This window comes from Streptomyces sp. NRRL F-2580 (assembly GCF_000720115.1).
In the GTDB taxonomy this organism is placed as follows: domain Bacteria; phylum Actinomycetota; class Actinomycetes; order Streptomycetales; family Streptomycetaceae; genus Streptomyces.
The window spans coordinates 343,921-401,591 of sequence record NZ_JOIR01000005.1; the positions used below are offsets into that span (position 1 = coordinate 343,921).

General features: G+C 71.8%; 41 protein-coding genes and 2 pseudogenes (1 of these 43 running past the window's edge). 18 read left to right on the forward strand and 25 right to left on the reverse strand.

What is annotated here, in order from left to right; translation table 11 throughout:
* Positions 1 to 785: the end of an ABC transporter permease gene (locus tag IF88_RS0107655; RefSeq protein ID WP_030708576.1), read on the forward strand. 832 nt of this gene lie to the left of the window's left edge; the window shows 785 of its 1,617 coding nt (coding positions 833-1,617); the start codon falls outside the window, past its left edge; its stop codon occupies positions 783 to 785.
* A complete protein-coding gene (locus tag IF88_RS0107660) occupies positions 785 to 1,810 on the forward strand; it encodes an ABC transporter ATP-binding protein (RefSeq protein WP_030708577.1) in 1,026 nt (341 codons plus the stop codon). The genes IF88_RS0107655 and IF88_RS0107660 overlap by 1 nt, the downstream gene beginning before the upstream one ends.
* Here IF88_RS0107660 and IF88_RS0107665 read toward each other — a convergent pair.
* From IF88_RS0107665 to IF88_RS0107710, 10 genes and pseudogenes are all read right to left on the reverse strand, one after another.
* The gene (locus tag IF88_RS0107665; protein ID WP_030708581.1) at positions 1,807 to 3,057 is read right to left on the reverse strand and encodes a cytochrome P450; all 1,251 of its coding nucleotides are present in this window, start codon (positions 3,055 to 3,057) and stop codon (positions 1,807 to 1,809) included. The two genes, IF88_RS0107660 and IF88_RS0107665, sit on opposite strands and share 4 nt — an antisense overlap.
* 51 nt (positions 3,058 to 3,108) lie before the next feature.
* A complete protein-coding gene (locus tag IF88_RS0107670; RefSeq protein ID WP_030708583.1) occupies positions 3,109 to 4,515 on the reverse strand; it encodes an NAD(P)/FAD-dependent oxidoreductase in 1,407 nt (468 codons plus the stop codon).
* On the reverse strand, positions 4,512 to 4,775 hold the full coding sequence (locus tag IF88_RS0107675; protein ID WP_030708585.1) for a ferredoxin: 264 nt from the start codon (positions 4,773 to 4,775) through the stop codon (positions 4,512 to 4,514). Before IF88_RS0107675 ends, IF88_RS0107670 begins: the two co-directional genes overlap by 4 nt.
* A 130-nt stretch (positions 4,776 to 4,905) precedes the next feature.
* A complete protein-coding gene (locus tag IF88_RS0107680) occupies positions 4,906 to 5,538 on the reverse strand; it encodes a hypothetical protein (protein WP_030708587.1) in 633 nt (210 codons plus the stop codon).
* A gap of 97 nt (positions 5,539 to 5,635) precedes the next feature.
* Positions 5,636 to 6,541 carry a hypothetical protein gene (locus IF88_RS0107685; RefSeq protein ID WP_030708589.1) on the reverse strand — a complete coding sequence of 302 codons (906 nt, stop codon included), beginning with the start codon at positions 6,539 to 6,541 and terminating at the stop codon, positions 5,636 to 5,638.
* 80 nt (positions 6,542 to 6,621) lie between these two features.
* A complete protein-coding gene (locus IF88_RS0107690) occupies positions 6,622 to 7,713 on the reverse strand; it encodes an LOG family protein (protein ID WP_030708591.1) in 1,092 nt (363 codons plus the stop codon).
* Between the two features lie 26 nt (positions 7,714 to 7,739).
* A complete protein-coding gene (locus IF88_RS0107695) occupies positions 7,740 to 8,813 on the reverse strand; it encodes a hypothetical protein (RefSeq protein WP_030708593.1) in 1,074 nt (357 codons plus the stop codon).
* Positions 8,795 to 9,451: pseudogene (locus tag IF88_RS0107700) on the reverse strand (ABC transporter ATP-binding protein); the annotation flags it as partial. The pseudogene IF88_RS0107700 and the gene IF88_RS0107695, both read right to left, overlap by 19 nt.
* 302 nt (positions 9,452 to 9,753) lie before the next feature.
* Positions 9,754 to 11,133 (reverse strand): aspartate aminotransferase family protein, encoded by a 1,380-nt coding sequence (locus IF88_RS0107705; protein WP_030708597.1) that lies wholly within the window; start codon positions 11,131 to 11,133, stop codon positions 9,754 to 9,756.
* Positions 11,118 to 11,621 carry an Lrp/AsnC family transcriptional regulator gene (locus tag IF88_RS0107710; RefSeq protein ID WP_007266859.1) on the reverse strand — a complete coding sequence of 168 codons (504 nt, stop codon included), beginning with the start codon at positions 11,619 to 11,621 and terminating at the stop codon, positions 11,118 to 11,120. Before IF88_RS0107710 ends, IF88_RS0107705 begins: the two co-directional genes overlap by 16 nt.
* A gap of 168 nt (positions 11,622 to 11,789) precedes the next feature.
* On the opposite strand from IF88_RS0107710, the gene IF88_RS0107715 reads away from it, so the two are divergent.
* The 3 genes from IF88_RS0107715 to IF88_RS0107725 all read left to right on the forward strand — a co-directional run bounded on the left by IF88_RS0107715 (position 11,790) and on the right by IF88_RS0107725 (position 15,042).
* On the forward strand, positions 11,790 to 13,229 hold the full coding sequence (locus IF88_RS0107715) for a gamma-aminobutyraldehyde dehydrogenase (RefSeq protein WP_030708600.1): 1,440 nt from the start codon (positions 11,790 to 11,792) through the stop codon (positions 13,227 to 13,229).
* Positions 13,230 to 13,321: 92 nt separating this feature from the next.
* On the forward strand, positions 13,322 to 14,500 hold the full coding sequence (locus IF88_RS0107720; protein WP_030708602.1) for an ABC transporter substrate-binding protein: 1,179 nt from the start codon (positions 13,322 to 13,324) through the stop codon (positions 14,498 to 14,500).
* A 77-nt stretch (positions 14,501 to 14,577) separates the two neighbouring features.
* A complete protein-coding gene (locus tag IF88_RS0107725; RefSeq protein WP_030708604.1) occupies positions 14,578 to 15,042 on the forward strand; it encodes a hypothetical protein in 465 nt (154 codons plus the stop codon).
* Between the two features lie 8 nt (positions 15,043 to 15,050).
* Here IF88_RS0107725 and IF88_RS0107730 read toward each other — a convergent pair whose 3' ends face one another.
* The 5 genes from IF88_RS0107730 to IF88_RS0107750 form a co-directional block, all read right to left on the reverse strand.
* Positions 15,051 to 16,256, reverse strand: a complete 1,206-nt coding sequence (locus IF88_RS0107730; protein ID WP_030708606.1) for a serine hydrolase domain-containing protein — start codon at positions 16,254 to 16,256, stop codon at positions 15,051 to 15,053.
* A 151-nt stretch (positions 16,257 to 16,407) separates the two neighbouring features.
* Positions 16,408 to 17,088 (reverse strand): response regulator, encoded by a 681-nt coding sequence (locus tag IF88_RS0107735; protein WP_030708608.1) that lies wholly within the window; start codon positions 17,086 to 17,088, stop codon positions 16,408 to 16,410.
* Positions 17,085 to 18,251, reverse strand: coding sequence for a histidine kinase (locus tag IF88_RS0107740; RefSeq protein ID WP_030708610.1), 1,167 nt, complete (start codon positions 18,249 to 18,251; stop codon positions 17,085 to 17,087). The genes IF88_RS0107735 and IF88_RS0107740 overlap by 4 nt, the downstream gene beginning before the upstream one ends.
* Positions 18,248 to 18,937 carry a glycerophosphodiester phosphodiesterase gene (locus IF88_RS0107745; RefSeq protein ID WP_030708612.1) on the reverse strand — a complete coding sequence of 230 codons (690 nt, stop codon included), beginning with the start codon at positions 18,935 to 18,937 and terminating at the stop codon, positions 18,248 to 18,250. The genes IF88_RS0107740 and IF88_RS0107745 overlap by 4 nt, the downstream gene beginning before the upstream one ends.
* Positions 18,938 to 18,973: 36 nt before the next feature.
* Positions 18,974 to 19,999, reverse strand: coding sequence for an adenosine deaminase (locus IF88_RS0107750; protein WP_030708613.1), 1,026 nt, complete (start codon positions 19,997 to 19,999; stop codon positions 18,974 to 18,976).
* A gap of 110 nt (positions 20,000 to 20,109) precedes the next feature.
* Here IF88_RS0107750 and IF88_RS0107755 point away from each other — a divergent pair, with 110 nt between their 5' ends.
* Positions 20,110 to 20,799, forward strand: a complete 690-nt coding sequence (locus tag IF88_RS0107755) for a DUF4190 domain-containing protein (RefSeq protein WP_030708614.1) — start codon at positions 20,110 to 20,112, stop codon at positions 20,797 to 20,799.
* A 27-nt stretch (positions 20,800 to 20,826) separates the two neighbouring features.
* Here the strand turns inward: IF88_RS0107755 and IF88_RS0107760 are convergent, their stop codons facing one another.
* The 3 genes from IF88_RS0107760 to IF88_RS0107770 form a co-directional block, all read right to left on the reverse strand.
* A complete protein-coding gene (locus tag IF88_RS0107760; protein WP_030708615.1) occupies positions 20,827 to 22,434 on the reverse strand; it encodes a TROVE domain-containing protein in 1,608 nt (535 codons plus the stop codon).
* Between the two features lie 423 nt (positions 22,435 to 22,857).
* The gene (locus IF88_RS0107765; RefSeq protein ID WP_037805548.1) at positions 22,858 to 23,289 is read right to left on the reverse strand and encodes an NUDIX hydrolase; all 432 of its coding nucleotides are present in this window, start codon (positions 23,287 to 23,289) and stop codon (positions 22,858 to 22,860) included.
* A complete protein-coding gene (locus tag IF88_RS0107770; protein ID WP_030708618.1) occupies positions 23,286 to 23,840 on the reverse strand; it encodes an NADAR family protein in 555 nt (184 codons plus the stop codon). The genes IF88_RS0107765 and IF88_RS0107770 overlap by 4 nt, the downstream gene beginning before the upstream one ends.
* A 194-nt stretch (positions 23,841 to 24,034) precedes the next feature.
* Between IF88_RS0107770 and IF88_RS0107775 the strand changes: the two genes are divergently transcribed.
* From IF88_RS0107775 to IF88_RS0107810, 8 genes and pseudogenes are all read left to right on the forward strand, one after another.
* Complete coding sequence (locus IF88_RS0107775; RefSeq protein ID WP_030708620.1) at positions 24,035 to 25,549, forward strand: gamma-aminobutyraldehyde dehydrogenase; 1,515 nt, start codon at positions 24,035 to 24,037, stop codon at positions 25,547 to 25,549.
* 47 nt (positions 25,550 to 25,596) lie between these two features.
* The gene (locus IF88_RS0107780) at positions 25,597 to 26,847 is read left to right on the forward strand and encodes a polyamine ABC transporter substrate-binding protein (protein WP_030708622.1); all 1,251 of its coding nucleotides are present in this window, start codon (positions 25,597 to 25,599) and stop codon (positions 26,845 to 26,847) included.
* Positions 26,848 to 26,911: 64 nt separating this feature from the next.
* The gene (locus IF88_RS0107785; protein ID WP_030708624.1) at positions 26,912 to 28,060 is read left to right on the forward strand and encodes an ABC transporter ATP-binding protein; all 1,149 of its coding nucleotides are present in this window, start codon (positions 26,912 to 26,914) and stop codon (positions 28,058 to 28,060) included.
* Entirely contained in the window at positions 28,057 to 28,986 is a 930-nt protein-coding gene (locus tag IF88_RS0107790) for an ABC transporter permease (RefSeq protein WP_030708626.1), read from the forward strand. Before IF88_RS0107785 ends, IF88_RS0107790 begins: the two co-directional genes overlap by 4 nt.
* A complete protein-coding gene (locus tag IF88_RS0107795) occupies positions 28,986 to 29,792 on the forward strand; it encodes an ABC transporter permease (RefSeq protein ID WP_030708628.1) in 807 nt (268 codons plus the stop codon). Before IF88_RS0107790 ends, IF88_RS0107795 begins: the two co-directional genes overlap by 1 nt.
* 23 nt (positions 29,793 to 29,815) lie before the next feature.
* Positions 29,816 to 31,234 (forward strand): NAD(P)/FAD-dependent oxidoreductase, encoded by a 1,419-nt coding sequence (locus IF88_RS0107800; RefSeq protein WP_030708629.1) that lies wholly within the window; start codon positions 29,816 to 29,818, stop codon positions 31,232 to 31,234.
* Positions 31,235 to 31,345: 111 nt separating this feature from the next.
* Positions 31,346 to 31,526: pseudogene (locus IF88_RS40115) on the forward strand (hypothetical protein); the annotation flags it as partial.
* Positions 31,527 to 31,668: 142 nt separating this feature from the next.
* Positions 31,669 to 33,456, forward strand: coding sequence for a chitinase (locus IF88_RS0107810; protein ID WP_420710920.1), 1,788 nt, complete (start codon positions 31,669 to 31,671; stop codon positions 33,454 to 33,456).
* Here IF88_RS0107810 and IF88_RS0107815 read toward each other — a convergent pair.
* From IF88_RS0107815 to gabT, 4 genes are all read right to left on the reverse strand, one after another.
* Positions 33,441 to 34,721: an McrC family protein gene (locus tag IF88_RS0107815; protein ID WP_030708631.1), complete on the reverse strand. Its 1,281-nt coding sequence runs from the start codon at positions 34,719 to 34,721 to the stop codon at positions 33,441 to 33,443. The genes IF88_RS0107810 and IF88_RS0107815 overlap by 16 nt on opposite strands.
* Positions 34,702 to 37,128 carry an AAA family ATPase gene (locus IF88_RS0107820; RefSeq protein WP_030708633.1) on the reverse strand — a complete coding sequence of 809 codons (2,427 nt, stop codon included), beginning with the start codon at positions 37,126 to 37,128 and terminating at the stop codon, positions 34,702 to 34,704. The genes IF88_RS0107815 and IF88_RS0107820 overlap by 20 nt, the downstream gene beginning before the upstream one ends.
* Positions 37,062 to 37,916: a phosphatase PAP2 family protein gene (locus IF88_RS40120; protein ID WP_078892756.1), complete on the reverse strand. Its 855-nt coding sequence runs from the start codon at positions 37,914 to 37,916 to the stop codon at positions 37,062 to 37,064. Before IF88_RS40120 ends, IF88_RS0107820 begins: the two co-directional genes overlap by 67 nt.
* Before the next feature lie 142 nt (positions 37,917 to 38,058).
* The gene (gene gabT, locus IF88_RS0107830) at positions 38,059 to 39,405 is read right to left on the reverse strand and encodes a 4-aminobutyrate--2-oxoglutarate transaminase (RefSeq protein ID WP_030708637.1); all 1,347 of its coding nucleotides are present in this window, start codon (positions 39,403 to 39,405) and stop codon (positions 38,059 to 38,061) included.
* A gap of 236 nt (positions 39,406 to 39,641) precedes the next feature.
* Between gabT and IF88_RS0107835 the strand changes: the two genes are divergently transcribed.
* The 3 genes from IF88_RS0107835 to IF88_RS0107845 all read left to right on the forward strand — a co-directional run bounded on the left by IF88_RS0107835 (position 39,642) and on the right by IF88_RS0107845 (position 45,465).
* On the forward strand, positions 39,642 to 42,008 hold the full coding sequence (locus tag IF88_RS0107835; protein ID WP_030708639.1) for a hypothetical protein: 2,367 nt from the start codon (positions 39,642 to 39,644) through the stop codon (positions 42,006 to 42,008).
* Between the two features lie 185 nt (positions 42,009 to 42,193).
* Positions 42,194 to 43,774 carry a PucR family transcriptional regulator gene (locus IF88_RS0107840; protein ID WP_030708641.1) on the forward strand — a complete coding sequence of 527 codons (1,581 nt, stop codon included), beginning with the start codon at positions 42,194 to 42,196 and terminating at the stop codon, positions 43,772 to 43,774.
* Positions 43,775 to 44,019: 245 nt separating this feature from the next.
* Positions 44,020 to 45,465 (forward strand): aldehyde dehydrogenase family protein, encoded by a 1,446-nt coding sequence (locus IF88_RS0107845; RefSeq protein ID WP_030708643.1) that lies wholly within the window; start codon positions 44,020 to 44,022, stop codon positions 45,463 to 45,465.
* A 66-nt stretch (positions 45,466 to 45,531) separates the two neighbouring features.
* Here IF88_RS0107845 and IF88_RS0107850 read toward each other — a convergent pair whose 3' ends face one another.
* From IF88_RS0107850 to IF88_RS0107860, 3 genes are all read right to left on the reverse strand, one after another.
* Entirely contained in the window at positions 45,532 to 48,942 is a 3,411-nt protein-coding gene (locus IF88_RS0107850; RefSeq protein WP_030708645.1) for a Swt1 family HEPN domain-containing protein, read from the reverse strand.
* On the reverse strand, positions 48,942 to 51,803 hold the full coding sequence (locus tag IF88_RS0107855) for a DUF1156 domain-containing protein (RefSeq protein WP_234323456.1): 2,862 nt from the start codon (positions 51,801 to 51,803) through the stop codon (positions 48,942 to 48,944). Before IF88_RS0107855 ends, IF88_RS0107850 begins: the two co-directional genes overlap by 1 nt.
* Positions 51,804 to 51,883: 80 nt before the next feature.
* Positions 51,884 to 55,267: a helicase-related protein gene (locus tag IF88_RS0107860; RefSeq protein WP_037805549.1), complete on the reverse strand. Its 3,384-nt coding sequence runs from the start codon at positions 55,265 to 55,267 to the stop codon at positions 51,884 to 51,886.
* Positions 55,268 to 55,604: 337 nt separating this feature from the next.
* On the opposite strand from IF88_RS0107860, the gene IF88_RS0107865 reads away from it, so the two are divergent.
* The gene (locus IF88_RS0107865) at positions 55,605 to 57,581 is read left to right on the forward strand and encodes an acyl-CoA dehydrogenase family protein (protein ID WP_030708651.1); all 1,977 of its coding nucleotides are present in this window, start codon (positions 55,605 to 55,607) and stop codon (positions 57,579 to 57,581) included.
* Positions 57,582 to 57,671 lie beyond the last annotated feature (90 nt).

A 57,671-nucleotide genomic window follows, 5' to 3' on the forward strand; every position in this document is an offset into this window, starting at 1 on the left:
TGGGCGCGGTGCTGCTGACCGTGGCGCTGCTGATCGTGCTCCCGCTGGGCGTGCTGGTCGAGCGGTCCTTCGACACCCCCGGCGGATACGGCCTCGGCTTCTACCGCGCGCTCCAGGACGCGGGCGCCGGCGGCGGGACCTTCCTGGTGCCGCCGCTGGAGGCGATCTGGAACTCCCTGCGGTACGCGCTCGCCGCCACCGCGATCGCCCTGTTCATCGGGGGACTCGCGGCCGCCGCGCTGACCCGGCGCGCGGGCCGCTTCGTACGCGGCTTCGACGCGCTGCTGATGCTGCCCCTCGGGGTGTCCGCCGTGACGGTGGGCTTCGGATTCCTGATCACCCTGGACGAGCCGCCGCTGGACCTGCGGACCTCGTGGATCCTGGTGCCGCTGGCACAGGCGCTGGTGGGCGTGCCCTTCGTCGTACGGACCATGCTGCCGGTGCTGCGCGCGGTCGACGGGCGGCTGCGGGAGGCGGCCGCCGTGCTCGGCGCGTCGCCGCTGCGGGCCTGGCGGGAGGTGGACCTGCCGCTGGTGCGGCGGGCGCTGCTGATCGCGGCCGGCTTCGCCTTCGCCGTCTCGCTGGGCGAGTTCGGCGCGACCGTGTTCATCGCGCGGGCGGACCGGCCGACGCTGCCGGTGGCCGTGGCGCGGCTGCTGGGGCGGGCCGGCGAGATGAACTACGGGCAGGCGATGGCCCTGAGCACGATCCTGATGCTGGTGTGCGCGGTGTCCCTGCTGGTGCTGGAGCGACTGCGACCCGACAAGACCTCCGGGGAGTTCTGATGACACTGCTTCAGCTGGAAGGGGTGTCGGTCCGCTTCGGTGAGCGCGCGGTCGTCGACTCCGTGGACCTGGAGGTCGCCGAACACGAGATCGTGTGCGTGCTGGGGCCGAGCGGAAGCGGCAAGTCCACGCTGCTGCGGGTCGTCGCCGGGCTCCAGCAGGTGTCCGAGGGCCGGGTGCTGCTGGGCGGGGACGACCAGTCCGGCGTGCCCGCGCACCGGCGGGGCGTGGGCCTGATGTTCCAGGACCACCAGCTCTTCCCGCACCGCGACGTCGGCGCGAACGTCTCCTTCGGCCTGCGGATGCGCGGTGGTGCACGCGCCTCGTACGCGTCCCAGGTCGCGGAGCTGCTGGAACTGGTCGGGCTCCCCGGGGCCCAGGGCCGGGCGGTGGCCTCCCTGTCGGGCGGCGAGCAGCAGCGGGTGGCGCTGGCCCGGGCGCTGGCGCCGTCGCCGCGGCTGCTGATGCTCGACGAACCGCTGGGACAGCTGGACCGGGGGCTGCGGGAGCGGCTCGTGGTGGAACTCCAGGAGCTGTTCTCCCGGCTGGGCACCACGGTGCTCGCCGTCACCCACGACCAGGGGGAGGCCTTCGCGCTGGCCGACCGGGTCGTCGTGATGAGGGACGGCCGGATCGCGCAGGCCGGGACCCCGCTGGAGGTGTGGCAGCGGCCCGCGTCGGAGTTCGTGGCGCGGTTCCTCGGCTTCGAGAACGTCGTCCCGGCCGTGGTCTCGGGCGATGCGGCCGGGACCCCGTGGGGCAAGGTCCCGGTCCCGGAGGGATCCCCCGAGGGGGAGCAGCGGCTGCTGATCCGCCCGGCGGGGGTGGCGCTCTGCGCGGCCGGCCTGCGGTGCGAGGTGGTGTCCCGTACCTTCCGCGGCACGCACGTCGCGCTGCGGCTGCGGCCAGGGGCCGGGCCGGAGCTGGAGGCGGAGTGCGGACTGGACGGGGCGCCGGCCGTGGGGGACCGGGTCGCGGTGACCTTCACCCCGGCCGAGGTCGTCGTACTGCCGCCGGAGCTTTAGGGACGGATGCCGTCGCAGGCGATCGGCAGGTGGCGCGGGCCGCGCAGGACCGCGTTCTGACGGTAGGGCGGCGGGTCCTCCAGCAGTCGCGGGTTCTCCAGCCGGCGGGCCAGTTCGCTCAGCGCCAGCTGCGCCTCCTGCCGGGCCAGCGGCGCCCCGAAGCAGCTGTGGATGCCGCTGCCGAGGCCGAGGTGCTGGATGTCCTTGCGGTCGGGGTCGAAGCGGTCCGGGTTCTCGAACCGCTTCGGGTCACGGTTCCCGGCGGCCAGGATCAGCCACAGGGAGGCGCCCTTGGGGATCGTGACGCCAGCGACCTCGATGTCGGAGAGGGTGGTGCGCTGGGGGAGCAGCTGCACGGGCGGCTCGTACCGCAGCAGCTCCTCGACGATGGGGACGGACAGACCGGGGTCCTCGCGGAGCCTCTTGAGGACGTCCGGGTGGCGCAGCAGGGTCAGCATCCCGTTGGTGATCAGGTTGACCGTGGTCTCGTGGCCCGCGATCAGCAGCAACGCGGAGGTGCTGAGCGCCTCCATGGTGGTCATCGACCCGTCCGGGCCGTCGTCGGTCGCCAGCTGGGACAGCATGTCGGTGCCCGGGTTCTTGCGGCGTTCCTCGATCAACCCGGCCAGGTACATGCCCAGTTCCATGCGGGCGTCCATGGCACCCTTGCCGTGCTGGGTGGGGTCGGCGTCAGGGTCGGGGTCCAGGCTCGCGGCGAGGGTCTCCGCCCAGACGTGGAACTTCGGCTCGTCCTCGCGGGGCACGCCGAGCAGCCGGCAGATGACCGTGACCGGGAAGGGGTACGCGAACTGGTCCACCAGGTCGACCCGGTCCAGGTTGCCCGTCTCGGAGATCGAGTCGATGAGCCCGGTGACGAGGCCGCCGAGTTCGTCGCGCATGTCGTGCACCCGGCGGGGGGTGTGGGGCGGCCCGAACGGCCGGTTCGTCATCCGCCGCAGGCGGTCGTGGTCCGGCGGGTCGAGCTTGAGGAAGGACGGCGGCAGGGCCGTCCCGGTCCCTTCGTCCTCGGCCTGGCCCAGCGGGTCGTCCCCGGTGGACTTCAGGTTCCTGGCGTCGGAGCTGATCCGCGGGTCGTGCAGGAGGCTCTGGATCTCGTAGTACGTGCTGACCACGTACGGGCCGTCCCCGTCGTGGGACACCGGGGTCCTGCGGAGCTCCTCGTACAGCGGATACGGATTCGCGCGGTTCGCGTAGTCGATGATCTCCCGCAGGAGGGCTTGTGTCATGACGGGTCCTCGTGATCCTCGGGGGAGGGCGCGATGCGGTCTCGGACGCGGTCAGGGGCGCCCGGGGACGAAGGTCATCTTCCGGTCGGCCGGCGAGTAGCCGCTGAGGGTGATGGTCGGCCCGTGCGTCGGCACCGAGGGGTCCGGGAAGTCCGCCGGTACCGGCTTGTGCCCCTCAGGCCTGCGGTCCACCGTGGAGAACTCCGGGGGGAACGGGGCGTTGGTCTCGATCTGGTGCTCGTAGAAGGGGAGCCACCGGCAGTTGTCGAAGGTCACGGCGGCGATCACGCGCCCCTGGTACCCGTACACGGCCGCGAACCGGCGCTCCGCGAGCGAGCCCTGCGTGACGAGGAGCTCGGTCCCCATCGGCGGTACCCCGACCGACTTGATGTTCACCCCGAACTGCGAGGACCAGAACGCCGGGACCCACAGGTGGGGGCGGCGGTCCGCGCTCTCGCTGAGCATGTTGTGCGCGGCGGTGTCGGCCTGCGCGACGGCATTGCCCCAGTGCTCCAGGGAGAGGAACTGGTAACCGAACAGGGCGTGCGGGGACCGCGCCACGTCACCGGCCACGTAGATGTCATCGGTCACTATGCCGCGGATGTCGAAGGCCCGGCAGCCCGCGTCACAGGCGATGCCGCGGGGGCCGGCGCCCAGCCCGGACCCGGCGAGCCACTCGGTGTTGCGCTGCGCGCCGAGCCCGACGACCACCACGTCGGCCTCGACGGTGGACCCGTCGGAGAAGTGGGCGGCGCGGACCCGTCCGGAGGGGTCGCCCTCCAGCCCGGTCACCATGACCCCGGTGCGCAGGTCCACCCCGTTCTCGCGGTGCATCTCGGCCGCGATCTCGCCGATCACCCCGCCGAGCGCGCCGACCAGCGGCGCCGCGCCCCGCTCGGCGACGGTGACGTCCAGGCCGCGTTCCCGGCAGGCGGAGGCGATTTCGGACCCGGTGAACCCGGCTCCGATGACGAGCACCCGGCGGGGGCCGGCGGCGAGGGCCTGTTGCAGTGCTTCGCCGTCGTCGCGGGTGCGCAGGACGAAGACTCCCTTGAGGGCGCCCTCCTCCGGATTGGGCCAGGGCCGCGCCCGGACTCCGGTGGCGATCAGCAGCCGGTCGTACTCGACCTGGTCGCCGTTGCCGAGCCGGACCCGGCGGGCGGCCATGTCCAGTCCCGTGGCGGGGACCCCGAGGCGCCAATCGGCGTCGATTGCACGGCGGCGGGGGAGCGCCGTGTGGTCGGCCACCGCGTTGCCCAGCAGGACCTGCTTGGACAGCGGGGGCCTGTCGTAGGGCTCGTACGGTTCGTCGCCGATCATCGTGAGCGAGCCGGCGAAGCCCTTCTCGCGCATGGTCTCGGCGGCCCGCAGGCCGGCCAGCGAAGCGCCGACGACGACGATGCGGCCCTCGCGCTTGAGCCGCTCCAGGGCTCCGTCGCGTGTTCCTTCACCGGTCACCGCGCGCCTCCGGAACGAGAGCCGGCTCCGGCCACGGCATCGGGGGCCGGCACGTTCGCCATGTCCTCGTCGGTCAGTTCCAGGAGGATCGCACCGACCGGACAGGCGGCCACGGCGCGTTCGATGTTCTCGCGCTGCTCGGCGGCCGCCTCCGGGTTGTAGAGCAGCGACTCGTCGCCGTGCATGGCGAACACGTCGGGAGCGAGGAACGCGCACTGGGCGTATCCCTGGCATCGGTTGAGGTCGACGACAAGCCTCATGACGGTTCTGCCTTTCCCTCGGCTGGGTACCCCGTCACCCCCGAAATCCCCGGATCCGCCCTTTCACCCCAGCATGCACGGGGGACCCGCAGGCCGCCTGCCGGAGTACACATCCCCAGGTCAGCGGGTGTCATCCCGGTCTGGACCGGTCCGTCCGGGCGGTGCCGCGCCGGGCGCGCAGGATGTGCACGCTGATGACCAGGGCCCAGGCCGGGAACAGCATCTCGGACCAGGGCACGCCGGAACCCACCACGATCAGGAGCAGGCCGACGACGGTGCCCAGCAGGGCCAGCGACCGGGGGAAGACCCCGAGCAGCCGCCCGATGGTCGAGGTCGCGAGGACGAAGACGGCCGCCATCCGCATGGCGTAGGTCGCGAGGAGCGTATAGGCGTAGTGGCGGCCGAAGTCGGAGGGCGTGTCCTCGTTCAACACGGTGCCCGCGGCCGCGGCGGAGGCGAACAGCGTGGCCACGAAGACGAATCCGCTGCCGAGGAACACGGTGGCGACGAACCGGTCCTCGGCGTCACCCGTGTGCGCGCGCAGGGCGCCCATGAACCAGAGGAAGAAGATGCCCGCGAAGGGAACGATCTCCAGGGCCACCTGGACCGCCCAGCGTTTGTCCGGGTCGATGGCCGCGTCGGCGGCGTCGCCGGGGACGGCGATCCGCATCAGGACGATCGCCACCCCGAGCAGCAGGGCGAAGCCGACTCCGGCCATCCCGGCGGCGCGCGGTGTCTTCAGCCGATCGGTCGTGGGCTCCACAAGCCCCTCGCTCTCTCCCCCGGTCCAGCAAGCGGCAGCCGCCGCCGCGCCACCACCGGGGGCGGCCGACCGGGTGATGCCCGTCCGGCGGCCCGGGTCAGCCGACGGCCTCCGGCACCGGGGCCGGGGCCGCCTCCTCGGCGGCCTCGTGCTTGCCGTACCAGGCGACGGCCACCGCGCCGGCGACGGCCAGGACGAAGCCGAGGACCGCCAGCCAGGCCAGACCCGGACGGGAGGCGTCACCGAGCCAGAGCACGCCGATCGCGCCCGGGAGCACCGTCTCGCCGACGACCAGAGCCGCCGTGGCGCCGTTCACCGAGCCGATCTGGAGGGCGACCGTGTGCAGGTACATGCCACCGATCCCGGCCACCAGAATGGCGTAGAGGGCCGGGTCGGAGAGGAAGGTGGCGAGGTCGAACGGGTCGACGCCGTCCAGGATTCGGACGCCGACGCCGAGCGCGCCGAAGCCCAGGCCCGACAGCAGGCCCGCCAGGATCGCCGCCCCGCCGCCGAGGAGGCGTACCGCGACGGTGCCGCCGACCATCAGCAGCAAGGTGATCCCCAGCAGCCACCAGTGCGTGGACATCGGTGCGTGGTGGCCGCCCTCGTGGCCCGCAGCCGTCGCGAGCAGCACCAGCGCCGTGCAGACGACGCCGATCGAGGTCCACTCCTTCCGGCTCAGCCGGATGCCCAGCATCTTCACGCTCAGCACGGCCGTGATCACCAGGTTGGCGCTGATCACCGTCTGCGAGAGGAACAGGGGAAGGAGGCGGGCGGCCAGGGCGCCCAGTCCGAAGCCCACGAAGTCCAGGATCGTGCCGACGATGAACTCCCAGGTCATCGCCGCTTTCGCGGTGGACGACAGATTGGGTCCGCCATGGGCGGTCACCCCGGCGGCGGTGGGGGACATCCGGGCGGCGCGGCGCGATCCGACGGCTTGCAGCACGGATCCCGTGCCGTAGCAGATGGACGCCGCGACAGCGGTCAGCAGGCCTATGAGCACCAAGGGCTCCGTTCACGTCTGGCAGGTTTTGCGGTACCTCTGCCAGACGTGCGAACGGGCCGCGAAGTTGCTTCCGGAGCTCAGCTCATTGACGCGAGGACCCCGGGGACCTCGTCCACCGAGTCGACCAGCGCGATCCGGGACTCCATGGCGCGGCCGCGGGCGAGCGCCCGGAGCAGTGGCCAGACCGGGAGGTGCTCGGTCCAGTGGTCGCGGCCGACCAGGACCATCGGCGCCGGCTCGCCCCGGGACTCGTAGTAGTTCGGCGTGGCGTTGTCGAAGACCTCCTGGACCGTGCCCGCCGCACCGGGCAGGAAGACCACGCCCGCGGTGGAGCGGGCCAGCAGCCCGTCCTCCCGGGTGGCGTTCGCGAAGTACTTCGCGGTGTGCCCCGCGAAGGCGTTCGGCGGCTCGTGCCCGTAGAACCAGGTCGGGATGCCCACCGAATCGCCGCCGGCGGGCCAGCGCTCCCGTACGGCGAAGGCCGCGCGCGCCCAGTCGGACACCGACGGGGTGAAGGACGGGGCCTTGGCCAGCAGCTCCAGGGCCTCCGCGAGGGCATCGTCGGGGGCCGGGGCCAGGTAGGCGCCGAGGTTGGCGGCCTCCATCGCGCCGGGGCCGCCGCCGGTGGCCACGGTCAGCCCGGACCGGGTCAGGGCCCGGCCCAGCTCCGCCGCGCCGCGGTAGTCCACGCCGCCGCGGGACATGGCGTGGCCGCCCATCACGCCGACGACCCGGGCGCCGGCGAGGTGCTCGTCGAGGGCGTCGGAGACGGCGTCGTCGTGGATGGAGCGGAGCATGGAGGAGTAGACGTCGCCGTCGGTCTTGGTCTCCAGGAACCAGGCGTAGGCCAGGGCGTCCGGGGTGGCCTCGTACCCGTCGGGCAGTCCGGCGAACAGCTCCTCGGGCGTGTAGAGCAGCCCCCGGTACGGGTTGAACGGCAGGTCCGGGACGGGCGGGAAGACCAGCGCGCCGTCGGCGCGGACCTTCACCGAGGCATCGGGCTCCATCGCGCAGCCCAGGAACACGGCTGCCGAGGTGTCGGCGGAGAGCAGCGCGAAGGTCCGCTCCAGCAGGTTGACCGACTGGATCCGGTAGCCGCTGAGCGAGCCGCGTGCCACGACCTGGTCGAATTCGGCGAGCGTCTCGATCTCGATGTCTGCGTTGACCATTCGGCCCACCCTAAGGGCTGCTCGCGTCAGCGGGTCAGTGCCAGCGACGTCAGCTGCGCCACACCCCAGCTGAGCGGAACGCACACCGCCACGAGCGCGCCGGCCCGCAGACTCGCCGCCGTACGCAGGACCTTGGCGGGAGCGCCCAGGTCGAGCAGGGCCTCCCGCGCGGCGCCCCGGTCGCGGCGCGCCTCCACCGCGGATGTGAGAAGGGTCGCGGCCGCGCACAGGGCCACCAGCGCGGCGGCCGGCCCGGTCAGCGGGCCCAGCGGGACGAGCGGCCCGCCCTGCTCGCGCAGGGCCACGGCGGTGAGGGCGCCCACGCCGACCGAGCACAGCACGCCGAGCGGCGGGCCGATCCGGGGCGCCTCCTCCTGGAGGACCCGCCCGGCCAGCAGCCGCAGCGCGCCGGGGCGCACGGCCTGGACCAGGCTCCCGGCGGCGTAGGCGAAGCCCGGCCCGGCGAGGGCGAGGCCGATCGCGGTCAGTGACCAGCCGGCGAGCATCCCGAGGCCGCTGCGGCCGGCGTAGGCCTCGGCTGCGAACCCGCAGGCGGTCAGCGCGATCCCCCAGGGCAGGCCGGTCTGCGGGGCGAGCGGCCGGTGCGGGCGCAGGGCGAGAGCGGTGGCTGCCGCGGCGGTCAGCGGGACCAGGGCCAGCAGGGTGAGGGCGGCGGCCACGGGCAGCGGCTGGTCGGCGTGGAGCAGCTCGGCCCCGGCTCCGTCGAACGGCAGTCCGGCCAGGTCCCCGCGCAGGTGGAGGAAGGCGGCCAGGGCCAGGGAGCTGCCCAGGGTGCAGGCGAGGGCGGTGGAGATCGCGGCGACGAGGATGAGCCGTACGGGTCCGGGTCCGACGGCGTGCATGCCCGCGCGGGGGCGGTTCGCCGGGTCGGCGCGGGCCACGGCCACGGCGAAGTGGACGGTGACGGCCACCGGGATCAGGGCCCAGAGCAGGCGAGGGAACGATCCGGCGGGCCGGGCCACGGCCCCGGCGAGTACGGAGAGCAGCAGGAACCCGGTCCCGGCCGAGGCGGCGGCCACGAGGAGCCGCCGCAGCTGGACGAGTGGCCGGGAACCGCGGGCTAGGCGGAGAGCGAGCACGCGGCCTGGCCCTCCGGAGTGTCGTGGGCGGGGGAGGAGGCGGCCGCGGCCCCCGCGAGACGGCCGTCGAGCAGGGCCAGCCGGCGGTCCGCGACGGCCGCGGTGGCCTCGTCGTGGGTGGCCAGCAGCACGGTGACCTCGTGGGAGCGGGCCGCGGTGGTGAGGGCCCGGAGCAGCAGGGCCCGCTCGGCGCGGTGCAGCGGGGCCGTGGGCTCGTCGGCGAAGATCACCGCGGGCTCGTTGACCAGGGCGCGGGCCAGGGCGACCCGCTGGCACTCGGCCCGGGTGAGGGAAGTGGGGCGCTTGCGGGCGAAACCGCCGATGTCGAGGCGGTCCAGCCACTCGCAGGCGGCGCTCTTGGCGGCGCGGTGGGAGGCGCCGGCGAGGAGCAGCGGCAGGGCGGCGTTCTCCCAGACCTTCAGCTCGGGCAGCAGCTGCGGCTCCGGGCCGATCCAGCCGAAGCGGTCGCGGCGCAGCCGTTCGCGGGCCGTCGCGCCCATGGTGTGCACGGGGACGCTGTTGAACCAGACCTCGCCCTCGGGCCGCAGCTGCCCGGACAGGCAGCGGAGCAGGGTGGTCTTGCCGCTGCCGCGGGGACCGGTCAGGGCCAGGATCTCGCCCTGGCGGACTCCCACGGAGACCCCGACTAGGGCGGGGGATCCGTCGTGGGAGTAATGAAGGGACCGAGCCCAGAGGACGTCATTGTCAGGCGGGGCAGTGTCCGGTGGAGCCACCATGGCGTACACCTCCGTCCGGGGGAACGAAGCGGAACCGGTTCGGTCACTGGCGCCGCACTGAGATGTAAAGAGATGAACGTCTTGGATGGTGACAGCACACGGCCCGAACCCCCGCGTTCTCACTCGAACGAGGGATCCGGGCCGTGTGATCGGACTATTGCAGCCTCGGACGATTTACATCCTGGCCGGCCGGGCGGGCCTGTTTACAGCTTCGTCCACGCCTCGGTGAGCACCGAGCGCAGGATGCCCTCGATCTCGTCGAAGGTGCCCTGGTCCGCGATCAGCGGCGGCGCGAGCTGGATGACCGGGTCACCACGGTCGTCGGCCCGGCAGTACAGGCCGTTCTCGAAGAGCGCCTTGGAGAGGAAGCCGTAGAGCACGCGCTCCGTCTCCTCGTCCGTGAAGGACTCCTTGGTTTCCTTGTCCTTGACGAGCTCGATGCCGTAGAAGTAGCCGTTGCCGCGGACGTCGCCGACGATCGGCAGGTCGTGCAGCTTCTTCAGCGTCGAGAAGAAAGCGCCCTCGTTGTCCAGCACGTGCTGGTTGAGGCCTTCCTTGTCGAAGATGTCGAGGTTGGCCAGCGCGACCGCCGAGGAGACCGGGTGGCCGCCGAAGGTGTAGCCGTGCAGGAAGGTGTTGTCGCCCTTGTAGAAGGGCTCCGCGAGGCGGTCGGAGATGATGCAGGCGCCGATCGGGGAGTAGCCCGAGGTCATGCCCTTGGCGCAGGTGATCATGTCCGGCACGTAGTCGAACTTGTCACAGGCGAACATCGTGCCCAGACGGCCGAAGGCGCAGATCGTCTCGTCGGAGACGAGCAGGACGTCGTACTCGTCGCAGATCTCGCGGACCCGCTGGAAGTACCCGGGCGGCGGCGGGAAGCAGCCACCGGCGTTCTGCACCGGCTCCAGGAAGACGGCGGCGACGGTGTCGGCGCCCTCGAAGAGGATCTCCTGCTCGATCTGGTCGGCGCACCAGCGGCCGTAGGCCTCGGGGTCGTCGCCGTAGATCGGGGCGCGGTAGATGTTGGTGTTCGGCACCTTGTGCGCGCCGGGGACCAGCGGCTCGAAGGGGGCCTTCAGGGCCGGCAGGCCGGTGATGGACAGGGCGCCCTGCGGGGTGCCGTGGTAGGCGACCGCACGCGAGATGACCTTGTACTTGGTGTGCTTGCCCTGCAGCTTGAAGTACTGCTTGGCGAGCTTCCAGGCGGTTTCGACGGCCTCGCCGCCACCGGTGGTGAAGAAGACCTTGTTCAGGTCGCCCGGGGCGTAGTGGGCGAGGCGCTCGGCGAGCTCGACGGCCTTGGGGTGCGCGTACGACCAGATGGGGAAGAACGCGAGTTCCTGGGCCTGCTTGTACGCGACCTCGGCCAGTTCCTTGCGGCCGTGACCGGCGTTGACCACGAACAGGCCGGCGAGGCCGTCGAGGTAGCGCTTGCCCTTGTCGTCCCAGATGTAGGTGCCCTCGCCCCGGACGATGGTGGGGACGGGGGAGTTCTCGTAGGACGACATGCGGGTGAAGTGCATCCACAAGTGGTCGTACGCGGTCTTGGAGAGGTCCTGGCTCACGGTTATCGGGTTCCCCACATGTAGGTCTGCTTCTTCAGCTTCAGGTAAACGAAGCTTTCGGTGGATCGCACGCCGGGGAGCGTGCGGATCTTCTTGTTGATCGTTTCGAGCAGGTGGTCGTCGTCCTCGCAGACGATCTCCACCATCAGGTCGAAGGACCCTGCGGTCATCACCACGTACTCGCACTCGGCCATGGCGGTCAGCGCATCGGCCACCGGGTCGAGGTCGCCCTCGACGTTGATGCCGACCATGGCCTGGCGTCGCAGACCCACGGTGAGCGGGTCGGTGACGGCGACGATCTGCATGACGCCCTGGTCGAGCAGCTTCTGCACGCGCTGGCGCACGGCAGCTTCGGAGAGGCCGACGGCCTTGCCGATCGATGCGTAGGGACGGCGGCCGTCCTCCTGCAGTTGCTCGATGATCGCCAGGGACACAGCATCGACCGAAGGGGACGGTTGTCTGTTCCTGGAATCTGCGCTTCGACTGACCACGACCTCACTGTGCACGAGGGTCGTCTGTTCCGCAAGACTGAATCGATGAAATCCGTTGTTTGGGAACTCTGATCTCACTGATTTCGTAGTTGGTGACGTCTGGGTCTGTCGAAAGCCTCCGCCTAGGAGCTAGGCTTGGCTTTTGTCTCAATCGTTGGACATGTGATCAGGAGTGTGGCTGTAGTGACCACCGAACTGCGTCGTCTGCGCAACTACATCGGCGGGGAGTTCAAGGACGCCGCCGACGGGCGGACCACCGAGGTGGTCAACCCGGCCACCGGCGAGGCGTACGCCACGGCCCCCCTGTCGGGCCAGGCCGACGTCGACGCCGCCATGGCCGCCGCCGCGGCGGCCTTCCCGGGCTGGCGCGACACCACCCCCGCCGAGCGCCAGAAGGCGCTGCTGAAGATCGCGGACGCCTTCGAGGCGCGCGCGGACGAACTCGTCGCCGCGGAGTCGGAGAACACCGGCAAGCCGCTGGGCCTCACGGCCAGCGAGGAGCTGCCGCCGATGGTGGACCAGATCCGCTTCTTCGCGGGCGCCGCCCGTCTGCTGGAGGGCCGCTCGGCCGGCGAGTACATGGAGGGGATGACCTCGATCATCCGCCGTGAGCCGGTCGGCGTCTGCGCCCAGGTCGCGCCGTGGAACTACCCGATGATGATGGCCGTGTGGAAGTTCGCCCCGGCCATCGCGGCGGGCAACACCGTCGTGCTCAAGCCGTCGGACACCACCCCGGCCTCCACGGTCCTGATGGCGGAGATCATCGACTCGGTCCTGCCCAAGGGCGTCTTCAACGTCATCTGCGGCGACCGCGAGACCGGCAAGGCCATGGTCGAGCACTCCACCCCGGCGATGGCCTCCATCACCGGCTCGGTGCGCGCCGGCATGCAGGTCGCCGAGAGCGCCTCGAAGGACGTCAAGCGCGTCCACCTGGAGCTCGGCGGCAAGGCCCCGGTCGTGGTCTTCGAGGACGCCGACATCCCGAAGGCCGTCGAGGACATCGCGGTCGCCGGCTACTTCAACGCCGGCCAGGACTGCACCGCCGCCACCCGCGTGCTGGTGCACGAGTCGATCCACGACGAGTTCGTGGCCGCGCTCGCCAAGGCCGCCACGGACACGAAGACCGGCCAGCCGGACGACGAGGACGTGCTCTACGGCCCGCTGAACAACCCGAACCAGCTCAAGCAGGTCGCGGGCTTCATCGAGCGGCTCCCCGCCCACGCCAAGGTCGAGGCGGGTGGCCACCAGGTCGGCGAGAAGGGTTTCTTCTACGCCCCGACCGTGGTCTCCGGCCTCAAGCAGGACGACGAGATCATCCAGAACGAGGTCTTCGGCCCCGTCATCACCGTCCAGTCCTTCACGGACGAGGCCCAGGCCCTGGAGTACGCGAACGGCGTCGAGTTCGCCCTCGCCTCCTCGGTGTGGACCAAGAACCACGGCCGCGCGATGCGGATGTCCAAGAACCTCGACTTCGGCTGCGTTTGGATCAACACCCACATCCCGCTCGTCGCCGAGATGCCGCACGGCGGCTTCAAGAAGTCCGGCTACGGCAAGGACCTCTCCGCCTACGGCTTCGAGGACTACACGCGCATCAAGCACGTGATGACCTCGCTCGACGGCTGATCGGCCGCATCGATCACAGCACAGCGTTGACGGGGCGGGCAGTAGACACCATGTCTATTGCCCGCCCTTCCGCGTTCCCCGAGGCTGTGCCCATGCCTGAACTCGCCTTCTCCCGCCGTGCGGCGCTGTACGGCCTCGGTGCCGCGGGCCTGTCGGCCGCGCTCGTCGGCTGTGGTGTGCCGGCCGCCTCCGTTCCCGAGGGGCGGCGTACGGGACCGGACCGGTCCGAGCGGGACCGGAGCGTCGCCTTCTCCAACTGGCCGCTCTACATCGACACCGACGAGGAGGACGAGGGGCGACGGCCGACGCTGGAGGCCTTCTCGGAGCAGACCGGCATCGAGGTCCGGTACACCGAGGAGATCAACGACAACGACGAGTTCTTCGGCAAGGTCAGCCCGGCCCTGATGAACCGCCAGGAGACCGGCCACGACCTCGTCGTGGTCAGCGACTGGATGGCCGCCCGCTTCGTCCACCTGGGCTGGGCCCAGAAGCTGGACCGCTCGGCGCAGCCCAACGTGTCCAGGCACCTCGACCCGCAACTGCGGTCCCCCGCCTTCGACGAGGGTCGGCTGCACACCGTGCCCTGGCAGTCGGGGATCACCGGCATCGCCTACAACCGCAAGGCCCTGGGCCGGGAGATCAAGTCGGTCAAGGACCTGTGGCACCCGGACCTGGCGGGCCGCGTCACCCTCTTCTCCGGCCTCGACGAGTCCTTCTCGCTGCTCATGCAGGGCAACGGCGTGGACGTCACCCGCTGGACCGAGTCCGACTTCCACCGGATGTGCGACCAGGTCGAGAGCATGGTGAAGAAGAAGCACATCCGCCGCTTCACCGGCAACGACTACACCTCCGATCTGAGCAAGGGCGACGTCCTCGCCTGCCAGGCCTACTCCGGTGACGCCATCCAGCTCCACGCCGACAACCCGGACATCGCGTTCGTGGTCCCCGAGGAGGGGGCCGAACTCTGGGCGGAGAGCCTGCTGGTCCCCAACCTGGCCCGCCACAAGGCCAATGCTGAGGCCCTGATCGACTACTACTACGACCCGGCGGTGGCCGCGTCACTGGCCGCCTCCGTCAACTACGTCTGCCCGGTCCCGGCCGCCCGCGAGGTCCTGGCCGGCTCCGACGACAAGGAGACCGCCGAACTGGCCGAGAACCCGCTGATCTTCCCGGACGACGAGATGCGCAAGCGGCTCGTGGTGTCCCGCGACATCTCCTCGGCCGAGCGCCGCTCCCTCGCCCGGCGATGGAACGCGATCGTCGGACTCTGATCACGGTCCGGCCACGAAACTGAACGCGTTCAGCAATTTGGCTGAACGTGTTCAGAAACTTCCGTAGGCTTACTCGCATGAGCGAGAGAAGCGCCCTTCAGCGGCGGATCCGTGCCTGGTTGACCCTGTTCCTCATCTGCCTGGTGCTCAGCGGCCTCACCGCCTTCCCCCTGGTCACCGAACTCCATTGGCTCAACTCCCTCGTGGACAACGACTGGGTGCGCCGGGTGGGCGACGGCCTGGACCGGGCCGATGCCGACTACCCCTTCCTCCTCTACGGAACCGACTGGCTCGCCTTCGCCCACCTCGTCATCGCCGTCTTCTTCTACGGCGTCCACCGCGACCCCGTCCGCAACATCTGGATCGTCGAAGCCGGCATGATCGCCTGCGCCGGAGTGATACCCCTGGCCCTGATCTGCGGCCCGATCCGGGGCATCCCCGTCTGGTGGAGCGTCATCGACATGTCGTTCGGCGTCTTCGGAGTCATCCCCCTGCTGGTGCTCCGCCGCATGATCAAGCGCCTTGAGGCGATGCCCGCCTAGTCGGGCGCCTACCGTGCGAAGGCCGCCATCACGATGTCGAAAGCCACCTTGTTCATGTCCTGGCCCTTGGCGTCGGTGGAGTTCACCGAGTACACGAGCGTGCGGGACAGGTCGCGGGTCCCGCCGATCGCGGTGTTGTAGCCGTGGCGGCCGCCCGTCTTGCCCCAGGCCACCGTGCCGTCGGGCAGGACGAACCTCTTCATCCCGGCGGTCAGTTCGGCAGGGGCCCCCGTGGTGAAGTCCGCCACCGCCGGCACCGTGAACATCTCCTCCAGCTGGGCCTTCGGCACGAGCCGCCCGGCGAACAGGGCCGTGGTGAAGCGCTCCAGGTCTGCCGTGGTCGATATGAGGTCGCCGGCGGCCCACTCCCGCGAGGATCCCCACTCGGTCACATCGACCAGCGTCCGGCCGCCGTCGGCCTGCGGCACCGCCTGGTAACCACGGTTGTGCGGACCCGGTATGCGCGTCTGTCCGGGACCCGGCAGCGAGGTGTGACGCAGGCCGAGGGGTTTGAATATCCGGGTGGCCAGCGCCTTCTCGTACGAGGTGCCCGTCACCTTCTCGATCAGTACGCCCAGGATCGTGTAGTCGATGTTGAGGTAGTGCTGCCTGGTCCCGGGGTCGAACTCCGGCCCCTTCGCCACCGCGTTGGCGATCAGGGCGCGCGGATCCTCCACGTCGAACCGGTGGGCGTACGCCTCAGCGAAGGAATCACCCGGACCGTCGGCCGGCTGGATGCCGCTCGTGTAGTTCAGCAACTGCCGCACGCTGACCGGCTTGAACGTCGCCGGCAGCAGACCCGGCAGGTACTCCTGCACCGGACGGTCCAGATCCACCGAGCCCTCTGCGGCCAGCTGGAGCACCACCGCCGAAGTGAAGGTCTTGGTCACCGACCCCGCCCGGAACCGGCCCTGCTCCAGGGCCTCGCGCCCCGTACGGACATCGGCGACACCGGAACTCCCCTGCCAGGTACCGCTCCTGCCGCCCACGCGGACCAGCGCGGCGGTCGCGTCCCGGTGCTCCGGACCCAGCCCGGTGATCGCCTTCTCCAGCGCCGCCGCGTCGGGCGGCGTCGGGATCTCCGGCGCGACCCGCGTGGAGGAGACCGGCGCCGGGGCCGGGGCCGGGGCCGGCGCGGCGTGGGCGACGGCCGGGCCGGACGCGATCCCCAGGACCAGTGCGGCGGCGATCAGCGTGCGCGTACGTGCGTTCATGGTGGTGTGGCTCCCCCTGTGAGATCACCGGGACCGTGCGCCCCGATGACCTCAATGCTCCAGGTCAGAGGGGTAGTTGCGGATCACCATCAAGAGGGGTCTTCACCGGTACGACAACTCACCTCCGGGAGGGAGGCGACACGCCGTCCTCTCACTCCCCAGAGGGAGAACCCGTGGGAGTACCCACCGCGATCAGCCCCGTCTCGTACGCGCAGATCACCGCCTGGATCCGGTCCCGCAGCCCCAGCTTCGCCAGCACGTTCCCCACGTGCGACTTCACCGTGTGCTCGCTCACCACCAGCGCCGCCGCGATCTCGGCGTTCGACAGCCCTCGCCCCAGGTGCAGCAGCGTCTCCCGCTCCCGCGCCGTCAGCACCTCCAGCCGGTCCGCCGGCAGGGAGGGCCGCGCCGTCGCCGCCGTGTACTCCTCGATCAGCCGCCGCGCCACCGAAGGCGCCAGCAGGGACTCGCCCGCCGCCACCACCCGTACCGCGTGCACCAGATCGTCCCGCCGCACGTCCTTCAGTAGGAAGCCGCTCGCCCCGGCGTGCAGCGCCTCGTACACGTACTCGTCCGAATCGAAGGTCGTCAGCATCACCGTCCGGCACGCGCTCCGCGCCGAGATCGTCCGGCACGCCTCGATCCCGTCCAGCACCGGCATCCGGATGTCGAGCAGCGCCACGTCCGGGGCGAGCCGGGCCACCGCCTCCACCGCTGCCGCGCCGTCGCCCACCTCCGCCACGACCTCGATGTCCTCCTGCACGTCCAGGATCATCGCGAACCCGCTGCGCACCAGCTCCTGGTCGTCGGCCACCACCACACGGATCGTCACATCCCCACCTCCAGCGGCGAGGTTACAAGGACGACCCGCACAGAGAACCCGCGCCCGTCCGGCCCCGGCCCCGTCCGCGCCGTCCCGCCGTGCGCCGCCGCCCGCTCGCGGATCCCGATCAGACCGTGGCCGCCCGAGCCCGGCCCGGGCCCCCGGCCGTCGTCCGTCACCGACACGGTGAGCGTCCGTGGCCCGTACTCCAGCCGGACCTCCACCGCCGAGGCGCCGGCGTGCTTCACCACGTTCGTCAGCGCCTCCTGCACCACGCGGTGCACCGTCGCCTCCAGCGCGGCCGCGAGCTCGCGCACCTCGCCCGACCGCTCGTACGACACCCGGATCCCGCCGGCCCGCACCCGGTCCAGGAGCGCCGGCAGCGCCCCGAGCCCGGGCTGCGGCGCACGCGGAGCCGCCTCGTCCGTACGGAGCACCCCCAGCATCGTGCGCAGCTGCGCCATCGCGTCCCGGCCGGTCTCGGCGATCGCCTCGAAGGCCGCCTCGGCCCGGGCCGGCGCCCTGCGCACGGCCACCGGACCGGCCTCCGCCTGCACGATCATGATGCTGACCGCGTGCGAGAGGACGTCGTGCATCTCCCGCGCGATCCGGGCCCGTTCGCGCGCCGCCGCCTGCTCCGCCTCGATCCGGTTCGCCCGCTCCAGCTGAGCCGCCCGGTCCTCGACGGCCGCCGTGTAGGCCTGCCGGGTCGCCTGCAGCCGGCCCAGTGCGACCGCCGCCCCGAAGACGAACAGTGCGAACAGCAACTCCTTGGCCGTCGTGGTGTTGAGCGCCACGGAGCCCACGATGGCCACCGTCACGACCACCCACATCACGAGCCGCACCCGCGGCTCGCAGATCAGCGCGATCGTGTAGACGGAGATCAGCGCCGCGTACGGGAGCGGCTGCCCGGGACCGTCCAGCGAGAGCTGGTACACCGATCCCGCCGCGATCATGCCGAACACCACCCGCACCGGAGCCCGCCGGCGCCAGACCAGCGGCACGTTGATCAGCGTGGTCAGCAGGTACGCCGGCCAGTCGGCCGGCGATTCGCCCGGGTCCCGCGGCACGACGAACGGGATCGTCGTCGCCACCTGCACCAGCAGCATCAGCCCCGCGTCCTGCCAGCGCGGATCCGCCTGCCGGACCCGCTCCGCCAGCTCGCGTATCACCGCCCGGACTCGGCCCGTACGGCCGCGAGCGCGCTCATCCGGTTCGTGGTGATCGAGTCGACCCCCGCCTTGACGAGCCGCTTCATCGCCCACTTGGTGTCCGCGGTCCAGGCCGAGACCAGCAGGCCGTCCCGGTGGAGCGCGTCCGTCAGCTCCCGGCTCACCAGCCCGAAACGGTAATTGAGCCAGCGCGGCGCCACGGCATCGATCAGCACCCGCCGCGGCGGCGACAGCGTGGTCCAGGTCAGCGCGATCTCGGCGCCCGGATCGGCGGCGCGGACCGCCAGCATGCTGTTCGGGCCCGCGCAGTAGTACGTCCGCTCGCGCGCGCCGCACTCGCGGACCAGGCCCACCACGGTGCGCACCGCCTCGGGCGTGGCGCCCGGGAGGTCGAGCATCAGCCGGCCCGCCCCCGCGGCCATCAGGGCGTCGCGCAGCGTGGGAACGCCGTCCTCCGTCAGCTCCTTGAGCTGCGGGGCCGTGACGTCGTCGAGGCGTACGTCGTGGCCCCACAGCCGCTGGAGCGTGTCGTCGTGGAGCAGGACCGGCACCCCGTCACGGGTCAGCCGTACGTCGATCTCCACCGCGTCCGCCCCGCGGGCGAAGGCGGAGCGGATCGACGGCAGGGTGTTCTCAGGGACACGGTAGGGATCGCCGCGGTGGCCGACGGCAGTCAGGGTGCGCATGGCCCCATTCTCCGTGCCGCGGACGTCAATTGGACGTCAGCGCGCCAGCCATTCGGCGGTGTACGCGTCGATCTCCGCGATGATCCGCGCCTTGCCGGCCGGGTCAAGGAAGGAGGCCTCGACGGCGTTCTTGGCGAGCTGCGCGAGACCGCGCTCGTCGAGGTCCAGCAGACGGGCGGCCACCGCGTACTCGTTGTTGAGGTCGGAACCGAACATCGGCGGGTCGTCGCTGTTGATGGTGACGAGCACGCCCGCCGCGACCATCTCCTTGACGGGGTGCTGGTCGAGGTCGGTGACCGCGCGGGTGGCGATGTTCGAGGTCGGGCAGACCTCCAGCGCGATGCGGTGCTCGGCGAGGTACGCGAGGAGCTCCGGGTCCTGCGTGGAGCTGGTGCCGTGGCCGATGCGCTCGGCGCCGAGCTCGCGGATGGCGTCCCAGACGGTCTCCGGGCCGGTGGTCTCGCCGGCGTGCGGCACGCTGTGCAGGCCGGCGGCGCGCGCCGCGTCGAAGTACGGCTTGAACTGCGGGCGCGGGACGCCGATCTCGGGCCCGCCCAGGCCGAAGGAGACCAGGCCCTCGGGGCGCAGGTCGACGGCGAGCCGGGCGGTCTCGGCGGCGGCTTCGAGGCCGGCCTCGCCGGGGATGTCGAAGCACCAGCGCAGGATGACGCCGAGTTCGGCCTCGGCGGCCTTGCGGGCGTCCTCGATGGCCTCCATGAACGCCCGCTCGTCGATGCCGCGGCGGGTGGAGGAGTACGGGGTGATGGTCAGCTCGGCGTAGCGGATGTTCTGCCGGGCCATGTCACGGGCGACTTCGAAGGTGAGGGTGCGTACGTCGTCCGGGGTGCGGACCAGGTCGACGACCGACAGGTAGACCTCGATGAAGTGGGCGAAGTCGGTGAAGGTGAAGTAGTCGGCGAGGGCCTCGGGGTCGGTGGGGACCTTCGAGTCGGGGTGCCGGGAGGCGAGCTCGGCCACGATGCGGGGGGATGCCGAGCCGACGTGGTGGACGTGGAGTTCGGCCTTCGGCAGCCCCGCGATGAAGGGGTGCAGGTCGGTCATGGGGTTGCCTCCGGGAGGACGCGGTTGCGGGCAGGTCGGGATTCATCGTAGGCAGGCCCGTGACTGTCGGTGCCAGCGCTTAGCATGGCTGTACGAGAGGGGGGCGCCGTATGAACGACAGCAGTCCCGAGCCGGGCGACCCGTGGGCGCCGCCGGAGCGGCCCGCGGTGGATCTGGGCAAGCCGCAGGGCACGCAGGACACCAGCGGCACGCCGGGAGTGTCGGGCCCGCCGTCCGTGCACGACCAGCCGACGCTCGCGGGAATGCCGGAAGACCGGCTGCCGCCGACCGCTCCGGCGCCGGAGCCGGCGTCCGCGCCGCCGGCCGGCCCCGCGCCCGCGGCGTACGGATATCCCGTCCAGCCCGGCTACGGATACCCCGGCGACGCGGGTTACCCCGGCCCCGGCGGCTACCAGGGCTACCAGGGCTACCCGGGCCCGCAGGGGTACCCGGGCCACGGCCCCTACACGCCGTACGGGCCGCAGCCCAGCAACGGCTTCGGCATAGCCGCGCTCGTCCTCGGCATCATCTCGGTCCTCGGCTGCTTCCTGAGCTTCGCGGGCGTGGCCATCGGGATCGCCGCGGTCGTCTTCGGCGCCCTCGGCAAGGGCAAGGCGAACCGCGGCGAGGCCGACAACGGCGGGATGGCGCTCGCGGGCATCATCCTCGGCGCGGTGGGCATCCTGCTGGGCGTGCTGGTGCTCCTGGCCGTGTTCGCCAGTTTCATGGACCTGGGGCCGATCGACGATTCCCCGTACGACAGCCCGTACGACAACTCCCAGGTCCACGAGAAGGTCTGACCAGGGGACCCCGGGGCGCGGACGGCCTCAGGAGGCCCAGGGCCAGTCCGCGTTCCGGCCGTCCTCGATCAGGGGGACCATCCGGAAGGCCGCGTCGGTGAGCCCGCCGAAGGTGTGCCGGTTCCCGCCGCCGGAGGGGGCGTGCCCGACCCGGTGGCCGGCCAGGTTCCAGGTGTAGACGGGAACCGCGTCCGGCACCTCCGCCGTCGGGTCACCGCCGTGGCCGTACGAGGCGGCCTGCTCGTCGGTGACGATCAGTACCCGGTCGTGGTCCCGGTAGTGCTCCCTCACGGCCTGGGCCGTGTAGGTGCCGCCGAGGTCCCCGAAGCGCTCCAGCACCTTCAGCACGGACTCGCCCCGGCCGTACCGGACCGCCTGGCTCGTCGTACCGAACTGCACCAGGTCGGCGTGTTCGGCCCGCAGTGCCAGCGCGGCCCCGAACACGGCCGCCGCATCCGCCCGGTTGAGCTTCGAGCGGTCCGACAGCGGGGACCACATCGACCCGGACCGGTCGACGAGGACCAGCGTCCGGCCGGGCAGCGCCGGTACGTTGGCCAGCGAGTGGCCGAGCGCCTGCTCCAGCGGGTACGCCCAGCGCAGCGAGGGCGCGTGCTGATGGGCGGCCAGGTAGCGGAAGGGGAACTGCCGGGACCGGGCGACGACTTCCGGGTCGGAGATCCTCGCCGCGACCTGCGCGGCCACCGTGTCCGAGACCCCGGCCTGGTCGAAGTTGCGCAGGTTGCGCAGCAGCGCCATCGCGCCCATCGACGGGATGACCGCCTCCCAGGCCGCCGCGTCCATCGGTCCCTGCAGCCAGCCGGCCAGCGCCTCCCAGGTCATGCCGGCCTCCGCGAGCCGCTCCGCGCCGTCCGGGGCGAGGACCACACCGCGCCGCTCGGAGACCGGCAGCTCCATCAGCGCCCGGTGGGCGGTGAGGGTGCGGTTGCCGGCCGGGACCCGCGCGCCGTCCGGGTTGTGCCGGCGGTCGAGGGCGTGGCGGAACAGCTCACCCTGCCAAGGCTTGTCCGGGTCGGGGGAGGCGTGCACGAGGTTGAGGACGTCGCCGAAGCGGTAGGCCTTGGAATCCGTGTCGTACTTCAGCAGCGAGGTGCCGGAGTAGAGCCGGCGCACGGCGTCGGCGATGCCGCGCTTGACGGGCTTGGGCACGCTCCGGCCGTACGTCGCCGTCCAGTACGCCAGCAGCTCACCGGGCTCGTCCGCGCGGCGCAGCACGGAGTCCACGACCTGGCGGTTCGAAGGCCCGTCGGTGGCGCCCGCGTCGAGCCGGGCCTTGACGTACTCGGCGGCGCCGACGAGGGAGGCGGTGCGCATGTTCGCGTCCCCGCGGAGCCAGCCCAGCAGACCGGCCGTCCACGCGGGATCCTCGACGGCGAGGGTGCGCACGAGCGCGGCGAAGCGCTCGTCGCGGGCCTCGCCGCTCTCGTACGCGGTGCGCTGCGTCACGAAGTTGGCGACGGCGAGCAGGAACAGCTCGGAGCGGGGATCGCGCAGGTGGCCGGGGCCGCCCTGGCCGGTGCGGGCCCGGCCGGCCGAGCGTACGGGCGACGTGGGCGACGTGGCCGAAGCGGGCGACGCGGGCACGGACTTGGACGCCCGCAGGTTGAAACGAGCCATGGTGAATCCCCCCGAATTCAAAGGAAGCGGGGGAGGCGTGACGTGCGGGATGCCCGAGATCAGAGGTCGGCGACGGACAAAGTCAGGTGCTCTGTCCAGCTGAGCTACCGGCCTGAGCCGGGCGGGATTCGAACCCGCCACCTCCTGATCCGGAAGGAGCCGTCGCCTGCGCACCGGGCATCCCGCACGCGGCCTCCCGAGATCAAGGGGGCGGCGGCCTGGAGATCTTCGCAAAAGAAGGAGCCGCAGCCCGCGCACCGGGAGGTGCGTGACGTAGGTGTCCAGAGAACAAGGCCGGCGAAACCACAAGGTGCTCTGCCAGCTGAGCTACACCGGCACGATGCCGGTGACGGGACTCGAACCCGCGGCCGCCCGATTATGAGTCGAAGGAGGTCTCGCCTTCGCACCTGGACGAGGATCACGTTAGGCGGCGGGGCCGGGATCCACCACGCAATTACTGAGCAGCGTCGGCACCATGACCGACGCGCCGTCCGTACCGCGCGAGAGCGGGACCCAGATCAGCCCGACCATCCGCGGGCAGTCGCACTCCAGGTCCGCGTCGACGCCCAGGACCGGCTCGCCGGGCGCCACCTCCACGCGGAAGCAGGAGGTCCAGCCCGAGGGGTAGGGCGTTTCGTACGCGTACCGCACGCCCAGGGCGCGCAGGCCGGTCTCCTCGGCCACCTCCCGCCGGACCGCCTCCTCGGGCTCCTCGCCGGCCTCCAGCCCGCCGCCGGGCAGGGTCCAGTACTCCGGCCCGTCGTGCCGCCCCGTGGCCCCCCTGCCGCGCTCGCGCACCATCAGCACGCAGCCGTCGCGGACGATGACCGCGGCGACCCGGCGCCGCTCCGTCACGCGCCGTCCCCGCGCAGCCGCTCCCGGGCCTCCATCAGGGCGAAGCCCAGCAGGTTCAGCCCGCGCCAGCGCGCCGGGTCCAGGGCGCGCCCGTCGTCGGCGGCCAGACCGATGCCCCAGATCCGGTCCATCGGGCTCGCCTCCACCAGCACCCGGCTCCCGGTGCCCAGCAGGTACGAGCGCAGCGCCGGGTCGGAGCCGAACTTGTGCACGCTGCCCTCCACGACCAGGGCGAAGCGCTCCCGCTCCCATATCGCGTTGTCGAAGCCGCGCACGAGCCGCCCGGCCTTCTTCGCCTCCGCGGGGCTCTTCGCCGCGAGCGCGGCCCGCTCCCCCTCGGCGTCCCCGAACAGCCGGGCCTTGCCGGCCATCATCCAGTGCTCGGCCGTGGCATACCGGACGTCACCGACAGTGAAAGCGGACGGCCACCACTGGCTCAGGCAGCTCGGACCGAGCCTGCCGTCGGGCAGCGGCCGGTGCCCCCAGAAGGGCAGGTACTTCACCCGTTCACCGCGGCTGACCTGCTTGATCAGGTCCTCGATCATCTCCATGCACGCGAGTCTGGCAGTCGCCACTGACACTTCGTACGGGATTTTCGGTGTGCCTCGACACATGGTCGACCGATTCCGTCGCGTAATCAAAAGGAAACAACGGAATCACTTGGCCGAGGGCACCACCTCTGTCAGGATCGGCACTCAATTCGAGCTGTAGCTCGAACTGTAGCTACGGAGAGCGTGAGAGCGTGATGGGCAACCGCTTCCAGGTCAAGGACCGCTTCGCAGACGGCGCGCAGTACATCGACGGGCAGCTCAGGCCCGGCACCTCCGGACAGTCACACACGGTGGTCGATCCGGCGAGCGGCGACGAGGTCCTCACCTACGAACTGGCGAGTACCGCGGACGTCGACGAGGCGGTCGCCGCTGCCAAGCGTGCCTTCCCGGCATGGTCCGGCGCCACCCCCGGCGAGCGTTCGGACGCCCTGCACCGGCTGGCCGCCGTGCTGGCCGAGCAGGCGGAGGACTTCGCGTACGCCGAGTCCCTCCAGTGCGGCAAGCCGATCAAGCTGTCCACGGAGTTCGACGTGCCGGGGACCATCGACAACACCGCCTTCTTCGCGGGAGCCGCCCGCCACCTCCAGGGGCAGGCCGCCGGCGAGTACTCGGGCGACCACACCTCCTACGTACGTCGTGAGGCCATCGGGGTGGTCGGCTCCATCGCGCCTTGGAACTATCCGCTCCAGATGGCCGCCTGGAAGATCCTCCCGGCGATCGCCGCGGGCAACACGATCGTCCTCAAGCCCGCCGAGCTCACCCCGCTGACCTCCCTGATGTTCGCGCAGGCGGCCAAGGAGGCGGGCCTGCCCGACGGCGTGATCAACATCGTCACCGGCGCCGGCCGCGTGGCCGGCGAGCACCTGGTCGGCCACCCCGACGTGGTGATGACCTCCTTCACCGGCTCCACCGCCGTCGGCAAGCGGGTCGCGGAGATCGCCACCGCCACCGTCAAGCGGCTCCACCTGGAGCTCGGCGGCAAGGCCCCCTTCCTCGTCTTCGACGACGCGGACCTGGAGGCCGCCGCACACGGCGCCGTCGCCGCCTCCCTCATCAACACCGGCCAGGACTGCACCGCTGCCACCCGCGCCTACGTGCAGCGCCCCCTCCACGACGCCTTCGTCGCCCGGGTGGCCGAGCTGATGGAGACCGTGCGCCTCGGCGACCCGTTCGCGCCCACCACCGACCTCGGCCCGCTGGTCTCGCACGCCCAGCGCGACCGGGTCGCCGGCTTCGTCGAGCGGGCCCGCGCCTACGCCACCGTCGTCACCGGCGGCGAGATCCCGGCGGGCGAGCTGGCCGACGGCGCCTACTACCGGCCCACCCTCATCTCCGGCGCGGCCCAGGACAGCGAGGTGGTCCAGTCCGAGATCTTCGGCCCGGTCCTCGTGGTCCTGCCCTTCGACACCGACGACGAGGGCATCGCGCTGGCCAACGACACCCCGTACGGGCTCGCGGCCTCGGCCTGGAGCCGCGACCTCTACCGGGCGAACCGCGCCACCCGTGAGATCCAGGCGGGCTGCGTCTGGGTCAACGACCACATCCCGATCATCAGCGAGATGCCCCACGGGGGCTACAAGGCGAGCGGCTTCGGAAAGGACATGTCCGCCTACTCCTTCGAGGAGTACACGCAGGTCAAGCACGTGATGTACGACAACAGCGCGGTGGCCGCGAAGGACTGGCACCGCACGATCTTCGGGGACCGATAAGAAACCACCGCCCGACCAGCGGTACACCTCCCGAAAGGGCACAGCGCATGGAGCAGTTCGAGCCCGACCGCCTCTCGGCGGCGCAACTCGCCGCGATGCGGCGCAGCCTCACCAGCGGGCGCGGCGCCCTCACCCGCCGCTCACTGCTGCGCGCCTCCGGAGTCGGAGCGCTCACCCTCGGCGGCCTGTCCACCCTCGCCGGGTGCGGCATCCCGCCCGCCAAGCGCGCGGGCGACGCGGCGGTGGCCTCCGATGACCACTCGGCCCAGGAGAAGGAGATCAACTTCTCCAACTGGACCGAGTACATGGACACCAGCGAGGACGAGAAGTCCCGTCCCACGCTGGAGGAGTTCACCAAACGGACCGGGATCAACGTCAAGTACACCGAGGACATCAACGACAACGTCGAGTTCTTCGGCAAGATCAGACCGCAGCTCGCGGCCGGCCAGGACACCGGCCGCGACCTGATCGTCGTCACCGACTGGCTCGCCGCCCGCATCATCCGGCTCGGCTGGGCCCAGCGGCTGGACCCCTCGCACCTCCCGCACGCCTACGCCAACCTGATCCCGCAGTTCCGCACCCCGGACTGGGACCCGGGACGGGCGTACAGCTATCCCTGGACCGGCATCGACACCGTCATCGCCTACAACGAGAAGGCGACGGGCGGCAAGAAGGTCGACTCCGTCACGCAGCTGCTCGACGACCCCACCCTCAAGGGCCGCGTCGGCTTCCTCACCGAGATGCGCGACAGCGTCGGCATGACCCTGCTCGACCAGGGCAAGGACCCCGCCAACTTCACCACCGCGGACTTCGACGGGGCGATCGGCCGCCTCCAGAAGGGCGTGGACACCAAGCAGATCCGCCGCTTCACCGGCAACGACTACACGGCGGACCTCGACAAGGGAGACCTCGCCGCCTGTCTCGCCTGGGCCGGTGACGTCATCCAGCTGCAGGCCGGCAACCCGGACATCAAGTACGCCATCCCCGCCCCCGGCTACATCACCTCCAGCGACAACCTCCTGGTCCCCGCCCGGGCCCGGCACAAGGCCAACGCGGAGAAGCTCATCGACTACTACTACGAGCCCGCGGTCGCCGCCCAGCTGGCCGCCTTCATCAGCTACGTCTGCCCGGTCGAGGGCGTCAAGGACGAGCTGGCCAAGATCGATCCCGAACTCGCGGACAACCCCCTGATCGTCCCGGACAAGGCGATGGCCGCCAAGGCCCGCGCCTTCCGCTCCCTCACCAGCGAGGAAGAGACCGCGTACGAAGAGAAGTTCGCCAAGCTGATCGGCGCGTAGCCGTACGCGCCCCGCCGCGAACCCTCCCTTGCCCGCTCCGCCCACCCACCCCCGGGACCCATCCATGACTGACAAGACCGCGGGCGGCGACGTCCGCCTCTCCGGGATCAGCAAGCACTACGGCACCTTCACCGCCGTGCACCCGCTGGATCTCACCATCCCCCAGGGCTCCTTCTTCGCCCTGCTCGGCGCCTCCGGCTGCGGGAAGACCACCACCCTGCGCATGATCGCCGGCCTGGAGGAGCCCTCCACCGGCACGGTCCACCTCGGCGACCGGGAGGTCACCGACCTGCCGCCGTACAAGCGCCCGGTCAACACGGTCTTCCAGAGCTACGCGCTGTTCCCGCACCTGAACATCTACGAGAACATCGCCTTCGGACTGCGCCGCCGCGGCATCAAGTCGGTCAAGAAGCAGGTCGACGAGATGCTGGAGCTCGTCCAGCTCGGTCAGTTCGCCCAGCGCAAGCCGCACCAGCTCTCCGGCGGCCAGCAGCAGCGCGTCGCCGTCGCCCGCGCGCTGATCAACCACCCGCAGGTGCTGCTCCTCGACGAGCCGCTCGGCGCCCTCGACCTCAAGCTGCGCCGCCAGATGCAGCTGGAGCTCAAGCGGATCCAGACCGAGGTCGGCATCACCTTCGTGCACGTCACGCACGACCAGGAGGAGGCCATGACCATGGCCGACACGGTCGCCGTGATGAACGGCGGCCGCGTCGAGCAGCTGGGCGCCCCCGCCGAGCTGTACGAGAACCCGGGCACCACCTTCGTCGCCAACTTCCTCGGCACCTCGAACCTCATCGAGGCGAACGTGGAGTCCGCCGGGTCCGACGTGGTCGTCTCGGCCTCCGGCACCACCCTCCGGCTGCCCGCCGCCCGATGTTCCACCACGCCCCGCGCTGGCGGAAAGCTGCTGGTCGGCGTGCGCCCGGAGAAGATCTCCCTGGTCCCGGCCGCGGACGAGCACACCATCGCCGGCGGCCGCAACAAGGTCGCCGGCAAGATAGCCGACTCCTCCTTCATCGGGGTCTCCACCCAGTTCGTCATCGACAGCCAGGTCTGCCCGGAGCTGGAGGTGTACGCGCAGAACATCGAGCGCGACTCCCGCCTGGTCCCGGGCGCCGAGGTGATCCTGCACTGGAACCCGGAGCACACCTTCGGCCTCGACGCAGCCCAGGACATCGACGCGGGCATCGAGACCGTCGAGGAGAGCGCATGACCACCACAGCGGCGCCGCCCGAGGTGCCCGCCGCCACCGAACCCCCGGTGCACAAGCCGTCCGTGCGCAAGCGGCTGATCCCCTACTGGCTGCTGCTCCCGGGCATCGTGTGGCTGCTGGTCTTCTTCGTGCTGCCGATGGTCTACCAGGCCTCCACCTCGGTGCAGACCGGCTCCCTCGAAGAGGGCTTCCAGGTCACCTGGCACTTCGGGACCTACTGGGACGCCTTCACCGAGTACTACCCGCAGTTCCTGCGCTCCCTGCTCTACGCCGGCACCGCGACCGCGCTGTGCCTGCTGCTCGGGTACCCGCTGGCCTACCTGATCGCCTTCAAGGCGGGCCGCTGGCGCAACCTGCTGCTGGTCCTGGTCATCGCCCCCTTCTTCACCAGCTTCCTGATCCGCACGCTGGCCTGGAAGACGATCCTGGCCGACGGCGGCCCGGTGGTCGCCGTCCTCAACGACATCGGCTTCCTCGACGTCACCAGCTGGCTCGGCATGACCGAGGGGGACCGGGTGCTGGCCACGCCCCTGGCGGTCGTCTGCGGTCTGACGTACAACTTCCTCCCCTTCATGATCCTGCCGCTGTACTCCTCGCTGGAGCGCATCGACACCCGCCTCCACGAGGCGGCCGGGGACCTGTACGCCCACCCCGCCACGGTCTTCCGGAAGGTGACCTTCCCGCTCTCCATGCCGGGCGTGGTCTCCGGGACCCTGCTCACCTTCATCCCGGCGAGCGGCGACTACGTCAACGCCGAACTGCTCGGCTCCACGGACACCCGGATGATCGGCAACGTCATCCAGTCGCAGTACCTGCGGATCCTCGACTACCCGACGGCGGCCGCGCTGTCCTTCATCCTCATGGCCATCGTGCTGATCATGGTCACCATCTACATCCGCCGAGCGGGGACGGAGGACCTGGTCTGATGCGCAATCCCCTCACGTGGCTCCGCCGCAATCTGGTCGTCATCGCGGGCCTCGGCACGCTCGCGTACATGATCCTGCCGAACGTCGTCGTCACCGTCTTCTCCTTCAACAACCCCACCGGGCGGTTCAACTACGCCTGGCAGGAGTTCTCGCTCGACGCCTGGACTGACCCCTGCGGCGTCGCCGACATGTGCGGCTCGCTCTCGCTGTCGCTCCAGATCGCCCTGTGGTCCACCCTCGCCGCGACCGCCCTGGGCACTGCCATCGCCTTCGCGATGGTCCGCTACCGATTCCGGGGACGCAGCGCGGTCAACTCGCTGATCTTCCTGCCCATGGCCATGCCCGAGATCGTGATGGCGGCCTCGCTGCTCGCGCTCTTCCTCAACATGGGCATCCAGCTGGGCTTCTGGACGATCCTGATCGCCCACATCATGTTCTGCCTCAGCTTCGTCGTCGCCGCCGTCAAGGCGCGTGTCCTGTCCATGGACCCGCGGCTGGAGGAGGCCGCCCGGGACCTCTACGCGGGCCCGGTGCAGACCTTCGTACGGGTCACCCTGCCGATCGCGGCCCCCGGCATCGCGGCCGGCGCGCTGCTCTCCTTCGCGCTGTCGTTCGACGACTTCATCATCACCAACTTCAACTCGGGCAACACCGTCACCTTCCCCATGTTCGTGTGGGGATCGGCCCAGCGCGGTACGCCCGTGCAGATCAACGTCATCGGCACGGCGATGTTCGTCATCGCGGTGCTGGTGGTCCTCGTCGGCCAGATGGCCGGCAACCGCCGCAAGAAGGCACAACCGAAGTAGACCCCTGTAGGGAGTTGGAAGCCATGGCCCCAGTCGCCATGCGTAGTGTTGCGAAATCCCTTTCCGAAGCGAAGCCGGTCTCGTACTGGCTGGACGACCCCGGCAAGCCCGCGCCGCAGCCGGCGCTGACCGCGGACGAGCGCTGCGACCTGCTGGTCATCGGCGGCGGCTACAGCGGGCTGTGGACCGCGCTGCTCGCCAAGGAGCGCGACCCCGAGCGGGACGTCGTCCTCATCGAGAGCAAGGAGGCGGGCTGGGCCGCCTCCGGGCGCAACGGCGGTTTCTGCGCCGCCTCCCTCACCCACGGACTCGGCAACGGGATCGCCCGCTGGCCCGACGAACTGGCCAGGCTGGAGGAACTGGGCGCCCGCAACCTCGACGCCATCGAGGAGGCCGTCGCCCGCTACGGCATCGACTGCGACTTCGAGCGGACCGGCGAGATCGACGTCGCCACCGAACCCCACCAGGTGGAGGAGCTGCGCGAACTCCACGAGGAGGCGCAGCGCCTCGGCCTGGCCGGCAACTCCGAATGGCTGGACGCCGACGCCCTGCGCGCCGAGGTCGACTCGCCGACCTTCCTCGCGGGCCTCTGGGACCGCGACGGCGTCGCCATGCTCAATCCGGCGAAGCTGGCCTGGGGCCTCAAGCAGGCCTGCCTCGGCCTCGGGGTGCGGATCTACGAGAACACCCGCGGCCTGAAGATGTCGGCGGTCGGGACCGGGATGGCCGTCCAGACCCCCTACGGCACGATCCTCGCCCGCCGGGTCTCCCTGGGCACCAACATCTTCCCCTCGCTGGTCAAGCGGATCCGCCCCTTCACGGTTCCGGTCTACGACTACGCGCTGATGAGCGAGCCGCTGGACGAGGCCCAGCTCGCCGCGATCGGCTGGAAGAACCGGCAGGGGCTCGGCGACAGCGCCAACCAGTTCCACTACTTCCGGATCACCAAGGACCACCGGATCCTGTGGGGCGGCTACGACGCGATCTACCCCTACCGGGGCAGGCTCGACTCCGAGTACGACCACCGCCCCGAGACGTACCTCAAGCTCGCGGAGCACTTCTTCACCGCCTTCCCGCAGCTGGAGGGGCTGAAGTTCAGCCACGCCTGGGGCGGCGCCATCGACACCTGCTCGCGCTTCTCGGCCTTCTTCGGCACGGCGCACTCCGGGAAGGTGGCCTACGCGGCCGGCTACACCGGGCTCGGCGTGGGTGCCACCCGCTTCGGCGCGGAGGTGATGCTCGACCTGCTGGACGGTCTCTCCACCGAGCGCACGCGGCTGGAGATGGTGAAGTCCAAGCCGATGCCGTTCCCGCCCGAGCCCTTCGCCTGGACCGGCATCACCCTCACGAAGTGGTCGCTGGCCCGCGCCGACCGCCGCGGCGGGCACCGCAACCTCTGGCTCCGGACGCTCGACCGCTTCGGCCTCGGCTTCGACAGCTGAACTTCGGCTGCTGGGCACGCGCCCCCGGCGCACACCGCCGGTCACCCCGCCCGGCCCCGCTCTCTCCCGGTGAGAACCCTTCACCGCGCACGAGACGAACGGGGCCGGGCGATGACGTTCCCGGGGGCCAAGACGGCAGTGGAATGGCTGGTATCGGTGGCGCCGGACCCCGATGCCTGCCGGTGGGAATGGGAGCGCAGCCCCACTCGGGGTCGTCCTGCTGCCCGCCGGCCGGCTGTGGGACGTGCTCATCCTGCCCGGGGACCTGGGCCAGGTGACCCTCGACGTACTGCGGCTCCGGGTGTGGGAGGAGGAGGGACGGACGTCTTGACAAGGGCATTGGTCTGGACCATCTTGGGCGCCGCTGTTCCCCTTTCCGCAGCCTGGCTCCATCCCCCCATGCCCCGGAGGCAGTTGTGCGCAGAACCTGGTCCATTCTCACGGCCGCCGCCCTGGCGGCCGCCGGATTCCTCGCCGCGGGACCGCCCGCCGCGGCGGCCGACGCCGATCTCGTACGCAACGGCGGCTTCGAGGCCGGCCTCGGCGGCTGGAGCTGCTCGGCGGGCAGCGGAGCCGTCGTCACCACACCCGTCCACAGCGGAGGTTCCGCACTCAGGGCCACCCCGGCCGGACAGGACAACGCCCGCTGCTCCCAGAGCGTCACCGTCAAGCCCGACTCCTCGTACACGCTGGCCGCCTGGGTGCAGGGCGCGTACGTCTACCTCGGCGCGAGCGGCACCGGCACCACCGACGTGTCGGCCTGGACGCAGACCCCGGGCGCGTGGAAGCAGCTCACCACCACCTTCCGCACCGGTCCGTCGACGACCTCGGTGACCGTCTACACCCACGGCTGGTACGGCCAGCCCGCCCACCTCACCGACGACCTCACCCTGATCGGCCCCGACCCCGGCGGACCCGGCCAGCCCCAGCCCCCGGCCGCCCCCACCGGCCTGACGGCCACCGCCACCTCGTCGAGCTCGGTCTCCCTGAACTGGACGGCGGTGCCCGGAGCCACCTCGTACACCGTCCACCGGGACGGCGCCGCGCCCCTTTCCGTCACCTCCGCCCCGGCCGCCGTGACCGGCCTCGCCGCGTCCACGACGTACACCTTCCGGGTCAGCGCGGTGAACGCGGCGGGCGAGTCCCCGCAGAGCGCCCCCGCCTCCGCGACCACGACGGGCGGCGGCGGTGGCGGCGGGGGAGGGCTGCCCGCGCACGCGCTGGTCGGCTACCTGCACGCGAGCTTCGCCAACGGCTCTGGCTACGTCCGGATGGCCGACGTGCCCGACTCCTGGGACGTCGTCAACCTCGCCTTCGGCGAACCGACTTCGGTGACCTCCGGCGACATCCGCTTCCGGCTGTGCCCGGTCGCAGAGTGCCCGAACGTCGAATCCCCCGCCGAGTTCAAGGCCGCGATCAAGGCCAAGCAGGCCGCCGGCAAGAAGGTGCTCATCTCCATCGGCGGCCAGAACGGCCAGGTGCAGCTGGCGACCACCGCCGCCCGCGACACCTTCGTCTCCTCCGTCAGCAAGATCATCGACGAGTACGGCCTCGACGGCCTCGACATCGACTTCGAGGGCCACTCCCTCTCCCTCGCCACCGGGGACACCGACTTCCGGGCCCCCACCACGCCGGTGGTCGTGAACCTGATCTCGGCCGTGAAGACCCTGAAGGCCAAGTACGGCCCGGGCTTCGTCCTGACCATGGCCCCGGAGACCTTCTTCGTCCAGCTGGGCTACCAGTACTACGGCTCCGGCCCCTGGGGCGGCCAGGACCCGCGCGCCGGCGCGTACCTCCCGGTCATCCACGCCCTGCGCGACGACCTCACCCTGCTCCACGTCCAGGACTACAACTCGGGCCCGGTCATGGGCCTCGACAACCAGTACCACTCCATGGGCGGCGCGGACTTCCACATCGCCATGACCGACATGCTGCTCACCGGCTTCCCGGTCGCCGGCAACACCGCCCGCGTCTTCCCGGCCCTGCGCCCGGACCAGGTCGCGATCGGCCTCCCGGCCACGACGAACGCCGGCAACGGCCACACCCCGCCCGCCGAGGTGAACAAGGCCCTGAACTGCCTGACGAGGAAGACGGACTGCGGGAGCTACCAGACCCACGGCACCTGGCCCGCCCTGCGCGGCCTGATGACCTGGTCGATCAACTGGGACCGCTTCGGCGGCTGGGAGTTCAGCCGTAACTTCGACGCCTACTTCGGCGGCTGACCCAGCACGTCCCGCCACAACCGGGCCGGAGCCGCCGACGGCTCCGGCCCGCCCAGCACCGCGAGGGCGTCGCGCAGGTCCAGGGACACGGCCCGCACCCGTGCCGAGGTGGCGCCGTCCCAGTCGCGTACGGCGACCCGGGCCCCGGCGGCCCCCGGCCCGCCGGGGTGGACCAGGACGCACGCGGCGGGGCTCCCGATCGCGTGCGCGTAGAGGAACGCCTGGTACAGGTCGCCGGTCGACAGCTTCTTGCCGTCGTAGAGCTTGTACTTCGCGTCGACCGGCAGCCGGAAGGGTTTCCCGTCCCGCTCACCGAGGACCAGGACGTCGGGCCGCACCTCGCTGTAGGGGGTGCGGGTCCTCTCGTCGAAGAGCACGTGCCGGTGCCGGGACTGCGCGTCGACGCGCACGCCGGACCCGCCGGCCGCGGCGCCCTCGGTGAGCAGCCGGGTCACGAACTCCTCGAAGAGGCTGTTCATGTCCACGAGGAACGCCCGGGACGACAACGGCCCCGAGGCGAAGAGCCCTTCGACGCCGCCCCCGGAGAGCAGCAGCTCGGCCCACTGGTGGGCGGCCCGGTAGTGGGCGTTGTGCCGGTGGTACTCCAGTCCGGCGACGAGCGTCCGCAGGTCCCCGAGCGGCGTCGGCGCCAGCGGCGCGAACTGCGCGGCGGCCCGGCGCGCGCGGGCCCGTACCCGCGGGAGCCGGGCGGTGCGGGCGGCCCGCTCCAGGGCGGCCGAGCACAGCCGGTTGTCGGGGATGTCCGCGTCGTGCTCGTCGAAGCGGCAGGCGAGGCGGTCGAGGCGGCCGTGGTGGCGCAGGAGCTGGCGGTCCGCCAGCATCCGGCCGCGTACGGCGGGCAGGTCGTCCTCCCGGGTGAGGTAGTCCCGCCGGACGCCCCGGCGCAGCAGCCCCTCACCGTGCTCGGTGACCATGAGCGCCACGAGGTCGCGCAGGTCCGGGTCGCCCGCCGTCAGGTCCTGGTCGGACGGCAGCAGGTGCCCGGTCCCGCCCCTGGCGTAGTCCAGCATCCGCAGGACGTCGAGGCCGCTCCCGAGGTACTTGGGCAGGACCCGGATCTCGCACGCCTCCAGCCGCACCACCCCGACGTGGGAGGTGGCCTCCACCTCGATCCCGCCCCCGGCGGGCTCCCGGACGCGCAGCGTCCCGTCGAGTGCGCCGTCCGCGAGCAGCAGCCGGTCCGCCGCAGTGAGGCGGGCCTCGGGGAACAGCCGGGAGCCGTACTCATTCAGGCTGAGTCGCATGGGCCTTGACCTGAAGTTCCTCGTACAGGGCGGACACGAGCTTCTCGTCGTCGAGCTCCCGGGGCGTGTGCGCCACGGGATCGATCACGGCAGTGCCGAGGAAGCCCGCCAGCAGGCCGTAGTCGTCGTAGGCGTACTCCTGGAGCAGCGGCAGGATCTCGTCGCGGATCACGGCCGCCAGCTCCTCGGGGGTGCTGATCGGCTCCCCGCCGGGCAGCAGGAAGGCCTGGCCGATCTGCTTCTCGCGGTCGAGGCCGGCGCGGATGCGGGCGTTGAGCTCGGTGAGGAAGACCTTCAGGTCGAGCTGTCCCACCACGGCGTCGGTCAACGGTTCCGTGTTCGGCAGCAGCTCCAGGAAGGCGAAACGGCGGCGGATCGCCGAGTCGAGCATCCGGATCGAACGGTCGGCCGTGTTCATCGTCCCCAGCAGCTGGACGTTGGGCGGTACGGAGAAGTGATCGCCGCTGAGCGGGAGCGTGACGGTGTACCCCCGCTTGTCCTTCTCCAGCAGGGTGATCAGCTCACCGAAGATCTTGGGCAGGTTGCCGCGGTTGAGCTCGTCGACGAGGACCAGGTAGGTGTGGCCGGGATCCTGCTCGGCCCGCGCGCACACCCGCTTGAACACGCCGTCCCGCACCTCCAGCGAGAGGCCCGCCTCCCCCTTCACGGGGCGCAGGCCCTCGATGAAGTCCTCGTAGCCGTAGCCGGGGTGGAAGGTGACCATGGTGAGCCGGTCCGCCTCGACGAGCGCCCGGTGGGTCGCCCGGAAGGCCTCCTCGCCGGGTTCGGCGTACGGCCGGACCCCGGGGAGGTCGTCCGCGAGCTCGCCGATGCGGCGGACGGCGTAGCGCAGGGCCTCGTACGTCTTGCCGGTACCGGGCGGCCCGTAGAGGACCGCCTGCCCGCGCCGGTCGAGGGCGTCCCCGATGCGCTGGAGCACGGGGTCGAGCGGGCTGCCGTCCGCCACCGCCTCGGCGGCCTCCTCCTGGCCGGCGGCGGCCAGGCTCTTCGAGCGGGCCTTCGCGATCCTCTCCCACACGGCCGGCTTGACCTCCGCCAGGAACCCCGGCCGCCAGGCCACGGGCGGTTCCAGGACCGTCGCGTACGTCTCGTCCCACTGCACCGAGACGGTGTGGCGGGGCTCGCTGCCGTCGGGGTCCCAGTGGTACCCGTCGTCGGTGACCCGGCCGACAGCGAGGACCCGGGCGTTCCCGGAGGTCGCCACGACGCGGTCGCCGGGGCGCAGGACGAGCACCTCCCACAGGTCCGTCAGACCGGGGCGGCCGGCGCAGGCCTCGGTGAACTCGTCACGGTCGGCGAACCGGTGCAGGTCGCCCACGTCGTCCCCGTCCCTCGCGACGGCGAGGTGGCCGTGCGCCAGCCAGTCCGGCCACTGCGGCCACTGCTCCGCCGTGTCGATCCGTACGGTCCGGGGCGCGCTCAGCGGCGGCGCCCACCACAGGAGGAAGCGGGCGGCGAGATCCGGCGACCAGCCGGAGGGGACGCCGGTGCGCTCGAACAGCTCCTTGAGGTGGGCCTTCCGCTCGAAGGGGCGCATCTGCGGTACCCCGTCGGCCAGCAACGCCACGAAGTGGCGGGCGAGGTTGTCCGCGTAGAGGGGCAGCACGGACCCGTTCGCGTAGACGTGCAGGGTCTTGGCGACGACGGTGTTGCCGGCCCGGACGGCGGCCATGGAGTCGATGTCGCCGACGCGGCCGTCGCGGGCGGCGCGGACGGCCTCGACGATGCCGGCCCGCACGGCCGTCCAGGCCTCGGCGGCGTCCTTGTAGCGGGAGTCGTGCCACCAGGAGCCGTCGGTACGGCGGTAGACGAGGTGCTTCATGGCCGAGCCGCCGGTGATGCTGCCGAGCCGGGCGCTGCCGTACTCGATCACGTACGAGTACGCGTCGCTCCCGGTGCCCTGCCCGAGGGCGTAGCGCTCCAGGGGCAGCTGCTCCCAGTCGGCGAACGGGAACCGGCCGCGGATGAGTTCGGCCTCCCGCTCCGCGGCCTCGGCGGCGGCGCGGTGGCGCTCGGCGTCGAACACCTCGGCCGCCCACTCGACGGGGCAGTAGGGCAGCAGGGCCGCCCGGGCGGCGCTCACCGGGCGCAGGACGCAGGAGCAGAGGCCGTCGAGCGGCTGGTTCTGGGAGTTGACCAGACCGACCCCGCGCGCGAAGGCGGCGGGGTCGACCGCGTCGAGCAGCCGCCACCAGAGCAGGCCCTCGGGATCATCGGGGAAGGTCTTCAGCTCGGCGGAATCCGTCAGGTGGCCGCAGGCCGGATCGTGATGGATCTTGCGGCCGTGCACGGGGAGCAGGATCCTGCCGCCCGACAGGGTCACCTCGTGCGGGCGGCCCCCGACCGTGAGCGCGTACTTCCGCGGCTTCGACTGCTCTTCCCCCACCGGATCCCCCTCGGTTGACGACCGGAACGACGGTACGTCACCACCCGGGCCACGCCGAGCAGTAGGGGTGTGCACATCAGGAGGCTGGCCGCCACGTCCAGGGGCCAGTGCCAGCCGCGCAGGATCAGGCCGGCGGCCGTGGCACCGGTGAGGGCGAGGGCGACGGCCGTCGGCCAGGGGCGGCGGGTGTACGGGCGGACCAGCAGGGCGGCGCCGATGTAGGCGACGGCCGCGGTGGCCGTGTGGCCCGACGGGAAGTAGCCGGCGGCCCAGGGTTCCAGGGGGCCCGGCCGGGCGGTCCACTCCTTGAACGGGATGACCAGGGCCGGCACCAGGGCCATGGCCAGGCCCGCGGCCCCGGCGGCGAGGCGCCGGCCGCGCCGGGCGGCGTAGGCCATGGCGACTGCGAGGACGGGCACGGCGACCGGGATGTTGCCGAGGTCCGAGAGGCGTTCGGTGACGGAGTCCGGGACCGTGCGCACCAGGGCGCGGCTCAGCTCGTGGTCCGGCGTCAGCAGCGGGCCGGAGACCAGCACCTGCCAGGTGATCAGGGAGAAGAGGAGGCCGCAGACCGCGGCCGTCAGGAGAGGAATGGCCGGCCGTCCCGGAACAGGGGGGGTGGTTCCGGGACGGCCGGCCGGACCGGGTTGCCGCACGCCCCGGGGGGTTTGGGGCGAACGGCCGTCCGATCGGCGAGGAGTGTGCGCGAACGCATGTCCAATACGGTGCTGGGGAAGCCCGGTACTGGTGTCGCCCTCGGTTTCCCGTGAGCGGGGTGTCTCACTCATCTGCAGAAACCGTACGGCAGCGAAAGGGGGACCGACAACGGGATCGCGTTCCCGCCATCGGCCCCCCACAGCTTCTTCACAGCGCCCGCCCGTTACCGCCGGTAGGGAGGGGCCGCTGCGTTCGGACGTTCTAGCCGTCCGCTCAGACGTCCGTGCCGATGGCGGCGAACGCGGCCTCGATGAGGTCCAGGCCCTCGTTCAGCAGGTCCTCGCCGATGACGATCGGCGGGAGGAAGCGGAGCACGTTGCCGTAGGTGCCGCAGGTGAGGACGAGCAGGCCCTCCGCGTGGCAGGCCTTGGCGAGCGCGCCGGCCGCCTCCGGGAACGGGGTCTTGGAGACCGGGTCCTTGACCAGCTCGATCGCGATCATGGCGCCGCGGCCGCGGATGTCGCCGATGATGTCGTACTTCTCCTGCATGGCCGTCAGGCGGGCCTTCATGAGGGACTCGATCTTCTTCGCCTTGGCGTTGAGGTCGAGCTTCTTCATGGTCTCGATGGAGCCGAGCGCACCGGCGCACGCCACCGGGTTGCCGCCGTAGGTGCCGCCCAGGCCGCCCGCGTGGGCGGAGTCCATGATCTCGGCGCGGCCGGTCACGGCGGCGAGCGGCAGACCGCCCGCGATGCCCTTGGCGGTGGTGATCAGGTCCGGGACGATGCCCTCGTCCTCGCACGCGAACCACTGGCCGGTGCGGCAGAAGCCGGACTGGATCTCGTCGGCGACGAAGACGATGCCGTTCTCGTTGGCGAACTTCACGATCGCGGGCAGGAAGCCCTTGGCCGGCTCGATGAAGCCGCCCTCGCCGAGGACCGGCTCGATGATGATCGCGGCGACGTTCTCGGCGCCGATCTGCTTGCTGATCTGGTCGATCGCCTGGGCGGCGGCCTCGGGGCCGCAGTTCTCGGCGCCGGTGGGCCAGCGGTAGCCGTAGGCCACCGGGACGCGGTAGACCTCGGGGGCGAACGGACCGAAGCCCTGCTTGTACGGCATGTTCTTCGCCGTCAGCGCCATCGTCAGGTTGGTGCGGCCGTGGTAGCCGTGGTCGAAGACGACGACGGCCTGGCGCTTGGTGTACGAGCGGGCGATCTTGACGGCGTTCTCGACGGCCTCGGCGCCGGAGTTGAACAGGGCCGACTTCTTCGCGTGGTCGCCGGGGGTCAGCTCGGCGAGGGCCTCGCAGACCTCGACGTAGCCCTCGTACGGGGTGACCATGAAACAGGTGTGGGTGAAGTCGGCGAGCTGCGCGGAGGCGCGGCGCACGACGGCCTCGGCGGAGGCGCCGACCGAGGTCACGGCGATGCCGGAGCCGAAGTCGATCAGGCGGTTGCCGTCGACGTCCTCGATGATGCCGCCGCCCGCGCGGGCCGTGAAGACGGGCAGGACGGAGCCCACGCCGCCGGCCACCGTCTGGAGGCGTCGGGCCTGCAGCTCCTGCGACTTGGGGCCGGGGATCGCGGTGACGATCTTGCGCTCCTGCGGGACAGCGGTCATGGAGGGCTCCTGGGGGGTGTTTTCGGACGCACTTGTGTCTTTGTCCGCAGGCTAGGCCCGGCGAAGGGGGTCCTGCATGCTCCGTTCGGTAGTGATCTCCGCGTGTCCTTGTCCGCTACGGCCATAGAAGCGTGCGCAGCGCATCTTGTGGATCATTGCGGGGTGCGGGTCCCACGCCCCCCTCGGGCACTAGATTGAGCGCCGCAGCGCATGGCACGGGCAGGGGGCAGGGGTTCATGGACACCGACGGTGCGTACGAGGAACGGGCGACCCGTGCAGGTCACGTACCGAGACCTGCCGGCCCGCCCACGCACCCTCCGAAGCCCAGCCACGCCCCCGGCCGAGGACCGACCCTCGCCGACTGGCTGCGCACCGCCCGCCCGGCCGCCGAACCGGGCGTCTGGAGGTACGGCCACACCCCGCGCGCGGCTGTGGAGGCCGCGCAGACCCCTGACCGGGCCCTTGCCAGTGGCGCCGTCATTTCCTTCCTGGCCTGCGTCCTCGTCTGGTCCCTCATGCGCAACACGTACATCCCGTTCTGGGACGCTCCGCTGAACCTCTTCACCCCCGACAGCTGGTACTCCGCGAACGGCGAGCCCGTCATGGGGACCGGCGGGATGCGGGCCAAGCCGATCTACGAGCTGCTCTTCGTCTCGGCGCTCCTCTACGGCTTCGGCCGACTCGGGAGCTGGCACACCGCCTGGCGCCGCCTGGTCGTCGCGCGCGGCCCCTGGGTCCAAGCCCTCGCGGTCGTACCCCTCGCCTACGTCACCCTCCTGCTCGTGGACAACCACCAGCTGCCGATCCGCCAGCTGGTCTTCGCCTTCCTGCCGTACACCTCCGACCCGGCGGCCAACCTCGCGCTCGACAACACGGCGAAGACCACGATCGACGTGGCCGTCGTCCTCTTCTTCGTCTGGCTCGGCGGCGCGCTCCGGCTGTTGCGCCGCCTCCGGCCGGCCCCTTCGACGGCCGCAGCGGCCCCGGACCGCACCGGGGCGGCCGCGACCGAGGAACCGGCCGAGGACCTCGCGCGGTGGCCGCAGTTGCGGGATGTCGGGCTGGGGGAGGTTGCTGATCGGTTGGAGGGGGAGGCCGGGGCCGGGCGGATGAACGACGTGGACTACGCGCGCATCCGGCGGGCCTGGGATTCCGTGCGCGTCGACCCCTCCCGGATGCGGGCCTTCGCCGAGGCCGTGCGCGACAAGGGCGCCGGGGCCTGCGTGCACCCGTCCGGGGCACGGGACCTGCCCGTGCGGGCCGCCCGGCACGATCTGCTGGCCCGGCAGGTGCTGCTCGGCACCGTCGAGGACGGCGCGCGCAACCCCTACGCCCGCCGCGGCACCGGATTCGCCCTCGACCCCGACGTGCTCGGCACCTCCCTCCTCGCCGTCGGCCCCTCCGGCAGCGGCAAGACCCGGCGCCTGGTGCGGCCCGTCGTCGAGTCCCTCATGCTGCAGGCGCTCGCCGGCCAGGCCGCCGTCGTCGCGGTCGGCGCGGCCGGGGCCCCGCTCGGGCCGGACACCGGCTACGACGTCGTGGTCCGCATCGGCGACCCCGCCTCCGTCTACGACCTCGACCTCTACGGGGGCGCCACCGACCCCGACGAGGCCGCCACGCTGCTCGCCGACGCCTTCGTCGGGGACGTCCCCGGGATCGACGTGCGCCGGGCCGCGACCGCCCTCGCCCAGCTCCTCGGCCCGTTCCGGGCGGCGTACGGCCGCTTCCCGGCCGTGCCCGAGCTGCGCGAACTGCTCGACCAGGTGCCCGCCGCCTTCGACGCACTGCGCCGCGAACTCGGCGGGCAGCACACGATGCTGCGCGAGCTCGACGCCCGGACCCGCCAGCACGGGGCCCACGGCGACCCGGGACCGGCCCTCGCCGACCGGGTGGCCCTGCTGGACCGGCCCGCCTTCGCCGGGTTCTTCGACACCAGCGGGCAGGGGCAGCCGTTCTCGCTGCGCGCCCTGGAACACCCGCTGCGCGTCCGTGTCGACCTGCCCGAACGCGGGCACGCCGACGCCTCCCGGATCCTGGCCCGGCTGCTGCTCGCCCAGTTCAACGCCGCGGCCGCCGCCCGCACCGACCGCTCCCTCTTCGCCTTCCTCGCCCTCGACGACGCCTCGCAGACCCTGACCGCGGAGACCGTGCGGGGCGTCCAGCGGCTGCGCTCGGCGCACGCCGGCGTACTGCTCACGCTGCGCACGCTGGACGACGTACCCGAGGCGCTGCGGACGCCGCTGCTCGGGGCGGTCGGCTGCCGCATGGCCTTCTCCGGGGTCACCACCTGGGACGGCAAGCGGTTCGCCGAGGCCTGGGGCACCGAGTGGGTGGAGACCCGCGACGTCACCCACCGCACCGTCTTCGCCGACCAGCCGCTGACCCGGGCCATGCACGCCTTTCGCAAGCTCGTCACCGGCAAGGCGGTCACCACCGACGCGGTGACCGTGCGGCAGGTGGAGCGGGAGCGATGGTCCGCCTCGGACCTGGCGCACGCCGTGCCGCCCGGGCACGCGGTCCTGTCGCTGACCTCGGTCCGCGGGGAGCGGGCGGCTCCGCTGCTGGTCCGACTGGCTGAGGGCGGGTCCGGCCCGGCGGCCTGACCCGCGCCCCGACCCGTACGGGGTGGCAGAATCAAGAGGAGCCGTTCATACGTTAAGGCGAAAAGCGCCTCCGGCTGCTCCGGTCCTCTGCTGCTCTGCTCTGCTCGTCCGCTCCTCTTCTTCCGTCTCTCCGCCCCCAGCGCCCCGCGCCCGCCGCCCCCTCCCGCTAAGGCCCCTGGTAACCGATGCCGCTCACCCTCGCCTCACTCGTCCAGCACTCGGCGCTCAAGCTCGGCGTCCGGGCGGGGGAGGGCCGCCTGGACACCCCCGTGCGCTGGGCCCACGTCAGCGAGCTCGCCGACCCCGTCCCGTACATGGAGGGCGGCGAGCTGCTCCTGATCACCGCGATGAAGCTGGACGCCGAGGACCCGGAGGAGATGCGCCGCTACGTACGCCGCCTCGCCGCGGCCGGGGTCGTCGGCATCGGCTTCGCGATCGGCGTGAACTACGAGGAGATCCCCGAGGCACTGGTCGAGGCGGCCCGCACCGAGGACATGCCGCTGCTGGAGGTGCCGCGCCGGACCCCCTTCCTGGCGATCAGCAAGGCCGTCTCCGCGGCCCTCGCGGCGGACCAGTACCGGGCCGTGACCGCCGGTTTCGAGGCGCAGCGGGAGCTGACCCGCGCCGCCCTCTCCGCCGACGGGCCCGCCGAACTGCTGACGAAGCTGGCCGCGCACGTGCACGGCTGGGCGGCGCTGTACGACACCGCGGGCGCCGTCGTCGCGGCCGCCCCCGACTGGGCCGCGCGGCGCGCCGCCCGGCTGACCCCCGACGTGGAGCGGCTGCGGGAGCGGCCGGCGCCCGCCAGCGCCGTGGTCGGCGGCTCGGAGGACCGCGTCGAACTCCAGTCCCTCGGCACGGGCCGGCGGGCGCGCGGCGCGCTCGCCGTCGGCACCGGGGCCCCGCTGGGCACGGCCGAGCGGTACGCCGTCCACTCCGCGGTCGCCCTGCTGACCCTCACCACCGAGCGGTCGCGCTCACTGCACGACGCCGAGTCCCGGCTGGGGGCGGCGGTGCTGCGGATGCTGCTGGCGGGCGAGGCGGAGCACGCGCGGTCGGTGGCCGGGGACCTGTACGGGAACCTGCTGGAGGCGCCGTTCCGGCTGATCGTGGCCGAGCCGGCGCTGCCCGGCACCGCGCAGCCGGAGGGCCTGGCGCTGCTCGCCGACGCCGTGGAGTCGGCGGCCGCCCGCACGGGCGAGGCGCTGCTGGTGGTCCCGGAACCGGGGCGGCTGATGGTGCTGGCCTCCGACGCGGGCCCGGCCGTACAGGCGTGCGTGGACCACGCGGAGGCGCTGGAGTCCCGGCGCGGCCTGGACGCGGCCGGCCCCGAGCCGGACGAACTGGTCGTCGGCCTGTCCGCCCCGGCCGGCCCGGAAGGCGTGGCGGCGGCCCTCAAGCAGGCCGACCAGGCGCTCGCCGTGGCCCGCCGGCGCGGGCGGCCGATGGTGGAGCACGAGGACATGGCGGCGGGCTCGGTCCTGCCGCTGCTGGCCGACGACGCGGTACGGGCCTTCGCGGACGGCACCCTGCGCGCGCTGCGGGAGCACGACGCGACCGGCCGCGGCGACCTGGTGGCCTCGCTGCAGGCGTGGCTCTCGCGCCACGGCCAGTGGGACGCGGCCGCCGCCGACCTCGGCGTGCACCGGCACACCCTGCGCTACCGGATGAAGCGGGTCGAGGAGATCCTCGGGCGCTCCCTGGAGGACCCGGACGTCCGCATGGAGCTCTGGCTCGCCCTCAAGGCCACCTCGGCCCCGTCGTAACCGACCGCCCGGCCCCCGGCCCCCGGCCCCCGCCCCCCGGGGCTGCCCGACCGCCCTTCCGGCCCCCGGGGCTGCCCGACCGCCCTTCCGGCCGGCCGGGGTGGCCGCTCCCGGTCGGGCGACAGTGACAAAGCGGCGAAGCCCGACGACCCGCCGCTCCATCTGGGACAAACGCCGAAACGCCGGCGGAGTCCTACGGTGGAGGGGACAAGCCCACCGCACCCATCCGAAGGGCCGGGATTCGCATGACTTCCACCCACGCCTTCTGGCTCGCCGGCCGCCAGGCCACCGGCGAGGACAGCTTCGACGTCCACTCCCCGTGGGACGGCCGGCTGGTCGGCACCGTCAGCGTGCCCACCGACGAGCAGGTCGAAGAGGCCGTGGCCGCGGCGTACGCCGTGACGGCGGAATTCTCCGCGACCCCCGCCCACGTACGGGCCGCCGCCCTGGACCACGTGTCCAAGCGGCTCGCCGAGCGCACCGAGGAGATCGCCCAGCTGATCTCCGCCGAGAACGGCAAGCCCATCAAGTGGGCCCGCGGTGAGGTCGGCCGTGCGGTGTCCGTGTTCCGCTTCGCCGCCGAAGAGGCCCGCCGCTTCAACGGCGGAGAGGCCCAGCGCCTCGACACCGACGCCGGCGGCGTCGGCCGGCTCGCGCTGACCCGCCGCTTCGTCAAGGGTCCGGTCCTCGGCATCGCGCCGTTCAACTTCCCGCTGAACCTGTGCGCCCACAAGGTGGCCCCCGCCATCGCCGTCGGCGCGCCGATCATCCTGAAGCCGGCCCCGGCCACCCCGCTCTCCGGGCTGATCCTGGGCGAGCTGCTCGCCGAGACCGACCTCCCGGCCGGCTCCTGGTCGGTCCTGCCGGTAGCGAACGACAAGATGCCCGCCCTGGTCAAGGACGAGCGTCTGCCCGTCATCTCCTTCACCGGCTCCGACACCGTCGGCTACGCCATCCAGCAGTCGGTGCCCCACAAGCACTGCACGCTGGAGCTCGGCGGCAACGCCGCGGCCGTGGTCCTGGACGACTGGTCCTCCGAGGCCGACCTCGACTGGGCCGCGACCCGCATCGCGACCTTCTCGAACTACCAGGCCGGCCAGTCCTGCATCTCCGTGCAGCGCGTGATCGCCGACGCCTCCGTCTACGACCGTCTCGTCGAGAAGGTCGTCGCGAAGGTCCAGGGCCAGGTCACCGGCGACCCGAACGACGACGCCACCGACGTCGGCCCCCTCGTCTCCGAGGCCGCCGCCCAGCGCGTCGAGTCCTGGGTCGACGAGGCCGTGTCCGCCGGAGCCAAGCTGCTCACCGGTGGCAAGCGCGAGGGTGCCTCGTACGAGCCCACCGTGATCGCGAACGTGCCCGACGGCGTCAAGCTGGCCACCGAGGAGGTCTTCGGCCCGGTCCTGACCCTCCAGCGGGTCGAGAACACCGACGAGGCCTTCGCCGCGGTGAACGACTCGAAGTTCGGTCTGCAGACCGGCGTCTTCACCCGGAACATCCAGACCGCGTTCCGCGCGCACCGCGAGCTCGAGGTCGGCGGCGTGGTCGTCGGCGACGCGCCGTCCTACCGCGCCGACCAGATGCCGTACGGCGGCGTCAAGCAGTCCGGCGTGGGCCGCGAGGGCGTCCGCTACGCGATGGACGACTACACGTACGAGCGGGTCCTGGTCCTCACCGGCCTCGACATCTGATCTCGTACGGCCCAAAGGCCGACGGCCGGAGCCCACTGTGCGGGGGCTCCGGCCGTCTTTTTTGTGTCAGTTCTCCTCGAAGCCGCTGTCCTCGAACTTCAGCTGGACGGCGTTCTCGCGGACCGTGCGCACCTGCTGCTCCGTGAACCCGTCGGCGGTGGTCGCGGTGATCTCGATGCGGACCTCCAGCCGTACGCCGTCGGCGGCTTCGAGGTGCGCGAGCACCTCCTGCTGGATGTTGGCGAAGTCCGCCGCCGGCCGGTTCGGGTTGAGGGCCTTGACGCCCCAGAACCTCCGCGCGACCTTCCTGGCCGCCGGCAGCGGGGGCTGGGGGCCGGTGCCCGCCGGGCGAGGAGTGAGGGGGCCCGGCTGCGGGGTGCCGGTCCCGCCGTGGCCGGTGTCCACCGCCGGGACGGCCGGTTCGGCCGGCGGGGTGGCGACGACCCGTGCGCGCTGGGCCACGGCTCGTCCCGGCTGGACGAGGAGCGTGTCGTCCGTGACGAAACCGGGTTCGGGCTTGTCGCCGTGGATCCACAGGTTCCGGTACTCGCCGGCGGCCTCGTCGTAGCCGTCGGCAAGGGCGAAGGCGTCCTGCTGCCACAGGAGGACGTCGGCGGCGCCGAGCACGGCCTGTTCGAGCACCTGCCGGTGGGGCAGCCGCTTCAGGTACGGGTACTGCGTGTACCAGGACCACAGGTCGCCGAAGCGCACGTGCCCCTTGCCCCAGGCATTGGCCAGGGCGCCTTCGAGGGCCATGCGCACGAGCGTGGCCCCGAGCACGGGGGTGATCCACCCCTTGGCCTTGAGCGCCGCGGTGACGCGCTCGGCCAGCGGGCCGCCGTCCTTGGCGACCCGGGTGAAGGAGATGGTCGGCTTCTGGCCGGGCTGCTCGGTCGGGACCAGCGCCGCGGTGAAGGCCGCGCGGACGCGGTCGTCGACGGCGGCGTCCAGCTGGCGGGCGCGGGTGACGGACTGCTTGCGCTGCTGGGCGCTGAGTTCGAGCTCCTCGGCCTCGTCGGCGATGGACTGCCAGGCCCGGTACTCGCGCACGACGCCTTCGAGCTCGGGGTAGGTCTCGCGGTCGGCGGCGACCATGACCAGCATGTTGCGCCGCTGCCGCTGCCCGCTGCCGGCCTCCCTCAGGAGGCGCTCGGCGAAGTCCGCGGCGGTGGAGGCGTCCTTGCCCCAGGTGAACCGCGGGTGCAGCACCACCAGCTTGAGGACCTCGGAGTCGGGGATGTCCCCGGTGTCGAGGGGCGCGGCGTGCACGGCGCCGAAGGACGCCTTGGGCGCCTTGCCCATGGCCTTGAGGCGTTCGACGATCGTGGCGTGCACGTCGGCCTCCCCGTAGCCGGCGGCCCGGTCGGCCGCCACCCGGGAGACCGAGGCCGCCAGGTCGTACCAGGAGCGGTCGCCGTCCTCGTAGAAGTACGTGGCCCGCTGGCCCAGCAGGGCGCGGGCGTCCCCGATGTGGTTGATGACGTCGCCGGGTACCGCGGTGCCCAGGCGGAGCTGCTGCATGTCGACGCCCTTGTGCGCCGAGCGCAGGGTCGGGACGGTCGCGATGAACACCGACCGGGCGACGCGCCGGGTCAGCGCCCGCTGCCCGAACGAGGGACGCTCGCGGTCGATCTGGACCGGGGTGGCCCCCTCGCCGTCGACGTCCTTGTCCACCACCGGCTTCCAGTTGTCGTCGAGGTACTTGGTGATCTCGCTGAAGACCTGGGTGTCGTGGACGGGCACCGCGCCCGGGGTGATGAGCGGCGTGGTGTCGTTGGCCGCCCACAACGCGTTGATGACCACGCTCATCAGACGCAGCACACCGCGGGTGCGCTGGAACTTCGGCAGCGTCGACCAGTCCTCGTAGAGCCGGTCGAACAGCTCGGGGTGGATCGGGTACGCCGCGCGGATGCGCTGCTCGTACTCGGCGGTGGTCGTCTCGCGCGGGAAGAACCCGGTGTTCTCCTGGTAGTACTTCACGTACTGCTTGGCCACGGCGGAGATGTCCGCGAGGGCCACGGCGTCGGGTTCCTCGAACAGGCGCCGGCGCACGATCTCGAAGGACTCGATGTTGTTCGCCGGCCGCCAGTCGTCGGCGTTGCGGCCGATGGTGTGCTGGAGGGTCTCCAGAGCGACGTGCCCGTTGGGGCCGCCCACCTCCAGCGCCGAGCCGCCTCCGCCGTTGTCCAGGGAGTCGGAGGCGGGGATGGAGACCACGAGCATGACGCCCGGGACGGACTTGGCCATCTCGGTCAGGTGCTGGGCGAAGGTGTGCTGGGTGGCGAAGGATCCGCCGGGCAGGTCGTCGCGCCCCACGAGCTGGCGGGCGTAGGCCACCCACTCGTCGATGAGGATCAGCACGCTCTTGCCGTCGGCGACGACGTCGCGCACGACGGCGTCGAGGGCGTCACCCGGATCGGTGCCCGTGGCGTCGGCCATCGCGACGCGGTCGTACGCCGCGCGCCCGCCGAGCTGCCAGGCCAGCTCCCCCCAGATCGTGCGGACCCGGGTGCCGTCGTCCTTGACGATCGGCTGGCTCGGGGAGAGCTTCGTGCCCACCAGGGTGACCCGCCGCACGTCCAACGACCGCAGCGGGTCGTCCCCGGCCGCGGGCAGGGCGGCGTGCACGACGTCCTGCACGCCCTGGGACAGCGCGCTCGTGGCCAGTCCCTCGGAGAACAGGTGGTACAGGGCCAGCATCGAGTGCGTCTTGCCGCCGCCGAACTGGGTCTGGAGGTTCACCACCGGGCTCGCGCCGGCGTCCCCGGACAGGCGCTTGAGCGCACGGGTCAGCAGGTCGGACAGACCGCTGGTGAGGTAGGTACGGGAGAAGAACTCGGCCGGGTCCAGGTACTCAGGCGCCGCGGTGTGGCCATGGGCCACCGCGTACAGGTCGGCGGCGAACTCGGCGGCGGAGAACTGCCCGCGGATCACGTCGGCGTGCGGCCGGACGACCTCGCGCCACGGCTTGATCGCCGTACCGGCCAGCATGCCGGCCACCCTGACCGCCTGCGCCTCGCGCATCAGCCGGTTGCGGGTCTGCTTCTCGAAGACCTCCCGCTGGTGTTCCATGCGCATCTTCGCCACCGCGTCGGCCTCGTCACCGGCTCCGATCACCGTCAGCAGGCGCTCGATCGTGTCCAGGGCGCGGTAGGTGTCGTCCGAGGAGAACTTCTGCCCGTGGTGCGCCGCGTTCGCCGTCTCCCGCAGCTCGGAGGCCAGGGCGGACTGCGGGCGGGAGAGGTCCTTCTCGAAGACCTTCCAGCGCTCGGTGACGACGCGCAGCAGGAACCGCACGTCCTCCCGCGAATACGTCTTGGCCGTACCGAACTTCGCCGTGTCCTCGGCCGAGACCAGCTCGGTCCAGTCCTTGCCGGCCGGAACCAGGGCGGACATGCGCATGTCCACCCACGGACGCATGCCCTCCAGCAGCTGGTCGAAGCTGCGCAGTACCTTCTCGTTGTTCGTCAGCGCCATCAGATCTCCTCCCCAAAGAGCATCTCGGCCACAGCGGCCGGGCGGATCGTGGTCGACGTCGCGGAGACGTCCGCCCACGCGCCGCCGAGCCCGTTGAACAGGCCGGCGGTCGAGGAGTCCTGGGACTCCATCAGTTCGTACAGCCGGGTGGCCAGGCGGTTGACCTCGTCCAGGTCCACCCTGCCCGTCACCTCGGACATCAGCCTGGCGGCCTCCTCGCGCCCCTCGGTCGCGTACGCGCGCGCCAGGTGGCAGGTGACCTCCCACAGCGACAGCCGGTCGTCGTGGGCCGGCACCCACCGCGGGTCCAGGTCCTGCGGTTTGACCAGCGCGACCTTCCCCGCGCCGGAGGTGAGGGTGCCGCCGCGGGCGATCCCGTCCACGGACAGGCCCAGCGGGACGGCCAGCGACTCGGCGTCACCGTAGGGGCGCGTGTCCCAGCCGTAGGAGCGGAACCAGTCCAGGCAGAAACGGGTGTCGGCGTCCAGCTCGGCGTCGTGCTCGTTCTGCAGCGAGTCGAAGGTCTGGTTGATCAGCGCCAGCGCGGTCTTCACCGACATCGTGGAGCCGTCGTCCTCCAGCACCCGGGAGAACCGGGAGAACACGGCCATGCCGGGGCCGAGGATCGTCTGGCGCAGGTCCGCGGGCGCGATGGCGCCCTCGCGGATCCGGGGCAGCGCCTCGTCCAGCTGGGTGTGCAGCGCCGCCAGGAACCCCGTGCGGTCCGTCGCGGGTGCGGTCGTCTCGCGGGGCCGCAGGGCCAGCACGATCGAAGAGGCGAGCGCGTTGGTGCCCACCGAGATCATCCGGCCGCCGCGCTCCGAACGGACGGGCCACGTCGCGGTGATGGTCCAGCCGTTGCGGACCATGCCCTCCAGGAAGGTGGACCACCCGGTGGAGGCGACGCCCTCCTTCTCCAGCTCGGCCTGCTTGAAGGCGTAGAAGACGGTGATGGGGTAGTCGGGCGAAGCCGTCTCCCGGGCGTGCGCGAAGACGTGCTGGAACCCGTTTTCGAAGAACTCCTCCGCGTTCTCCTTGCTCCCGTGCCGGTACGGGTTCGCGACGAGCTCCTCCGCCTTGGGAACGAGCATCGTCTGGAACAGGTCCGGGTGGATGCCGCGCAGGGACCGGCGCAGCCAGACGTAGAAGAAGTCCGACAGGTCGGAGTACCCGATGTTGTCGTAGTAGGGAGGGTCCGTCGACACGAGGAGCCCCGTGTAGTCGCGGCTCGACGCGTCCGCCTGGGTGACCGTGCCGTGCGTGGAGGCGGGAAGCATGTCCAGGGCCCGGGACACCCAGGTCGCGCTCCACTCGATGTCACACGGCCCCTTGCAGAACGTGTTCCCCTCGGCGAAGTCCCAGAGCATGGGCAGTGCGTGCCGGGAGAACGTGTCGGAGACGCTCTCCTTCGAGGGCGCGGAGTTCCAGCGGCACAGCGACGAGTTGGTGGAGGACAGGCGGCTCACCGCCTGGCCGAGGTACGTGGCGACCGCGTCCGCGTACGCCTCGGCGCCCGTACCGCCCTCCGCCAGCCGGGCGCCCGCGGGCAGACCGGCGGCGAGGGCGTCGGCGAGCACCTGCTCGCGCGCCTCGCCGATGAGGTCGGTGAAGGTCATCAGCGTGGTGAGCTGACGGTCGGTGAACAGGTCGGAGAACTCGGTCAGGCCGTACTGGGGCGGCGAGAACCAGCGCGGGTTCGTCGCGATGGAACCCGTGGGCGCGTCGTCCGGCCGCGGGACCTCGGCCGCCTTGGCGTGCTCCTCGTCCGGAGCCAGGTAGACGCGGCGGCGGTTGCCCTCCGCGACCACTGCGAGCAGCTGGACGCCGATCCGGCCGGCGGCTCCCTCGGACCGGATGGCCGTCAGCTCGACGAACCCCTCGCAGGCGACGCAGGTGGCGCCCCTGCTGCTCGTCATGGTCCCGTCGTCCGTCTTCGTGGGGGCCCGCTTCGGGTCGTGACCGATGCCGAACTCCACCCGCCGTCCGCCGGGCGCCGACGCGTCGTCCACCACCGTGGGGACGACGTACGCCTCCTTGCCCTTCTTCTTGCCCAGCCACCAGGAGCGCACCAGCGGCATCCGGATGCCGCACGCCGGGTTCGGGCAGACCACCGTCCGGGCCCAGATCCACGCGATGACGGTGGCCTCGGCGGTCTTCCCCGTGGGCTCGCCGCCGGGTCCCGGAACCGGTACGTGAGCGGTGGGGTACAGGTGCCCCAGGCGCTCCTGGGCGCGGTCCCGCATCCAGGCGCCGTAGCGGCGGACGTCCTCCGCCAGGCCCGTGGCGCGGGGCCACGGGCCCATGCGGCCCTCCGCCACGCCCGGGAAGACGGGGGGCCGTCCCGCGAACTTCGGCGGGGTCTCGATCAGCGTCTTGTTGATCAGTACCGGCACCGGGTTGAGGTCGCTGGCGTGCGCCGACAGTCCCAGGCGCTGCGCCTCCAGCGGGATCGTCCCGCCGCCCGCGAAGGGGTCCAGGACGGCCGGCGGGTTCCCTCCGGTGCTCTTGAGGATCTCCTCGTGGGCTTCCCGGTACAGGCCCTCGTCGCTGATGTTCTCCCAGACCACGAGCCGTCGGATGATGCCGTGCAGGCGCTCGCGCTCCTTCTTCTGCTCGTCTTCGGTGGCGAACAGCTCGGGATGCGAGGAGGGGTCGTCGACGAGCTGGGCGAAGAGCACCGCCCGTGCGGCCGCCAGGGGGCGGCGGGCCCACCACAGGTGCAGCGTGGACGGGTGTCCGTGGCGGATCGACTTCTCTCGGGCCGACTCGGCGTTGATGTCCTCCAGCGGGAGGGAGACCTCGATGAGCTTGCGTCGGGGGACAGAACCTGACGGCGTTCCGGGCTGCACTGCGGTGTTCACCTACTCAATTTAGTTTCCGAGGTGCTCGAACCGTGCCGCGGGTGGCCTTCGAGCGGAGGGCGGGGTGCGGCTGTCGTGCCTCAGAGGGGCTCCACACCGCGTTCCCATTCGGCCTTCCACGTGCGGCGCAGGTCGTCGACGTACTGGTCGAGGACGAGGTCGGCGAAGGGGTTGAGCACGTAGCGGACCCGGTCGTTGGATCCGTCGGGGGTCTCGGGGTCGACGGCGACCAGGGCGAGCCGGTAGCGGGGCTCGGCGTTCTTGGCGCAGCCGACCTCGCTGGTGGTGACCGTGAAGGTGTCGGCGCCCAGCACCCGCCCCTTCACCTCGATGAAAAGCAGGTGGCCGTCGGGCATGAGGGAACGGATGTCGAAGCCCTTGTTGGAGTGCGGCATCTCCTCGGGCACCCGGCCGAGCCGGCGCTCGGCGGCCAGTACGGCGTCGACGGCCCGGCGCTCGGTGACCGTGGTGTCCGGGGCGAAGCCGTCCGGGGCCGGAGGTTCCCCGGCGGGGCCGGGGACGACCGAGGCGGGCAGGACGAGCGCGGCGCTGATGATCTGCGGCGGGTGCGCGTCGATCCGGGCTTCGAGGTCGAGGTCGGCTTGGCGGCGTTCGAGCCGGGCCTCCAGGGACCGGGCGCGCTCGCGGGCGGTGGCCGGCGAGATACGGATCTTCCTGCCGGCCGCCTGCGCCTCCGCGAGCTTGATCGACTCGCCGTCCCAGTAGTTCATCTGGGCCATCAGCCGTCGGCGTACGAGCTTGCGCGTGCGCTCGACGGCCGGGAGCACGCGGGCGACGACGTCGGCGCGGTGCTCCGGCAGACCGTGCTCGACCGCCCAGTCCCGGGCGATCCCCTCCACCCCTTCGGCGAGCCACGCCGAGGACAGCTCGGAGGCGACGGCACGGGCCAGCGCGGTGTGCTGCCCGGGGTCCAGGCCCGTGGGCAGGGACAGGTCGAGGTACGGTGCGGGGCCGGCCGGCCGCGCGGTTGCGTCCGGCTGGACGCAGACGTACGAGAACCTCTTGCCGATCGCGGTGCCGTGTCCGTCCGAGAGCTCTTCCAGCAGGGTGAACACGAGCCGGGGCGTGGTGGCGTTCCGGTCCAGGAAGGTGGCCCCGCGGGTCAGGGCGTCGCCGTACCCGGCCAGGACCTCGGTGATGATCGCGTCCATCAGCGGATGACCGGGGGCTATGAGCTCGGCGTCCGGGCGGCCGGACATCACCACGGCCGACGGTTCGAAGGTGACGCGTGCGTAGCGCGGGCTGACCGTACGCCTGCCCTCGCGCAGGACGGCGGGCACCTGCGTCAGCTCGAACCGGTCCTTCTCCCGCCTGGAGGCCCGCCCGCCCAGGGCGCGCAGGGACTCCATGACGAAGGCCTGCACGAAGTGCGGCTGCATGCGCCGGGCCCGGGCCTCGTCCATCCGCCGCCGCAGCCCGGCCAGCTCCTCCGTCCCGATCTCCGGGGTGGCCAGGGCGCGTTCCCTGAGCAGTTCCCGGAGGCCGTCGGAGACGGACCGGTCGATGACCTGGTCCAGGTACGCCCGGACCTCGGGCCGCTCGCCGTAGCGGACGGCCCGCATGAGCAGGTCGCGCAGGGGCTCGTCCGCGAAGGCGTTCTCTCCCAGGACGTCGAAGGCCTTGCCGCCGTAGGCGCGCCGCTGCTGCTCGATCTTGGTCAGCAGCCGCTGGAAGACCTCGCCCTCCCTGGTCCCGGAGGCCACGAGGTTCCACAGCCGGCAGACCTCACGCTGGCCGATGCGGTGGATGCGTCCGAAGCGCTGCTCGATCCGGTTGGGGTTCCAGGGGAGGTCGTAGTTGACCATCAGGTGGGCGGCCTGGAGGTTCAGGCCCTCGCCGGCGGCGTCGGTGGCGATCAGGACGTGGCAGCGCGGGTCGTTGGTGAACTCGGTGCGGACCTCCCGGCGCGCCTGCCGCGCCGTCCCGCCGTGGATCGTGCGCACGGCGTCGTCGTCGCCCAGCAGGGTGGTGACACGGCCCGCGAGGTAGTCGAGGGTGTCGCGGTGCTCGGTGAAGACGATGAGCTTGAGCGGGGCCCGCCCGGCCCCGTTCAGACCGTCCTCACGGGCCTTCAGCACGAGGGAGCGCAGTTCCTGCCACTTGCGGTCCTCGCCCGAGGACCGCACCCGCAGGGCGATCTCCTCCAGGCGTGCCAGGACCGCGAGCTCGGCGTCCAGCTCGGCCGCGGTGCGGGCGGCGGTGGCGGAGTCCAGGACCTCGTTCTCCAGCTGCTCCAGCTCGGCGGAGCCCAGCTCGTCGGGGTCGAAGTCGTCCGGGTCGAACGAAGGCGCCCCGGGCGGGGGGACGAACGGGCCCGCCAGGGTCTGCTCGCGGTGGGTGCGCAGGCGGGCGATGCGGCGCCGGATCGACTGGTGGATCGCCTCGGGACTGGACGCGAGGCGCCGCTGCATGACGGTGAGCGCGAAGCCGACCGTACGCCGCCTGCCGTCGGCCTGCTCGGCCCTGTTCATCTCCGTGCGCACGTACGCGGTGACCTCTTCGTACAGGAGCATCTCCTGCGGGGAGAGGGCGTACGCGACGGTCTCCGCCACCCGCTCGGGGAAGAGCGGCTTGCCCTCGAAGGTGAGGAGGTCCTCCTTGACCATCCGGCGCATCAGTCCGGTGGTGTCGGTGGAGTGCACGCCCTCGCGGTACCGGCCGGCGTACCGGTCGGGGTCCAGCAGGGCGAGGAAGGTCTGGAAGTCGGCCTCCGACCCGGAGTGCGGGGTCGCCGTCATGAGCAGGTAGTGCCGGGTGATCCCGCCGAGCAGCCGGCCCAGTTCGTAGCGGCGGGTGCGCTTGAGCTCGCCGCCGAACCAGGAGGCGCTCATCCGGTGGGCCTCGTCCACGACGACGAGGTCCCACTCCGACCCGGCGAGCAGCGCCCGCCACTCGTCGTTGCGGGCCAGCTGGTCCATGCGCGCGATCAGCATCGGGTGGCGGCGGAACGGGTCGCCGTCGCGGTCGGCCTCGGCGAGGTCGCGGCTGAGGACGGTCATCTCGATGCCGAACTTTTCCGCGAGTTCGGTCTGCCACTGCTCGACCAGGCCACCGGGCGCGACGATCAGGCAGCGCTGCACGTCGCCGCGGAGCAGCAGTTCCTTGAGGTACAGGCCGGCCATGATCGTCTTTCCGGCCCCCGGGTCGTCCGCGAGCAGGAAGCGCAGGGAGCCGGGCCGGCTCAGCATGGAGCCGTACACGGCGCGGATCTGGTGGGGCAGCGGGTCGATGTCGCTGCTCTCCACCGCCTGCATGGGGTCCGACAGGCCGGCGTGCCGCATCCGCAGCGCCTCGGCGGCCAGCCGGAACCGGCCGGGGTCGGCGTCGAACGACCACCGCGAGCGCGGTGCCTGCGGCCGGAGCGAGGCGATGTCGGCCAAGGGGACGCCGGTCAGGGGGACGCCGGTCAGGGGGATGCCGGGCTGGACATCATCGACGCGCATGGAGCCTTCTCTTCGGCCTGGCGCCGAGCGGCCCCGGCCGCTCCATCGTAGCCAGGACGAGGCGCTCGTCCGCCCTGTTCGATCATGAAAGTCACCGGCCGGCCGGCCGTCGCGTGCGGCGCGGTTCGGACAGATGAGTGAAGATGCCGCCCCGATCGCCGCCGTGTCCGGGCGGGTCGGCGAGAAACCGCAGGTCGGGAGGCCTGTCGGGAAGTCGGTGCGCGGGGGCCCCGGCCGTTCCCCTTTTCCATCCCGCCGACATGGGGTACGACTCACAGGTAGCACCGGCTGGTAATCCGTTGAACCCCCCGACTCCGGCGGCGAGGTGAGTCCCCTCATGTCCGCAACACAGCCCGCACAGCCAGCACAGCCCGTACAGCCCGGCGGCACGCAGCCCAAGGTGACCGAGCGCGAGGCACGGCAGGTCGCGGAAGCGGCCCGGGAACAGGACTGGCGCAAACCCAGTTTCGCCAAGGAACTCTTCCTCGGACGGTTCCGGCTCGACCTGATCCATCCCCATCCGCTGCCCGCCGACGAGGACGTCCGGCGCGGCGAGGCCTTCCTGGCCCGGCTGCGGGCCTTCTGCGAGACCGAGATCGACGGTGCCCGCATCGAGCGCGAGGCGAGGATCCCCGACGAGACCGTGCGCGGGCTCAAGGAGCTCGGCGCCCTCGGCATGAAGATCGACCCCAAGTACGGCGGGCTCGGCCTCACCCAGGTCTACTACAACAAGGCGCTCGCCCTCGTCGGCTCGGTCAGCCCGGCCATCGGCGCCCTGCTCTCCGCCCACCAGTCGATCGGCGTGCCGCAGCCGCTGAAGATGTTCGGCACGCAGGAGCAGAAGGACACCTACCTGCCGCGCTGCGCCACCACCGCGATCAGCGCCTTCCTGCTCACCGAGCCGGACGTCGGCTCCGACCCGGCGCGGCTGGCCACCACCGCCGTGCCGGACGGGGAGGACGCGTACGTCCTCGACGGCGTGAAGCTGTGGACCACCAACGGGGTCGTCGCGGACCTCCTCGTCGTGATGGCCCGCGTCCCGAAGTCGGAGAACCACCGCGGCGGGATCACCGCCTTCGTCGTGGAGGCCGACTCCCCGGGCATCACCGTCGAGCACCGCAACGCCTTCATGGGCCTGCGCGGCCTGGAGAACGGCGTCACCCGCTTCCACGGCGTACGGGTCCCGGCCGCCCAGCGCATCGGCGCCGAGGGCGCCGGCCTCAAGATCGCCCTGACCACCCTCAACACCGGCCGGCTGTCGCTCCCCGCCATGTGCGTCGGCGCCGGGAAGTGGTGCCTGAAGATCGCCCGCGAATGGTCCTCGGTACGCGAGCAGTGGGGCCGGCCCGTCGCGAGGCACGAGGCGGTCGGCGCCAAGATCTCCTTCATCGCCGCCACCACCTTCGCCCTCGAAGCGGTCGTGGACCTCGCCTCCCAGATGGCCGACGAAGACCGCAACGACATCCGCATCGAGGCCGCCCTCGCCAAGCTCTACGGCTCCGAGATGGCCTGTCTGATGGCCGACGAGCTGGTCCAGATCCGCGGCGGACGCGGCTTCGAGACCGCCGACTCGCTGGCCGCCCGCGGCGAGCGCGCCGTCCCCGCCGAGCAGATGCTCCGCGACCTGCGGATCAACCGGATCTTCGAGGGCTCGACGGAGATCATGCACCTGCTGATCGCCCGCGAGGCCGTCGACGCCCACCTCTCGGTGGCCGGCGACCTCATCGACCCCGACAAGGCACTCGGCGACAAGGCGAAAGCCGGCGCCCGAGCCGCCGGGTTCTACGCCCGCTGGCTGCCCAAGCTGGCCACCGGCCCCGGCCAGGTCCCCGGCACCTACCGGGCATTCCACCCCAGCGGCCACCCCGACCTCGCCACCCACCTGCGCTACGTGGAACGCAGCGCCCGCAAACTCGCCCGGTCCACCTTCTACGCCATGTCCCGCTGGCAGGGCCGCATGGAGACCAAACAGGGCTTCCTCGGCCGGATCGTCGACATCGGCGCCGAGCTGTTCGCGATGAGCGCGGCGTGCGTCCGTGCCGAGCACCTGCGCGCCACCGGTGAGCACGGCCGCGAGGCGTACCAGCTGGCCGACGCCTTCTGCGAGCAGTCCCGGCTGCGCGTCGAGGAACTCTTCGGCCGGCTCTGGGCCAACACCGACGACCTCGACCGCAAGGTCGTCGCCGGAGTCCTCACCGGCACCTACGCCTGGCTGGAGGAAGGCGTCCTCGACCCCTCCGGCGACGGCCCCTGGATCGCGGACGCCGCCCCCGGACCCTCCACTCAGAAAAACGTGCACCGCCCCATCCGCTGACCTGCGATCATCGCCGGACGTCGGACAGACGTACGAAGATGAGTACGAGTACTGGTACGCGTACGAGCACAGCGCGAGGCGGACGAGAAC

Coding starts and splice junctions, on each gene's coding strand:
- IF88_RS0107745 (WP_030708612.1), bottom strand. CDS start 18,937: ATGCGCACCCTGACTGCCGTCGGCCACCGCGGCGATCCCTACCGTGTC.
- IF88_RS0107840 (WP_030708641.1), top strand. CDS start 42,194: ATGCCGCTCACCCTCGCCTCACTCGTCCAGCACTCGGCGCTCAAGCTC.
- IF88_RS0107760 (WP_030708615.1), bottom strand. CDS start 22,434: ATGGCTCGTTTCAACCTGCGGGCGTCCAAGTCCGTGCCCGCGTCGCCC.
- IF88_RS0107790 (WP_030708626.1), top strand. CDS start 28,057: ATGACCACCACAGCGGCGCCGCCCGAGGTGCCCGCCGCCACCGAACCC.
- IF88_RS0107755 (WP_030708614.1), top strand. CDS start 20,110: ATGAACGACAGCAGTCCCGAGCCGGGCGACCCGTGGGCGCCGCCGGAG.
- IF88_RS0107845 (WP_030708643.1), top strand. CDS start 44,020: ATGACTTCCACCCACGCCTTCTGGCTCGCCGGCCGCCAGGCCACCGGC.
- IF88_RS0107725 (WP_030708604.1), top strand. CDS start 14,578: ATGAGCGAGAGAAGCGCCCTTCAGCGGCGGATCCGTGCCTGGTTGACC.
- IF88_RS0107780 (WP_030708622.1), top strand. CDS start 25,597: ATGGAGCAGTTCGAGCCCGACCGCCTCTCGGCGGCGCAACTCGCCGCG.
- IF88_RS0107750 (WP_030708613.1), bottom strand. CDS start 19,999: ATGACCGACCTGCACCCCTTCATCGCGGGGCTGCCGAAGGCCGAACTC.
- gabT (WP_030708637.1), bottom strand. CDS start 39,405: ATGACCGCTGTCCCGCAGGAGCGCAAGATCGTCACCGCGATCCCCGGC.
- IF88_RS0107690 (WP_030708591.1), bottom strand. CDS start 7,713: ATGGTCAACGCAGACATCGAGATCGAGACGCTCGCCGAATTCGACCAG.
- IF88_RS0107770 (WP_030708618.1), bottom strand. CDS start 23,840: ATGGAGATGATCGAGGACCTGATCAAGCAGGTCAGCCGCGGTGAACGG.
- IF88_RS0107675 (WP_030708585.1), bottom strand. CDS start 4,775: ATGAGGCTTGTCGTCGACCTCAACCGATGCCAGGGATACGCCCAGTGC.
- IF88_RS0107720 (WP_030708602.1), top strand. CDS start 13,322: ATGCCTGAACTCGCCTTCTCCCGCCGTGCGGCGCTGTACGGCCTCGGT.
- IF88_RS0107775 (WP_030708620.1), top strand. CDS start 24,035: ATGGGCAACCGCTTCCAGGTCAAGGACCGCTTCGCAGACGGCGCGCAG.
- IF88_RS0107860 (WP_037805549.1), bottom strand. CDS start 55,267: ATGCGCGTCGATGATGTCCAGCCCGGCATCCCCCTGACCGGCGTCCCC.
- IF88_RS0107730 (WP_030708606.1), bottom strand. CDS start 16,256: ATGAACGCACGTACGCGCACGCTGATCGCCGCCGCACTGGTCCTGGGG.
- IF88_RS0107865 (WP_030708651.1), top strand. CDS start 55,605: ATGTCCGCAACACAGCCCGCACAGCCAGCACAGCCCGTACAGCCCGGC.
- IF88_RS0107800 (WP_030708629.1), top strand. CDS start 29,816: ATGGCCCCAGTCGCCATGCGTAGTGTTGCGAAATCCCTTTCCGAAGCG.
- IF88_RS40120 (WP_078892756.1), bottom strand. CDS start 37,916: ATGAGTGAGACACCCCGCTCACGGGAAACCGAGGGCGACACCAGTACC.
- IF88_RS0107850 (WP_030708645.1), bottom strand. CDS start 48,942: ATGGCGCTGACGAACAACGAGAAGGTACTGCGCAGCTTCGACCAGCTG.
- IF88_RS0107835 (WP_030708639.1), top strand. CDS start 39,642: ATGGACACCGACGGTGCGTACGAGGAACGGGCGACCCGTGCAGGTCAC.
- IF88_RS0107785 (WP_030708624.1), top strand. CDS start 26,912: ATGACTGACAAGACCGCGGGCGGCGACGTCCGCCTCTCCGGGATCAGC.
- IF88_RS0107795 (WP_030708628.1), top strand. CDS start 28,986: ATGCGCAATCCCCTCACGTGGCTCCGCCGCAATCTGGTCGTCATCGCG.
- IF88_RS0107660 (WP_030708577.1), top strand. CDS start 785: ATGACACTGCTTCAGCTGGAAGGGGTGTCGGTCCGCTTCGGTGAGCGC.
- IF88_RS0107665 (WP_030708581.1), bottom strand. CDS start 3,057: ATGACACAAGCCCTCCTGCGGGAGATCATCGACTACGCGAACCGCGCG.
- IF88_RS0107815 (WP_030708631.1), bottom strand. CDS start 34,721: ATGCGACTCAGCCTGAATGAGTACGGCTCCCGGCTGTTCCCCGAGGCC.